The following is a 55,764-nucleotide window of genomic DNA, read 5'->3' on the forward strand; positions in this document are numbered from 1 at the left end:
ATCGACAAAGGCACCGGCATGAGCCCCGACGTTGTCGAAAGAGCTGCGAGTCCATTTTTCACGACCCAGGAGGACTCCCCTTTTTCCGGCATGGGCCTTTCGGCCGTTGCCGGCTTCGCGGCCCAGTCGGGCGGCCGGATGGCCATTTCCAGCGCCGTTGGACAGGGGACAACCATTCGCCTTTCCTTGCCGACCGCTGCGAGCGCTCGCAGCTGACCGCGAGGAGAGATCACATCAATCGCAACCCCCGGGCGAATCGCATCGAGTTTTTTGGAAACCTGGGCGCACAGTCCATCTTTGCGATCTCGGCGAGTCCTTCTTCCGTGATGCGCGTCACGGTCGCCACCGTCGACTTGAGATAGGGCCCTCTCGGAGGAAGGGGCGTGATCCTGGCCTCGATCAGACCTGTGGCGACGAGCACCGACACATGGCGGATTTCCTCTGCCTGGACCACCCGCACAGGCAGTGGCGTGTGAAAAAGCCTCATCAAGAACAGTAGCGGCATTGAACCCTCCGATTGCCTTGACCAAAGTTACCTTTTGCCACGCGGGTGCACATTGATCTGGCGCAAGCCGGGCCGAACGTCCGGCGAGGCCTTGACTCAGGTCAAGGCCGCCGTGGCGCCCGGTGCCAAGCTCGGCCCCAGGCCCGAAGGAAGCCGTCCGTGCGCGACATGGCGCCTTCTCGCTCATTCCCTTGGCCGCCGCAACGAAGACAGGACCGATGGACACGACACTGGTGCAGGCATTGCGCGAGGCGCTGCAGCGCGAAACCGGCGCGCGCGTCGAGCTGGTCGAGACGCACATCTCATGGGTGCTGCTGACGGCCACGCTCGCCTACAAGCTCAAGAAGCCCGTGCGCTTTCCTTTCGTCGACTTCTCAGGCATCGCGGCCCGCAGGCATTTCTGCGAGGAAGAACTGCGCCTGAACCGGCGCTTCGCGCCGTCGCTGTACCTGGACGTGGTGCCGGTGTGCGGCGCGCCCGCGACGCCGCGGCTTGGCGGCGAGGGCGTGCCGATCGACCACGTGGTCCGCATGCGGCGCTTTCCGGAGTCGTCGCTGCTGCGCAACCTGCTGGCGGACGGCCGGCTGGAGCCGGCCTGGCTCGACGGCTTCGCACAGCGGCTGGCGGCGCTGCAGGGCGCGGCCGGGCGCGTCGTGCCGCCGTCGGCTTTCGGCGCGCCGGACGCCATCGTTCGTGCGGCCGTCGACGTCGTGAGCCAGCTGCTCGTGCAGCGCAGCGACAGCCGCCTTTCGGCGCTGGCCGCATGGATCCGCGAACGCGCGCAGGCGCTGCACATGGCCTGGATCGTGCGCCAGCAGGGCGGCGCGGTGCGCGAATGCCACGGCGACCTGCACATGGCCAATATCGTCCTGGTGGACGGTGAACTCACTGCCTTCGACTGCATCGAATTCGATCCCATGATGCGCCGGATCGACGTGATGAGCGACATCGCCTTCCTCACCATGGACCTGAAGGCCCATGGCCGCGCCGACCTCGCGTTCCGCTTCCTGGATGCGTGGCTGCAGCACAGCGGCGACCACGCGGGCCTGCAGGTGCTCGGCTTCTACGAGGTGTACCGGGCGCTGGTGCGGGCCATGGCCGCGGGCCTGGGGCCACAGGCCGCGCCGGCTCCAGCCGGTGCATCGAAGCCCGACTACCTGGCGTGCGCCGCGCAGCTGGCGCAAAGCGCGCGGGGGCGTGCGCGCCTGCTGATCACGCACGGGTTCTCGGGTTCCGGCAAGTCGACCATCGCCTCGCAGCTGCTGTGCGTCGTGGGCGCGGTGCGCATCCGTTCCGACGTGGAGCGCAAGCGCCTGTTCGGCCTCGCTCCGCTCGCCCGCTCCGCCGAGCAGGGCCTGGCCATCTACGGCGCGCAGGCCACGCGGCAGACCTTCGAGCGCTTGCGCGCCTGCGCGCGCGACGCGCTGCTGGCGGGGTATCCGGTGATCGTGGATGCGGCCTTCCTGCGCAGCGCCGAGCGGCGCAGCTTCCAGGTGCTGGCGGCCGAGCTCGGCCTGCCTTTCGCGATCCTGGACTGCCGTGCCGCCGAAGCCGTGCTGCGCCGCCGCGTGGCCGAGCGCGGTGCCTCGGGCACGGATGCGTCGGAGGCCAGCCTGGAGGTGCTGGAGCGCCAGCTCGCGGTGCACGAGCCGCTGGAGGCCGACGAGCGCGCGCTGGCCATCGACGTCTTTACCGAGGACGCGGTGGATATCGTCTCGCTCGAGGTGCGCTGGCGCGCGAAGACCTGACTCGCAGCGAAGCCGCCGTTTCGGCGATCACCTGCCGCCGGCCGCGGTGCCCGTGGCGCGCGGTCCGGGCGCGGGCGACCAGGCGGGCCGGTCGGTGCGTTCCGAGTCCACGACGATCAGGTAGCGCCCCGCGTCTTCCACGGGAGTCTGGTCGGCCGGGAGTACCCACATCGGCGAGCCTTGCGCCGCGGCCGCGAGGTAGTCGGCGTCGAGCATGCCGAAGCGGTCGAGCAGCCGGTTCAGGCTGGCCGGGATGCGGATGCAGCCCTTCGACTGCACGCTGCCGAGCCGCGGCTCCAGCAGATCCGGGTCGGTGGCATGCATCTGCAATCGCATCGTGCCGAGGCCGCCCTGGCCCCAGAGCCGCCGGGCCTGCTGCCATCCCAGGTCGAACACGCGCAGGCCCTTCGTCCCGTAGCCGCGGATGCCGAGCTTGTTGTGGGTGCCTTCGGCGCGGAAGTCGGGATTGGCGGTGGAGTGCTCGAACACGCCGAGCGGGGTCTCGAAGTGATCGAACCCGCCGCCGCGTCCGGTGGATGCCGCAGCAGCCCCGACGAGGAACGGCGCGGCGCCGTCGTCCAGCCAGTAGATGAAGATCGCCTGCACGTTCGGGCTGCGGTCGACGAGCGCAACGTATTGCGGTCCGGGCGCGATGCCGGCCTGCGCGAGCGCGCCGAGCGCCAGTTCGCCGTAGCGCCTGGCTTCCTCGGGCGGTGGGTCGAGCCGATGCTTCACCTGCGCGCGGAACACATCGGCCAACTCGGAGGGCGAGGCGTGGCCGGCGAGCGCGCCGCCGGTGCAAAGCATGGCAAGGACGACCGCAAGGGCTGCAATGAAGGACGCACGGCGGGTCGCAGATATCGTTCGTCCGAGTCTGCAAGGCTTCACGGCAAGTCCTGCGGACCCGCCTACCTGCCGGGCCAACGGGTATCCAGGCCGAGCATCGAATAGACCGGGCAGACGCCGGCCACCCCCGTCAGCATTCCCAGCACCCCCAGGTAGCCCCAGGACGCGATGGTGCCGGGCGCGGCAAGCGCGACCAGCAGCATGCCCGATGCGATGCGCAGGGTGCGGTCGAGGGTTCCAAGGTTGTTTGACATCCGGGGTTTCTGTTTGCTGGAGCGCCAGGGAATGCATCCTGCACCCAGGGTGGGCGGGCCGCATTGCGATGGATCAAGCGCCCGCGTGCAGGGAGCGCTCAGCCGGGCTTGCCGTCCGCCCGGGCGCGGGTCAGCACCGGCCAGTAGCACACGGCGAACAGGCCGAAGCCCAGGCTCCAGAATGCGGCAGAAAAAAGGACCGCGGCGACCGTGTGGGCCGGTGCGGCCAGCGGCACGAGAATCCGCACCAGCGCGGCGAGCAGGACCAGCACGAAGCAGGCGGTGTCGACCTGGTCCGCGCGCAGCACCCGGCCGGTGTGGCCCCGCGCCGTGCGCACCATCATGCCGATGATGAGCCCGCCCGCGGCGCCCACGGTCAGCGCGTGGGTGGCGAGCGATGCCGGCACCAGGCCATGCAGCGCCATCGCCCGCAGCGTGAGGTGCACCGGAATCCATGCGTAGGCCACGTGCAGCACCAGCACCAGCGTGTTGGCGGGCGCCTTCCAGGGCCGCCAGAGCAGCCAGCGCACCAGATGCGCAAGTGCCGCCGCCAGCGCGACGGCCGTCCCGGCCATCGGTGGCAGGCCCGTGGCGTCGGCCAGCAGCAGCGCGAGCACCAGCCCCAGCGCGGCCTTTTCGACCAGGGCGTGCCGCGTGGCGCCGGCGCCCGAGATGCCGTTGTTGGTGAACATCGGGATCACCCGGCCGCCCATGACGGCCATGATGAACAGCACGGCGTCCAGTGCCAGCTGGATGCCCGGCCATGCCGGCACCTCGATCACGCCGAGCGCCGACAGGTGAAAGGCGAATGCGGCGCCCGAGAGCAGCAGCAGCAAGCCGACGAAGAAGTAGTTGCGCCGGTTGCGCGCGGCCACCAGCGGGCGCGCCAGCGCCAGCGCGCAGGCCAGCGGGAACGCCGCGTTGGCCACCGCGGCCGTCCACGCAAAGGGCGTGAGCACGAGCACGCGGCCCGCCACCCACAGCGCCGCCAGGGCCGCCAGCTGCAGGCCGGTGGGCGTGGGCTGGCCCGACCAGTTGCGCCCCGCGGTGAAGAGGAATCCGACGATCACGGCCAGCGTGAAGCCGAACAGCATCTCGTGCGCATGCCACATCGGCCCCTGCAGGTAGGCGCCGGGCAGCCAGCCGGCGAACTGCATCGCCCACAGCGCGATAGACAGCGCCGCGAAGCTGCTGGCCAGCAGGTAGAAGGGGCGAAAGCCGAGCTGCCACAGCGCAAAGGCCGGCGCCTGGGTGGATGGAGGCTGTGCAGGTTCGAGCGGAATGAAGGATGCCACGGTCAGGCCTTTCGGGCGCCCTCGGCGCCATGTTGGATGCGCCACGCGACGGCCGCGCCGGCCACGGTGACGGCAAAGAAAACGATCGCGGCCGCGTTGAGCCAAGCCCCGGCGGCGCGCAGCGGATCGCTGAAGCTTCCCAGCATCAGCCGCACGACAAGCGACAGGTGCAGCGCGGCCAGCGGCAGGTAGAAGAAGGCGCCGAAGCGCAGCTTGATGCCTGCGACGGCCGGCAGCACGACGGGCGCATGCCCCATCACCATGCTGACGACGAAGCCCAGCCCCAGTGCGTGCAGCGCGATGTCGCGGGTGGGCCCTCCGAGTGCGGCCGCGGCCCAGGCCGCGCCGGCGACGCCGAGCCAGGCATAGCCGCCCAGCAGGCAGACCGCCATATAGCGGCTGATGCCGTGCGTGGACACCGTGCGCCGTGCGATGTCGAACATCGCGAGCCACGCGGCCAGCAGCACGAGCGCCGTGCCGTAGGCGAGTCCGCCGGCACGCGGGGCCGTGCCCGACCATGCGGCGCCGGCCAGCAGCAGTGCCAGCACGGCCTGCAGCGTCAGGCTGGCCGCGGGACGCCGGCGCATGAGCCGCGTCATCTCTAGCCGTTCGGCCGCGATCGTCATGACCAGGAAGGCGAACCACCACGGGAACACGGCGCCGCCGTCGCGGCCCAGCGCAAACAGAAGGTTGCCCACCATCCACGCGGCCGCACCGGCCGCCAGCAGCAGCGTGTGCGCCGCGCGCTGGCGGCACACGACCAGCGCGCTGACCCCCAGGAAGAACACAGCGGCCGCCACGCCGAGCCACGCGCCGGCGGCCTGCTGCCCGAAGGCCAGGCACAGCGCGCCGGTGCCCGACGCCAGAGGCGCTGCAAATGCCCAGCGATGCTTGACGGCCACGGCGCGCTCGATGCCGATGACCGTGCCCAGGAAGCCGCAGATCATCAGTGCGCCATGCGCCAGCAGCAGTTGGCCGGCTGCGGCGAACGAGAGCGGGTCCGGCACCGCGACGCCGAGCCGCCAGAGCCCGCCCGCAATGCCGCCTACCAGCGACGCACCGGCCAGCGCGCCGAACAGCGCACGCGCGAGAACCCGGCCACGCACCGGCGAGGTCCTCGCTGGCCGTCCCGTACGGGCGGCGGGGCTTGCAGCGCCTACCATCCCATGAACCGCCTGGCGCTGGCGCTCATGCGCTGCGGGCTCCAGGGCGGCTCCCACACCAGCTCGAGGCGGATCAGGAGATCGGGCGGCACCACCTTGTCGAGTTCGGCTTCCGCCTCGTCCATGATGAGATCGACCACTGGGCAGGCCGCGGAGGTCATCGTGAGCCGCACGTGCGCCACCGCGGCGTCCACCGTGACGCCGTAGACCAGGCCCACGTCGACGATGTTCATCGAGATCTCGGGATCCACGACGCGCGCGAGCGCTGCCGCCAGCGGCTCGCGCAGCGGCTCGGGCCCTTCGTACGGAAAGGAGGTCGTGTCCGCCGGCAAGCTCATGTTTCCTCCCGTTCGGTGTGCGCCGCGCCGATGCGGCCTGCCAGGAACACCGTGGCCAGCGCCTCGCGGTTGCGGACGAGGTCGGCCAGCGTGTAGCGCTGCAGCACCGCGTGGAAGGCCGACACGGCTTCGCCCAGGATGCCCTGCAGGCGGCAGAGGCCCGTGATGCGGCACGCGCCGCCGCCTTCCCCGAAACATTCCACGATGGCACCGCCCTCGGTGCGCCGCACCACGTCGCCGATGTTGATCGCCTCGGGCGGCTTCGCGAGCGCGAGGCCGCCGCCCTTGCCGCGGACGTTGGCCAGCCACCCCTCCTTGCCCAGGAAGTGCACCACCTTGGTCAGGTGATGCTCGGACACCGCGAAGGAGGCCGCGATCTCGCCGATGGTGGCGCGGCGCCCGGGCTGCGCGGCCAGGTAGATCAGCACGCGCAGGCTGTAGTCGGTGAAGGCGGTGAGCTTCATGGCTGCACTGGCGCCGTATCACTGTTCGGCCACGTGGCCCGCCTGCATGGCCCGGACTGTTCGGCCCCTGGCGCGCGGCGGTTCCTGCGGCGCAGCTTGCACCGCCGGACGGCGCAGCAGGCGCAGCGCATAGGCCGCGAGCAGCACCGCGCCCACGGCAAAGACGATGTCGCCCGGCACCCGCATCCAGACCAGCGCCTCCATCACGCGGGAGTGCACGACCTCGGCCGAGCGCGCATACCACAGCCCCTGCGTGACGCTGGCCCAGGCCTGGTAGATGCCGGCGGGCAGCAGCGACAGGAACACCATCATCGCCAGGCCGATGTTGAGGCTCCAGAACGCCGGCTTGAGCAGCCGGTCGGCATGCAGCTGGCGCTCGTAGAGGCCGCGCAGGCAGAACAGCATCAGCCCGATGCCCAGCATGCCGTAGACGCCGAAGAGCGCGGCGTGGCCGTGGGCGGGCGTCATGTTGAGCCCCTGCACGTAGTAGAGCGAGGCCGGCGGATTGATCGCGAAGCCGAGCACGCCGGCGCCGATGGTGTTCCAGAAGGCCACGGCCACGAAGCACATGACGATCCACTTGTAGGCGCCGAGCCAGGGCATGGCCTGCGAGCGGCGCCAGGTCTGCAGCGCCTCCAGGCCGATCAGCGTGAGCGGCACCACCTCGAGCGCCGAGAACACTGCGCCCACGGCGATCACCGAGGTCGGCGTGCCGGTGAAGTAGAGGTGGTGCAGCGTGCCCAGGATGCCGCCGAACAGGAACACGATGGTCTCGGCGATGATGGCGCGGTTGGCGCTCTCGGTGCGCACCAGCCCCAGGCGCGTGAAGATCAGTGCGACCACGGCGGTGGCGAACACCTCGAAGAAGCCTTCCACCCAGAGGTGCACCAGCCACCAGCGCCAGTACTCGATCATCGAGTAGTGGGTGTGCTGTCCCCAGACCAGCGAGGTCGAATAGAAGCCGCCGATGCAGGTGGCCGACAGGAACACCATCGCGATCAGGCCGCGCGATGCCGAGGGCTTGACCAGTGCGGGCCACAGCGCGCGGCCCAGCAGGAAGACCCAGAACAGCAGGCCCGCGAACAGCAGCAGCTGCCAGACGCGGCCCATGCTGGTGTATTCGAGGCCCTGGTTGCCGAGCCAGAAGCTGAAGTCGACGCCGCGGCGCTGCAGCGTGCCGAGCCAGCCGGTCAGCGTGGAGCCGACCACGATGGCGATCAGCGCCCAGAACAGCACGTCCACCCCGAGCTTCTGCAGCCTGGGCTCGCGGCCGGACAGCAGCGGCGCGATGTACAGGCCCGTGGCCAGCCACGCGGTGGCGATCCAGAAGATGCCCACCTGCGTGTGCACGGTGCGGCTCACGACATAGGGCAGCAGCTCGGCCAGCGGAAGGCCGAAGAACGAGTCGCCCTCGACCGCGTAGTGCGCCGTGACGATGCCCATCGCGATCTGCAGCAGCATGAGGCCGATCACCGCGAAGAAATACTTGCGCGTGGCCTTCATGGAGGGTGTCGCCACCGCGCCCAGCAGCGGGTCCGCCTGGGGCGGCTGCGCTTCGGCTTCGTGCCGCTGGCTGCCGTGCAGCCACAGCATGGCCGCAATGGCCGCCAGCAGCAGGCAGATGCTGACCATCGACCAGACCGCGGCCGAGCTGGTCATGGTGTTGCCCACCAGCGGCTCGTGCGGCCAGTTGCTGGTGTAGCTCAGTCCCGTTTCTCCGGGCCGGTCGGTGGCCGCGGCCCAGGAGGTCCAGAAGAAGAACGCGGTGAGCGCCTGGCGGTCGGCCCGGTCGGGCAGCGTGCCCGGCGTCATCGCGTACTGGCCGCGCAGCGTGGCGAGCGAACTGTCGTCGCTGAACAGCGCGTCATAGTGCGCCGCCACCTCCCGGATCGCCTGCGCGCGGTCGGCCGGCACGGTGATCACGCCGCTGGCCGCGTCGTAGGTGTTGCGCCGCATCTGCTCGACCACCGTGGCCGCGAGCGCGCCGCGGTCCGCCGGGCTCAGCGAGTCGAAGTCCTTGCGAAAGGCCTGGGCATGGCGGTTGCGCAGCGCCACGGCCTCGCGGTGCAGCCAGTCGGCGGACCAGTCGGGCGCGACGTAGCTGCCGTGGCCCCACACCGAGCCCAGCTGCTGTCCGCCGGTGGACAGCCAGACCTGCTGGCCGCGCTGGATCTGCTCGCCGGTGAAGATCGGCTCGCCGTCGGCGCTGGAGACCGCGCTCGGAATCGGCGGCGCGGTCAGGTAGATCTGCACGCCCAGGTAGCCGAGCGCGCCGAACGACAGCACGAAGATGAAGGCGAGCCAGCGCCACAGCCGGTTGTTGTTGCTCATGGTGTTTCCTTCTTGGGAATTCGGATCGATGGTGCTCAGGCGCCGCCGCATCCACCGCAGCAGCCGCCGCTCGCATGCGCGTCGAAGGCCGGCACCTTTGTGATGGCCACGCGCCAGACCGAGGGGCCCTCCTCGAGGTAGTTCCATGCGAACCGGTCGGGCCATTGCGACTGGAACTGCGCATACAGCGGCCGCGGATCGTGGTCGTTCACCAGTTCGATCGCGTGGCCGACGTCAAGGGCGGCAAAGGTGGAGAAGATGTGCGCGTGGCGAAATTGCGGCTCGAGCCGGCGGACATCGATGATGGAGGATGGTGCGGATTTCATGGGTTTTCCTCGGTGGGAGCGAAGGGATCTGAAAGGTGTATTTCGGATGCACCTATGCTAGGAAGGCGCGTGCGGCGCCGCTTGATCTGCATCAACATCGGGAGCGAAGGCAGCGGCGACGCTCGCGGCATGCTTTCTCCTTCTTCATCTCTTTTCGACCAGCTGCTGCAGGCTGCGGCGGCCCAGCCCGAGCCCCAGCGCCTGCTGTTCGTGTTCGCCGAGGCCGAGTTGCCCGGCGACGCCGATGCGGCGCAGCGGGCACGTTTCGAGGCGGGGCAGGGCGGTGCGCTGACGCCTGTGGCCTGCGTGGAAAAAAGCCTGCCGGAGCTCAGCACCTACGCCGCGCTGGTGGCGGAATCGCGCCGCGCGAGCCTGCCCTGGCGCGTGATGTTCGCGGCCGGCCTGTCCGGCGCGAACGGCCAGCCGCCCTCGGCCGAACGCATCGAGAGTGCGCTGCAAGCCATGGTCGAGGGCGTGCGAAGCGGTGCCTTCGGCGGCTATCTCGCGCTCGACATCGAAGGCCGGCCGGTGCGGTTCGGCTGACGCGCGCCCCAGCTACTTTCGAGCGCCGCGGCGCGCCGCCAGCCGCTCCTGGATCAGGCGGTCCTTGTCCTGCCACTGGGCTTCGATCCACTTGCGGATGTGCGCGCGCCGCGCCTTGTCGCCCGACGGGTTCGTGCCCAGCAGATGGGGCGGAATGGCGCGCTGGCGGACATCCACCGCCACGGCCCGCACGTCGCCGCTGAGGAGCGCCCAGAAGCTGGGCGTTCCCTCGGGGTAGACGATGGTCACGTCGAGCATCGCCTCGAACTGCCCGCCCATGGTGGCCAGCGCGACGCCAAGGCCGCCCGAGCGGGGCTCGAGCAGATGGCGGTAGCTGCTGTTCTGCGCGGCATGCTTGGCCGCGGTGAAGCGCGTGCCCTCGACGAAGTTGATGACCGCGGTCGGAACGCGCTTGAACCTCTCGCAGGAACGCCGGGTGGTGGCGAGATCCCCGCGACCCTTGCCGCGGCCGCGCTTCATGAACGGAAAGTCGAGCGCCCACCACGCCAGCCCGATCACCGGCACCCAGATCAGCTCGCGCTTGAGAAAGAACTTGAGGAAGGGAATGCGTCCGTGGAAAGTGCGCTGCAGCACCAGGATGTCGACCCAGCTCTGGTGGTTGCTCGACACCAGGTACCAGCCGCGCGGGTTCAGGCCTTCCACGCCCCGGATCTGCCAAGGCGCGGGGCACGCAAGTGCGATCCATGCGTTGTTGACGCCGACCCAGCCGCCGGCCAGCGCGTTCAGCACCCGGTCGCAGCCGGTGCGCACGCGCGCGGCCGGCACGAGCAGCTTGACCAGCGCCGGCGGCACCATCAGCGTGAACGCAAGCAGCGTGTTCACGCCGAGCAGCAGCCCGTTGAGCGCACCGCGCAGGGCAGCCATCAGTCGCACGGCGCAAGCTGCGGCACGTCGCCCAGTTCGCTGACGTAGCGGCCGGGCGCGGGCCGCGCCGGACCGGCCTTCTGGGCGGTCACCGAGCCCACGCTGATGAAGCACAGCGGCTCGTCGTGCCGGTCCAGCGCGAACAGGCCGCGCAGCTCGTCCGATTGCAGCGCCTTGCCGCTGGTCAGCGCCGAGCCGTAGCCCAGGGCGGTGGCGGCCAGCAGCATGTTCTGGATGGCGCATCCGGCCGACAGGATGCGTTCGGTGGCCGGAATCTCCTCGTTGCCCGGGCCCATCCGCGCGACCGCGAGCATCAGCAGCGGCGCGCGGAAGGCCTTCTCGCGTGCCTGGCCCTGCTGCTCGGGCGTGGCGGCGGCATCGCGCTGCAGCAGGGCGCGTGCGAACACGTCGGCGAGCCGCCCGCGCTGCGGCGGCGGCACGACGACGAAGCGCCAGGGCACCAGGCCGCCGTGGTCCGGCGCCGAGGCGGCGGCGCCGAGGATCTGTGCGAGCTCGGCGCGATCGGGCCCCGGCGCACCGAGCCGCCTGGGCAGCACGGTGCGTCGCGCCTCCATCAGCGCGGCCAGTTGCCGCGCACTCGCGGGCGGCTCGGCCGCAGCGTGGGCCACCGCGTTCATCCGCAGCTTCCGAGGTGCCCGCACTGCGTGCAGTAGTCGCAGCCATCCTTGCGGATCATGGCGTGGGCGCCGCATTCGGGGCACTTGGCACCCGCCATCGGGGCCGCGGCCGCAACCAGCGGCACCGGCGCGTCCGGCGCCGCGATGGCCTGGTCGCTGCGGCGCGCGATCAGCTGCTGGATCGCATAGGCGATGGCACCCACTTCGGAGTCGTGCCACATGGGCACCTGGGTGCCGTCGGCCTTCACGTGGTGGCCCAGGCGCACCGGCCCGCGGTCCCAGGCGACCTTGCGCATGTCGGCGAGTGCGCGTTCGAGAAAACCGCCGCGCGCGGCCAGCGACAGCAGCCGCATGCTCGCGGTGATCCATTGCTGCGACTCGCCGCTCTGGCCCACCGGCATGAAGAATTCCACCGCCCGCTCCCGGCCGTCGGCCAGCGGCAGGAACGACACCACCAGGTAGAGCGTCTGCTGCCCCTGCTGCGTCCAGTACTCGATCTTCTCGGCCACGGCATTCAATGCGCCCTTCGGGCGGCTCTCGATCATGGCGCGCATCGGATCGGCTGCAGCGCCGTCGGCGGCGGGGCGGGCCTCCGGCTGCACCGCCGGCGCGACCTCCAGCACGGAGCCCAGGATGCTGTTGGGCCGGTAGGTGGCCAAGCCCTTGAGGCGGGCGGTCCAGGCCTGCAGGTAGAGGCCCTTGAAGTCCTCGTAGGGATAGTCGGCGGGCACGTTCACCGTCTTCGAGATGGCGGTGTCGACGAAGGGCTGCACCGCTTCCATCATGGCCAGGTGGCCGGCCGCGGACATCGACTGGGCCGAGACGAAGTACGGCGGCAGCCGCTCGGTGTCGCCGCCCAGGAAGCGGTACAGCCGCCAGGCGTGGTCCTCCACGTCATACTTGGAGCTGCTGCCGTCGGCCTCGCGCTTCTTGCGCCGGTAAGTCCAGGAGAACGCCGGCTCGATGCCGTTCGAGGCGTTGTCGGCGAACGCCAGGCTCACGGTGCCCGTCGGTGCAATGGACACCAGGTGGCTGTTGCGGATGCCGTGCATGCGGATCTGCTCCTGCAGCGCGGGATCCAGGCGGCTGGCGAAGGTGCCGCGCGCAAGGTAGCGCTCGGCGTCGAACAGCGGGAAGGCGCCTTTCTCGCGTGCCAGCGCCACCGAGGCGGCGTAGGCCGCATCCCGCAGGCAGCGCGCGATGCGCACCGCCATGGCCCGGCCCTCGGGCTGGTCGTAGCGCAGGCACAGCATCGCGAGCGTGTCGCCCAGGCCCGTGAAGCCCACGCCGATGCGGCGCTTGGCCATGGCTTCGGCGCGCTGCTGGGGCAGGGGCCAGAAGGTGAGGTCCAGCACGTTGTCGAGCGCGCGCACCTGCAGCGCCACGGCTTCGCCGAAGCGCGCGAAATCGAAGTGCGCCGCACTGCCGATGCCGAACGGATGCTCCACGAAGCGCGTCAGCACGATCGGCCCGAGGTCGCAGCACCCGTACGGCGGCAGCGGCTGCTCGCCGCAGGGGTTGGTCGCCTCGATGTGCTCGCAGTAGCGCAGGTTGTTGTCGTTGTTGATGGTGTCGGTGAACAGGATCCCGGGCTCGGCGAAGTCGTAGGTCGAGCGCATCACCAGGTCCCACAGCTCGCGCGCCGGCAGGGTTCGGTAGACCCAGCTGCCGTCGGCAGCCTGGGCCGCACCGCGCGCGATCAGCTCGGCGCCCGGTTTGGCGCTGTGCACCAGGGGCCATGCCTCGTCGTCCGCCAGCGCGCGCATGAACTTGTCGGTCACCGCCACCGACACGTTGAAGTTGTTCCAGCGCCCGGGCGTGCGCTTGGCCGTGATGAAGTCCAGCACGTCGGGGTGGTCGATGCGCAGCACGCCCATCTGCGCGCCGCGGCGCGCGCCTGCGCTTTCCACGGTGGCGCAGGAGCGGTCGAACACGTCGATGTAGCTGCACGGGCCCGATGCCGTGGACGCGGTGGTGCGCACCTGCGCGCCGCGCGGCCGGATGCGCGAGAAGTCGTAGCCGACGCCGCCGCCGCGGCGCATGGTTTCGGCCGCTTCGCGCAGCGCCTCGTAGATGCCCGCGTAGCCACCGGCGTCCTGGCCCTGGATGCAGTCGCCCACCGGCTGCACGAAGCAGTTGATCAGCGTGGCCTCCAGGTCGGTGCCCGCGGCGCTCATGATGCGGCCGGCGCCGATCGCGCCGGCGCGCAGGTTGGCGAGGAAGCGCGCCTCCCACTGGGCGCGCTCTTCCTCGGCTTCGACCGAGGCCAGCGCCCGCGCCACGCGTGCGAACAGGGCCTCGACGTCGGCTTCGCCGGGCTTCAGGTATTTTTCGCGCAGCACGTCGCGGCTGATGGGCTGCACGGGCAGCGGCTCCATCTTTCTGGCGTCTTCGCGCTTCATGCCGTGGCGCCCCCCGTCGACGTGGCGGGGCGGATGCCGCCGAGCAGCCAGCGCATCAGGTCGCGGACCGGGCGGATCTCGCTGCCGAAGGGCAGCGCCCCCGCGCCGCGGAAGAACAGGCCACGGTCGACGTGGCCTTCCAGCGCGTGCCCCAGTGTCTTGTCGATGCAGAACTGGCCCCAGCTCGGGGTGCCGTCGCGCAGGCCGCAGTGCGCCAGGCAGTCGAAGCGCATGGTGCAGCTTTCCTTCTTGTGCGCCTTGTGCTGCAGCCGCTCCTCCAGCCGCAGGTACTTGTCCAGCCACGGCGTGCGCACTGCGCGCGCGGGCAGGCCCGCCGTGCTGACGAACTCGACGATGTCGGCGGGCTGGGCGTCGGCCAGCACCTGCTTGAAGGCCGGGTGCGCATCGCATTCGGCGGTCACCGCGAAGGCGGTGCCCAGCTGCACCGCCGCGGCGCCGAGGCCCTGCAGGCGCCGGATGTCTTCCAGGCTGCCGATGCCGCCGGCCGCAATCAGCGGAATGCGGCCCTCGAGGCCGGCCGTCTTGAAGAATTCGAGCACCTGCGGAATGGCGACGTCGAAGTCGAAGCGCGGGTCCTGCAGGTCGGCCACCTTGGCAGCGCCCAGGTGGCCGCCCGCGAGCCGGGGATGCTCGATCACGATGGCATCGGGCAGGCGCCCCTTCTTCTCCCACTTGCGCACCACCAGCTGCACGCCGCGCGCATCCGAGAGGATGGGAATGAGCGCCACCTCGGGATGGTCGCGCGCGAGTTCGGGCAGGTCCAGCGGCAGGCCCGCGCCCACCACCAATGCGTCGATGCCGCAGGCCATGGCGTGGCGCAGGTAGGCCTCGTAGGCGGTCAGCGCCTTCATCACGTTCACGGCCACGAGGCCGCGCCCGCCGGAGAGATCGCGCGCCCGCGCGATCTCGCGGCCCAGCGCCTCGAGGTTGGCGGCATCGATGCGCTGCCCGGCATCCGGCTCGGCGTTCAGGTGGGCCGTGCGGGCCATCAGGTCGGGATGCAGCCGGCGCAGGTCGACGGCCGAGATCGTGCCCATGCCGCCCAGCCCGGCGACCGTGCCGGCGAGCCCGCCGGCCGACACGCCGACACCCATGCCGCCCTGAATGACAGGGAGGAGTTCGGCGCCCTTCAGGCGCCAGTTGCGCAGGCCCGAATCGCGCGAAAGCGCTTCCAGGGCGACTGCTGTCTCGTCAGAGGATCGATCCATCATGTTCCACATAAGGTTGATAGGGGCCGGTACCGGCGTTGGAGGCGAGCGAGGCGGGCACGAAGTCGCCCGCCTGGGCATCGAACACATGGACTTCGCCTTCCTCGATCACGTAGTGCCAGCCATGCAGCGTGAGCGCGTTGCGCTCGACGCGGCTGCGCACCATCGGGTAGGCCATCAGGCGCTCGAGCTGCAGCACGACGGCGCGCTGTTCGCTGCGGCGCAGCGCGGCGGGGCTGGGACGCACCGGCAGCAGGGCCTCGTCGGCCAGCCGCAGCCATGACTTCAGCGCGACCGCTTCGTCCGCCACGCCTTCGTAGGCCGCGCGGATCGCGCCGCAGTGGCTGTGGCCGCACACGACGATGCGTTCGACCTTCAGCTCGAGCAGCGCGAATTCGATCGCGGCCACCGTGCCATGCAGCCCGTGCGATCCGTCGCAGGGCGGCACGAACGCACCGACGTTGCGGATGATGAAGAGCTCGCCCGGACCCGTGCCCGTCAGCAGGTAGGGCATCAGCCGCGAGTCCGAGCAGCCGATGAAGAGCGTCTTCGGATGCTGGCCTTCGGCGACCAGGTCCTGGAAGCGCTGCTGGTGCCGCGGAAAATAGTCGGAGCGGAACCTGCGCAGGCGCAAGAGCAGGTCGTCAGGTTCCTGGGCGGTCATTGCACCAGCGGGGAGTCCGCCCCTTCGAGGACCAGGCCGCTCAGTCCGGCGCGGCCGGCCAGCAGCTGCATGTACTGGTGCAGGGCCTTGGCGCGCGACTGCTGGGCGAGCTGCACCGCGATGCGCGGGCTTACCTCCTCGAAGGATTGCCGGCGACCCGCATCGCGCGCGAGCACCTCGACGATATGGAAGCCGTAGCGGCTGTGGACCAGTCGCGGATGCAGGCCCAGCGCGTCGAGCCGTTCGCTGTTGTGGAACAGCTCGGCCGTGAGCTCGTCGGCGCAATCGTCCGGGCCGATCCAGCCGAGGTCGCCGCCCTCGGCGCCGCTCGGGCAGTTCGACAGGGTCCGCGCGAGTTCGGCGAAGCGGGTGGGCGCGGCGTCCCTGCGGCGCAACTCGAGCAGGGCCTGCTCGGCGCGCGCGGCCAGCGCCGCAACGTTGATTCCCTGCGTCACCGCAAACAGGATGTGGCGTGCATGCACGCGGCGGCCGATGGCGAAGTGCGCGCTTCGCGCCGCGTAGTAGCGGCGGCATTCGCCTTCGCTGGGCATGGGCACCTCGATCTCGTCGTCGAGCATCTGCTGGATCACCGCCTGCTCGGCCGTGCCCAGGCGCGGCGCGAGAAGCGCCTCCGAAGGCGGCAGCAGGCCGCGCGCGACGGCCTCCTGCCGCAGCAGTTCGGCCCAGGCCAGCTCGCGCAGGCTGTATTCGTCCGGACGTTCGCCCGGCAGGTGCAGGGCAACGCCGTTGATCGCCGCGCATGAGGTCTCGGTTGGGGCCACGCTCGCTGCCGGTTCGATGACCACCGGGGTTGAGGCCGCCACGGGTGCCGCGGTTTCGCGGCACTGGCAGGCGCCGCCGCCGCATCCGCCGGCGCTCACCGGGCCACCCCCGTCGACTTGGCCACGGACCCGGCCGGCACCGCCTTCGGCGGCGAATGAGGCGCGGCACTCGGCGCGGCCGCCGATGCCGGCTTGCTTGGCACCAGCGCCCGGCGGCTGCGCACCACCTGGTAGGGCCGGAAGACATAGCCCACCGTGGCGAAGCCGCTCCAGACATGCACCAGCCGCGTGAACGGGAAGATCAGGAAGATCGACATGCCGAGGAACATGTGGGCCTTGAACACCCAGCTTGCGCCGTCCAGCAGTTCCACGGCGCCGCCGCGGAAGGTGACGATGCGCTGCGCCCATTCGGCCAGCAGCACCATCATGCTGCCGTCCAGATGCTGCGCCGACAGCGGGATCGTGGCCAAGCCGAGCGCCAGCTGCAGCCACAGCAGGACCAGCAGCACGATGTCGCTGGTCCTGGAGTTGAGGCGGATGCGCTCGTCGCCGAGACGCCGGTGCAGCAGGATCGTGACGCCGGCAAAGCCGAGCAGGCCGGCAATGCCGCCCGAGATCATCGCCATCAGCTGCTTGCTGCCGGCACCGATGAAGGGCTCGTAGAGGAAGTGCGGCGTCAGCATGCCGACGCTGTGGCCGAAGAACAGGAACAGCACGCCCACGTGGAACAGGTTGCTGCCCCAGCGCAGCTGGCCGGCGCGCAGCAGCTGCGAGGAGTCGCTCTTCCATGTGTACTGGTCGCGGTCGAACCGGATCAGGCTGCCGATGAGGAAGACGCTCAGGCAGATGTACGGATAGATGCCGAAGAGGAAATTGTCGAGGGCGTTCATACGGGGGCTCCACTGGCGGCGGCCGCGGCCGCCTTGCGAACAATGTGGATGGGCTGCGCGTCGCCGGGCCGTGCCTGGCCCTTGGTGCTGCAGCCGTCGAAGACGACGGGCTCGGCCCAGCTCTCGTCGATCGGCTGCTCGTCGGTCACCGCCACCGCTTCGGCCTTGTGGCCGGCCAGCTCGATGACCGCCGCCAGCACGCTCGCGTAGGCGCTCTCGCGCTTGCGCAGCGCGCTGAAGATGGACGCGAGGATGTGCGCCATCTCGCCGAGGAACGCGCGCGCCACCGCCGGCGGCTGCGTGGAGGCGAACTCGAGCACCACGCACAGGTGGTCGGGCACCTCATGCGGGCCGAGCAGCAGCCCGCATTTCTCGTAGGTCTGGGCCAGGTCGATCATGGCCGGGCCGCGCTCGCGCGAGTCGCCGTGCACATGCTCGAAGAGGTGCAACGAGGTGCTGCGGCCGCGGTCGAACAGCTCGACGAACTGCGTCTCGGCCTCGATCGGATCGACCGAGACCAGCGCGCGGGCCAGTGCCCGCAGCTCCTTGCGGCGCGCCGGCGACAGCGCCGCCTCGGCGTCCATCGCATCGGCCAGCCGGGGCATCAGGGCGCGCGCCTTGGCATCGGGATAGCCGAGCAAGAGGGCAAGCGCGCGAAGGGTGTGGCGTTGGGTTTTCATCGTGTCGCTCCGGCGTCAGACCTTGGCGTGGATCGGAATCGTGCGGCGCTTGGCGGCGCCGAACAGGCTGGTTTCGGAGCTGCCGTCGGAGCAGCCGTTGCCGAACGAGAAGCCGCAACCGCCCTTCATGTCGAAGGTGTCCTCGGCGTACTCGCGGTGCGTCGAGGGGATGACGAAGCGGTCTTCATAGTTGGCGATGGCCATCACCTGGTACATCTCTTCCACCTGCGCGGCCGTCAAGCCGACCTGCGCGAGCACCGCGGGATCCGCGAAGTCGTCGACATGCTTGCCGCGCTGGTAGGTGCGCATGGCCAGCATGCGTTCGAGCGCACGGACCACCGGTTCGGTGGCGCCCGCGGTCAGCAGGTTGGCCAGGTACTGCACCGGGATGCGCATCTGCGTGACGTCGGGAATCGCGCCCTTGGCGCCCACATGCCCGGCGTTGGCGGCCGCGGTGATCGGCGACAGCGGCGGCACGTACCAGACCATCGGCAGCGTGCGGTACTCGGGGTGCAGCGGCAGCGCCACCTTCCACTCCATCGCCATCTTGTAGACCGGGCTGTTCCTGGCGCCTTCGAGCCAGGCCTCGGGGATGCCGTCGCGCCGGGCCTGCGCGATCACCTCCGGATCGTGCGGGTCGAGGAAGATGCCGAGCTGGGCCTCGTAGAGGTCCTTCTCGTCCGGCACGCTGGCCGCTTCCTGGATGCGGTCGGCGTCGTACAGCACCACGCCGAGGTAGCGGATGCGCCCGACGCAGGTTTCCGAACAGACGGTGGGCTGGCCGGCCTCGATGCGCGGGTAGCAGAAGATGCACTTCTCGGCCTTGCCGCTTTGCCAGTTGTAGTAGATCTTCTTGTAGGGGCAGCCCGAGACGCACATGCGCCAGCCGCGGCACTTGTCCTGGTCGATCAGCACGATGCCGTCTTCCTCGCGCTTGTAGATCGAGCCCGATGGGCAGGAGGCCACGCACGCCGGATTCAGGCAGTGCTCGCACAGCCTGGGCAGGTACATCATGAAGGTGTTCTCGAACTGGCCGACCATCTCCTTTTGCACCGCGTCGAAGCTGCCCAGGTTGGCGTCCTTGCTGCGCTTGGAAAACTCGCCGCCGAGGATCTCTTCCCAGTTCGGGCCCCACTCGATCTTCTCCATGCGCTTGCCGGTGATCAGGCTGCGCGGCCGTGCCGTCGGCGGCGCCTTCATCGCGGGCGCCGACTGCAGGTGCTCGTAGTCGAAGGTGAAGGGCTCGTAGTAGTCGTCGATCTGCGGCAGGTTGGGGTTGGAGAAGATGCGCATGAGCAGGCTCCACCTGCCGCCCTGGCGCGGCTCGATCGAGCCGTCGGGCTTGCGCACCCAGCCTCCCTGCCACTTGCCCTGGTTCTCCCATTCCTTGGGGTAGCCGATGCCGGGCTTGGTCTCGACGTTGTTGAACCAGGCGTACTCGACGCCGGGCCGGCTGGTCCAGACGTTCTTGCAGGTGACTGAGCAGGTGTGGCAGCCGATGCACTTGTCCAGGTTCAGGACCATGCCGATTTGCGCGCGTATTTTCATCGTGGGTACCTCGTTCAGGCCGCCGCCGCGGCGGCCGCGTCCGCGGGCGTGTCGAGCCAGTCGACCTTGTTCATCTTGCGCACCACCACGAACTCGTCGCGGTTGGTGCCGATGGTTCCGTAGTAGTTGAAGCCGTAGCTCAGCTGCGCGTAGCCGCCGATCATGTGCGTGGGCTTCAGCACGATGCGGGTCACCGAGTTGTGGATGCCGCCGCGCGTGCCGGTGATCTCGGAGCCGGGCGTGTTGATGATCTTCTCCTGCGCGTGGTACATCATCACCATGCCCGGGTTGACGCGCTGGCTCACCACCGCGCGCGCCGCAATGGCGCCGTTGATGTTGAACAGCTCGACCCAGTCGTTGTCGACGATGCCGGCGCTCTTCGCGTCGTCCTCCGACAGCCACACCACCGGACCGCCGCGGTTCAGCGTGAGCATCAGCAGGTTGTCGGTGTACGTGGAGTGGATGCCCCACTTCTGGTGCGGCGTGATGAAGTTGAGCTGGATCTCCTTGTTGCCGTTGCTGCGGATGTTGTGGATGTCCTTCGTGGTCTTCAGGTCGACCGGGGGGCGGTAGACCGCCAGGCTTTCGCCGAAGGCCCGCATCCACGGATGGTCCAGGTAGAACTGCTGGCGGCCCGTCAGCGTGCGCCATGGGATCAGCTCGTGGACGTTGGTGTAGCCCGCGTTGTAGGAGACCTTCTCGCTCTCGATGCCGCTCCAGGTGGGCGAGGAGATGATCTTGCGCGGCTGCGCCTGGATGTCGCGGAAACGGATCTTCTCGTCCTCGCGGTAGATCGCCAGGTGCGTGTGGTCGCGCCCGGTCTGCTTGCCGAGGGCCTTCCATGCCTTCACGGCCACGTGGCCGTTGGTTTCGGGCGCCAGCTGCAGCACCACTTCGCAGGCGTCGATGTCGGTGTCGATGCTCGGCATGCCCTCGGTGGCGCCGGCATCGGTGACGCGGCCGTTGAGGTTGCCGAGTTCGTCGACCTCGATTTCCGTGTTCCAGCCGATGCCCTTGCCGCCGTTGCCGATCTTCTTGAGCAGCGGGCCCAGCGCGGTGAAGCGCTTGTAGAGGTTCGGATAGTCGCGCTCCACGACCGCGATCTGCGGCGCGGTCTTGCCGGGGATGAGTTCGCACTCGCCGCGCTTCCAGTCGGCCACGCCGAAGGGCTGGGCCAGCTCGGCGGGCGAATCGTGCATCAGCGGCGTGAGCACCACTTCCTTCTCGACGCCCAGATAGCCCGGGCACAGCGCGCTGAAGGTGCGCGCGAAGCCCTTGTAGATCTCCCAGTCGCTGCGCGCCTGCCACGCCGGGTCGACCGCGGTCGACAGCGGATGGATGAAGGGGTGCATGTCGCTGGTGTTGAGGTCGTTCTTCTCGTACCAGGTGGCGGTCGGCAGCACGATGTCCGAGTAGAGGCAGGTGGTGCTCATGCGGAAGTCGAGCGTCACCAGCAGGTCGAGCTTGCCTTCGGGCGCCTTGTCGTGCCAGACCACCTCGGTGGGCTTGGCATCGTCGGGCCCGAGGTCCTTGCCCTGCACGCCGTGCGTGGTGCCCAGCAGGTGCTTGAGGAAGTATTCGTGCCCCTTGCCCGAGGAGCCCAGGATGTTGGAGCGCCACACGAACATGTTGCGCGGCCAGTTCGACGGATGGTCGGGGTCTTCGCAGCTCATGCGCAGCGTGCCGTCCTTCAGTGCCCGGACCGTGTAGGCCGCACCGTCGAGGCCGGCGGCCTGCGCGTCGCGCGCCACCTGCTGCGGATGGGTCTGCAGCTGCGGCGCCGACGGCAGCCAGCCCATGCGCTCGGCGCGCACGTTGTAGTCGATCATCGTGCCGGCGAAGGCGGCCTTGTCGGCCAGCGGGGACAGCACCTCCTCCATGCCGAGCTTCTCGTAGCGCCACTGGTCGGTGTGGGCGTAGAAGAAGCTCGTCGAGTTCATCTGCCGCGGCGGGCGGATCCAGTCGAGCGCGAAGGCCAGCGGGGTCCAGCCGGTCTGCGGGCGCAGCTTTTCCTGGCCCACGTAATGGGCCCAGCCGCCGCCGCTCTGGCCGATGCAGCCGCACATCATCAGGATGTTGATGACGCCGCGGTAGTTCATGTCACTGTGATACCAGTGGTTCATGGCCGCGCCGATGATCACCATCGACTTGCCGTGCGTCTTCTCCGCGTTGGCCGCGAACTCGCGCGCCACGGTGATGACCTGGTCGCGCGGCACGCCGGTGATCTTTTCCTGCCAGGCCGGGGTGTAGGGCGTGTCGTCGTCGTAGCCGGCGGCGGCCATCTCGCCGGGCAGGCCGCGCGCCACGCCGTAGTTGGCGGCCTGCAGGTCGAACACCGTGGCGACCAGTGCGGTCTGGCCTTCCGCGCCAAGCGCAATGAGCCGCACCGGCACCGTGCGCACCAGCACGTCGCTTTGCGCGTTGTTCGGAAAGTGCTCGCTCTCGATGCCGCCGAAGTAGGGGAAGCCGATCTGCGCAGGCTGGATCGCCGTGCCCGCATCGTCGAGCAGCGACAGCGTGAGCTTCACCTCGGCGCCGCGCTCCGCCTCCTTGGCCTCGAGGTTCCACTGCCCGGCATCGGCGCGGCCGTCGGCGCCCCAGCGAAAGCCGATGGCGCCCTGCGGCACCACCACGCGGCCGTCCTCGGCCAGCGCGACGGTCTTCCATTCGGGGTTGTTCGGCTGCCCGAGCCGGTCGTCGAAGTCCGAGGCCCGCAGGTAGCGGTCGGGCACCATGACCTGTTCGCCCGAGGGCAGGGTGTGCGCCTTGAGCATCACCAGCATCGGCAGGTCGGTGTAGCGGCGCGCGTAGTCGTCGAAGTATGCGGTGCGCCTGTCGAAGTAGAACTCCTTGAGGATCACGTGGCCCATGGCCATGGCAACCGCGGCATCGGTGCCCTGCTTGGGATGCATCCACAGGTCCGACAGCTTGGCCACCTCGGAGTAGTCGGGCGTGATGGCAACCGTCTTGGCACCCTTGTAGCGGACCTCGGTGAAGAAGTGCGCGTCCGGCGTGCGCGTCTGCGGCACGTTGGAGCCCCAGGCGATGACGTAGCTGGAGTTGTACCAGTCGGCCGATTCCGGCACGTCGGTCTGCTCGCCCCACACCTGCGGGCTGGCCGGCGGCAGGTCGCAGTACCAGTCGTAGAAGCTCATGCACACGCCGCCGATCAGGCTCAGGTAGCGGCTGCCCGCGGCGTAGCTCACCATCGACATGGCCGGAATCGGCGAGAAGCCGATGATGCGGTCGGGCCCGTAGCGGCGGATGGTGTGGATGTTGCTGGCCGCGACGATCTCGTTGACCTCGTCCCAGCCCGAGCGCGCGAAGCCGCCGAGTCCGCGCACGCTCTGGTAGCTGCGGCGCGTGGCCTCGTCCTGCACGATGGAGGCCCAGGCCTCGACGGGCGGCAGTGTCTTGCGCGCTTCGCGCCATGCCTTGAGCAGCGCGCCGCGCACCATCGGGTACTTGACGCGGTTGGCGCTGTACAGGTACCAGCTGTAGCTGGCGCCGCGGGCGCAGCCGCGCGGCTCGTGGTTGGGCATGTCCCAGCGGGTGCGCGGATAGTCGGTCTGCTGGGTTTCCCAGGTGACGATGCCGCCCTTGACGTAGATCTTCCACGAGCACGAGCCCGTGCAGTTCACGCCGTGGGTGCTGCGCACGATCTTGTCGTGCGCCCAGCGCGTGCGGTAGGCGTCCTCCCAGGTGCGGTCTTCGCCGGTGACCTGGCCATGGCCCTCGGCGAAGGATTCGCGCGCCTGCGCGAAGTAGGTCAGGCGGTCGAGAAAGTGGCTCATCGTTGGTCTTTCGTAGGGATTCGATTGGCTCAGGGGTTCTTCACGTAGGCGCCGCGGCGCAGGTAGAACCACCAGTTGAGAACGAGGCACAGGGCATAGAACACCGCAAAGCCGTACATCGCGTACTGGGGCGTGCCGGCCTTGATCTGCGCGCCGATGACCACGGGCGCGATGAATGCGCCGTAGGCGGCAATGGCGGATGTCCAGCCCAGCACCGGGCCGGCCCTGGCGCGGTCGAAGATCACGCCGATGGTGCGGAAGGTGGAGCCGTTGCCGATGCCGCTGGCGGCGAACAGCAGCACGAACAGCAGCATGAAGGGCAGGAAGTACTGCTCCGGCTGCGGCGAGCTGTAGGCCAGCAGCATCACGTAGCCCACGGCGGCCGATGCGATCACCATCACTGCGGAGATCACCTGCGTGACGATCGAGCCGCCCACCTTGTCAGAGATCCAGCCGCCCACCGGGCGGATCAGCGCGCCGACGAAGGGGCCGATCCACGCGTAGGTGAAGGCCGACGGTGCGTTCGGGTTCTTCAGCGTGTGCTGCAGCACGCCGGCCGTGTCGGGCACGTGGCTGATGCCGAAGATGACCGCGATCGACAGCGGCAGTGCCATCGAGAAGCCGATGAAGGAGCCGAAGGTCACGATGTACAGCGCCGTCATCGACCAGGTGTGCTTGTCGCGGAAGATCTCGAACTGCCTGGCGATGTTCTCCTTCATCGTGCCGAACGCGGCGAGCTTCATGGTGAACAGCGTGGCCACGATGATCAGCGGCATGGCCACCCACATGTTGAGCAGGCCCAGGCCCGTGGGCGCCGGCAGGTACAGGTACAGGCCCGCGATCGCCGGGGCGAACGACAGCGTGTAGAGCCAGATGATCTTCAGGAAGGCCTGGATCGTGCCGCCGGTATCGGGCGAGACGGTGCGCAGGTTGTTCATGCCGAACCAGCACAGGATCGACAGCGGCACCAGCGACAGCACCCAGGCGAAGCCCGCGTTCTGGATCCAGGTGGGCGTGCCGGCGGTGATCTTGCCCATGATCCAGCCGCTGTCCTTGAGCAGCGTCATCGGCTCGCCGCCGATGCTGCCCAGCAGGCCCACGGTCATCACCAGCGGGATGACGATCTGCATGGTGGTGACGCCGAAGTTGCCGATGCCCGCGTTCAGGCCCAGCGCGGTGCCCTGCAGGCGCTTGGGAAAGAAGGTGCTGATGTTGGACATCGAGCTGGCGAAGTTGCCGCCGCCCACGCCCGACCACAGTGCCATGAGCTGGAACACCCACAGCGGCCACTCCTTGTGCTGCAGCGCGATGCCGGTGCCGATGGCCGGCGCCAGCAGCATCGCGGTGGTCAGGAAGATGGTGTTGCGCCCACCCGCCAGGCGGATCAGGAACGCGGCCGGAATGCGCATGGTGGCGCCGGCCAGGCCCGCGATGGCGGTGAGCGTGAACAGCTCGGCCTGCGTGAAGGGAAAGCCCAGGTTGTTCATCTGCACGGTGATGATTCCCCACATGCCCCACACGGCAAAGGCGCACAGCAGCGCGGGCACCGACAGCCACAGGTTGCGCCATGCGACGTGCCTGCCGGTGCTTTCCCAGAACTGCTCGTCTTCGGGGCGCCAGTCGGCGATGTCGGCGCGGCCGTCGGCCGTGCCCGGTGGAACGGCGATGGTGCGGGTGCTCATGATTTGACTTCCAGGTTGAGTTTCGATTCACGCGCGCCGCCCATCACCTGGGTGCCGCGCACTTCGGTCCAGTACATCCAGACGAGGGAGACCCACACCACGCCGTACATCAGCATGAAGGCGCTCGAGCGGATGCCGGTGAGGTCCATCAGCGCGCCGAACATGACGGGCAGCACGAAGCCACCGAGTCCGCCGGCCAGGCCGACCACGCCGCTGATCGCGCCGATGTTGCCGGGATAGTCGTCGCTGATGTACTTGAAGACGCTGGCCTTGCCGAAGGCCATGGCAATGCCGAGCACGAACATCAGCGCGGTGAAGCTGTAGACGTTCAGCCCGATGTGGAAGGTGCGCGGGCCGTTCACCGTGAGGAGCGTGAGATCGGTCTGCGGATAGCTCAGCAGGAACAGGCAGATCCAGCACACCCACATCACCCACCAGGTGACGCTGTGCGCGCCGAACCTGTCGGACAGCCAGCCGCCGACGGCGCGCAGCACGCCGCCCGGCAGCGAGAAGCAGGCCGCCAGCAGCGCGGCGACGCGGATGTCCATGCCGTACTCGCCGACGTAGTACTGCACCATCCAAAGCGAGATGGCGACGTAGCCACCGAACACGATGCTGTAGTACTGGCAGTAGCGCAGCACCCGCGGGTCCTTCAGTGTCCTGAGCTGGTCGGCAAAGCTGGCGCTCTTGCCCGTCAGGTGCGCGGGGTCGCTGGCGCTCAGCATCCAGAACAGGACCGTGGCGCCGAGCATGATCGCCGCGTAGACCTGCGGCACCACGGCCCAGCCGAAGGCCACCACGATGGCCGGCGCCACGAACTTGTTGACGGCTGCGCCCGAATTGCCGGCGCCGTAGATGCCCATCGCGAAGCCTTGCCGTCCGCGCGGAAACCAGCGCGCCACATACGGCGTGCCGACCGAGAAGGAGCCGCCCGCGAGCCCGACGAACATGCCCAGCACGATGAAGTGCCAGTACTGCGTGGCGTAGGACATCAGCCAGATGGCGGGCACGGTGGCGGCCATCAGCAGCGTCATCACGATGCGGCCGCCGAAGCGGTCGGTCCAGATGCCCAGCGGCACGCGCACCAGTGAGCCCGTGAGCACCGGCATCGCCGTGAGCAGGCCGAACTCGGTCGCGTTGAGGTCGAGCGCCTTGCGGATCGGAATGCCGATCACGCCGAACATCATCCAGACCATGAAGCAGACGGTGAACGCCAGCGTGCTCACCGCCAGCACGCGCCAGGCCTTGGCGGGCACGGCCTGATGGGCCGATGGCGGCGAGAGTGGGGGGCTGGATGCGGTTGCGCGCTGCTGCACGATGGGTTCTCCTGAAGGGCTACCGGAGCTTAGGAGCGGGCCTTGTGGGTGCCTTGATCCACATCAAGCGGCAGCGCTTACGCAAAGACACACTGGGCCATGGATCAAAACCTGCGAGCCCAGCCCGCACGGCGATACCCTGTGCTGGACGACGCGCAGGGCTTCGCGACGGCCGTGCTGCTGGTCGGGCTGGGGCTGGCCGTGCTTCGCAGCGCCCACCTGCTGACGGGTGGTCTTCCCGGCCTGGCTTTCGTGCTGAACTATGCGTCGGGCTGGCCCCTGGGGTGGACCCTGCTGATCGTGAACCTGCCGTTCATCGCATTCGGCTGGCATGCATTCGGCTTGCGCTTCACGTGGAAGACGATCCTCGTCGTTGCCGGGCTGTCGCTGAGCGTCGAGGGGATAGGGCGGGTGCTCAGCGTGCACTCGACCCACCCGCTGGCTGCGGCGGTCGCCGGCGGCCTGCTGATAGGCGTCGGCCTGCTGATCCTGTTTCGCCATGGCGCGAGCCTCGGTGGATTCGGCGTGCTGGCGCTGTTCCTGCAGCGCCGCTACGGCTGGAGCACCGGCGCCGTGCAGATGGCATGCGATGCCGCGATCGTGGCCTCGGCCTTCGCCCTCGTGGAGCCGAGCCGTGTCGGCTACTCGATCGTTTCGGCAGTGATGGTGAACCTGGTTCTGGTGTGGAACCACCGGCCCGGCGCGCGATCGTTGATCGGCATCAAGGAACCGCCGAACGGGCATCGATAACCTCGCTTCCCAGCTCTATCCTCAGAGGAGATCGCATGGCTGTCCTGGATCGATCCGATGCAACTTCGCTCGGCCTGCCTTTCATGGACCAGGCCCGAGGGCGATTCGCCAGGCTGCTGACGCAGGTGGAGGAGGCCGGCAACGCTGCGTTGCCGGCGGCCTGGCGCGACCTGCTTGCGTACGCCGTCGAGCTCTTTGCGTGCGAGGACATCTGGATGCGGGCGTCCGGTTTCGCGGCGCGCAAGGATCACGCGGCACAGCATCGCGTGGTGCTGGAGGTGATGCGCGAAGGCGCCGTGCATGCCGCCGGGGGGCGGCTTGCGCAATTGCGGGAGATGGCGCGCCAGCTGAGGGACTGGCATGAGGCGCATGGCCGGACCATGGATGCGCCGCTTGCGCGTCATCTGCGCAAGCGGCGGGCGAGCCGCAGGAACGCCGGTGTGCAGTTGCGGGCCTCCCATGCGGCGCGGCCCCCGTTGCGCGCAGCCGCGCAGCACGCTTCGCAGCGCTGAACCCTGGCTCCCGCCGCGCCTTTGACGACTCAATGAGTTGACGGTACGCCCGACGCCCGCGTCGGGTACGCATCCGAAAGTGCTGCGCAAAAAATCTAAGTGAACGATTCCGGGTCGAACGTCGCCCCGGCATGGTGCGAGGAGTTGTCCCTGACGAGGGCGCCGTCGTGGGGCTGAGCGCGTTCGTTCAATGCTCCAAAACCCTGGGAACAGCGAATGAAAGAGCCCGAAAGATGCCGCGGGCGGTGAAATTTTGTCTCGAAATCCGGACGCGACTTCTGGGGTGATCTAGCCGTATTTTCCCCTGAAAACCCGACCCTCGATAGGGCCGAATACTGAGACGTGGCGACTCGAAGGTACTCCTAGGATGACACCGTCGCATCGATTCACGTCACACGGTGGTCATGCGTTCCGTGCACCTGCCGCCCCACTTCGGGGCAATGATTGTCGAACTGAGGAAAACATGTCCGCCCTTCTCGAAATTGATTCCATCCGCCAGGAATTTCCGGTCACCAAGCGGATGCTCTATCTGGACTCCGCGCACCAGACACCCATGGCAACCTGCGTGCGCCAGGCGCTTTCCGAGTTTCTCGCGGAAGGCAACGAAATGGCCGGCCCGAAGCCGGTGTGGATGCGCCGCGTCGAGCGTGCCCGGGAGGACGTCGCGGCGCTGCTGAATGCATTGCCCAGCGAGATCGCTTTCACCAAGAACACCTCCGAAGGCCTCAACATCGCCGCAAATGCAGTTCCACTCGCAAGCGGAGACACGGTCCTGATGCTCGAGGGCGACCATCCGAACAATGCCTATGCCTGGCTCAACCTGAAGCGCAAGGGCGTGCAGGTGCGCTTCGTGAAGGTGGCAGATGATGAAATCGCGAACGCGGAAACCTTCGAGCCCTTCATCGATGCCAAGACCAAGGTCATCTCGCTGTCACACGTGACCTTCCACGCGGGCCAGCGGCACGACATCGCCGGCATCGGCCGCCTGTGTGCGCAGAAGGGCATCTACCTGATCGTCGACGTGATGCAGTCCGTCGGCGTGCTTCCGGTCGACGTCAGGGCGCTGGGCGTGTCCGTGCTCGCCGCCGGCTGCCACAAGGGCTTGCTTGTGCCTCAGGGCCTGGGAATTCTTTACGTGAAGGCCGGCCTGGATGAGCTGCAGCCGGCCTACCTTGCGATGAGCAGCCTGGCGAATCCCCCAGAAGACTACATCGCGCGGCCTGACGATCTGGCGCCGCGCAAAGATGCCGGGCGCTTCGAGTTCGGCAACTACAACCTTCCCGATCTGCATGCCTTGTCGAGCTCGATCGACCTCATCCGAAAGACAGGTGTCGAGCGCATCGAAGAGCATGTGCTCCAACTGGGCGACCGATTGATCGCTCAACTCGAAAAGCTCGACGTGCATCTCGTCGGGCCACGGGCTCGCGCCAGTCGTGCACACATCTACGTGCTGGACCTGCCGGTCGCCGAGTGGCTCGACTACTTCACGCAGAACCAGGTACGCGTATCGCCCGAGCGCGGCGGCATTCGCATCTCCTTCGGCCTCTTCAACACCTCCGACGACGTCGACCAGGTCGTGTTGCTGATCCAGCGGCGCCTGAACCGCAGCGCCCAACCAACCTCAGCAACCCAGGCCGACTGATCGCCATCCGTTTCTTTCTTCATTGACCGCAGGAGAATCTTCATGAACCCGAAGTCGTCGTTTCTCACCGTTGCAGCCGCCTGCCTGATGGCCGCAAACATGCCCAGCTTCGCCCAGACCGGCGGAGATACGCTGCAGAAGATCAAGGAAACCGGGGCGATCACGCTTGGCTACCGCGAGTCGTCCGTGCCGTTCTCGTTCCTGGACAGCCAGCAGAAGCCTGTCGGGATTTCGATGGACCTGTGCGCGGCCGTTGTGGACAAGGTGAAGCAGCAGCTGAACATGCCCAAGCTCGAAGTCAAGCAGGTGGCGGTCAACTCCTCGAACCGCATCCCGCTGGTCGTCAACGGCACCGTCGACATCGAGTGCGGCGGCACCGCGAACAACGCCGCGCGGCAGAAGCAGGTCGCCTTTTCCGTGGCCACCTTCGTCAGCCAGCCGCTCTGGCTGGTGCGCGTGGACTCCGGCGTGAAGAGCCCGGCGGATCTCAAGGGCAAGACCATCGTGGTCACACAAGGCTCCAACGCGGTCGGCTTCGCACGCAAGTTCAACGAAGAGCAGAAGATGGGACTGACGACGATCGCGGCCAAGGACCATGGCGAGTCGATGCTCACGCTCGACAGCAACCGTGCCGTCGCCTGGCTCGAGGACGACATCCTGCTGGCGGGCGAGAAGGCGAACTCGCGCAACTCGGCGTCGTTTGCCCTCGTGCCCGGCGGCTTCGACAATATCTACTACGGCTTGATGTTGCGCAAGGATGACCCGGCGTTCAAGGCCCTCGTCGACGACGTGATCAGTGGCCTCATGAAGAGCGGCGAGTACGACAAGCTCTACAAGAAGTGGTTCGAGTCGCCGATCCCGCCGCGCAACGTGAGCCTTGCCTTTCCAATGACGGAGAAGCTGAAGGAGCGAATCAAGGCGCCCAGCGACCGGATCGACTGAAGCACCACCATCTGAAACTGACCGGAGCTCGATGTGTTCGAAGTTCTTTTCGAGACAGTCCAGGACGGCGAGGAGCTGTACCTCGCCTGGCTGCTCAATGGCTTGGCCTGGACGGTCGCCCTGGCGCTGGCGGGCTGGTGTGTTGCCTTCGTCCTGGGTGTGCTGGTCGGCTGTGGCCGGACCTCCTCCAACCGGGCGATCGCGCTGGCCGCGCGCCTGTATGTCGAGGTTTTTCGCAACATCCCCATCATCGTCCAGATGTTCCTCTGGTACTTCGTGCTGCCGGAACTGCTGCCGCCCGAGCTCGGCAATGCGATGAAGAAAATGGCGCCCCCCTGGGGGGCCTTTGTCCCCGCACTGATCGCGCTTTCTCTCTACACCGGCGCTCGCGTGGCCGAGCAAGTCAAGGCGGGTATCGAAGCATTGCCTTACGGTCAGCGCTCGGCAGCCAGGGCACTGGGCATGACCGAACTGGAGCTGTATCGCACCATTCTGCTTCCGCAGGCGCTGCGCATCATCATGCCGACGCTGACCAGCGAGGTGATGGGCATCTTCAAGAACACGTCGGTGGCACTGACCATCGGACTTCTTGAGCTCACCGCCCAGGCTCGGCAGATCAACGAGTTCACCTTCAAGACATTCCAGGCCTTCGGCGCGGCAACCATCCTCTATCTGCTGCTCGCACTCTCCGTCTACGCCGTCATGCATGGCCTGGAAAAGCGCCTCCGCACGCCCGGCACAGAGCCCACGAACACGAGACGCCGCTTCTTTCCGATGCGAAAAGAGGCAGCGAAACCATGAACCACTTCGACTTTTCCGTGATCGCGCAGGCCTGGCCGTTCCTGCTCGACGGACTGGTGTTCTCGCTGAAGCTCACCGCGGTCGGTTTTCTCGGCGGCCTGGTGCTCGGTATCGGGCTCGCTCTCGTGAGGCACCTTGAAGTTCCGGTCGCGTCCCAGCTCGCAAGCGCGTACATCACGCTGATCCGCTCGGTGCCCCTGATCATGGTGCTCTTCTGGTTCTTCTTCCTGATGCCGCTCGTGCTGATGTGGATGACCGGAGCTTCGAGGCCCGTACAGATCGGTCCTGTATGGACGGCCTTCGTGACGTTCACGCTGTTCGAAGCCGCCTACTACGCCGAGATCATTCGCGCGGGGTTCAAGTCGATGGCAAAGGGTCAGTACGGTGCATGCAAGGCGCTGGGGATGTCGACCTGGCAGACCTATCGGCTGGTCATCCTGCCGCAGGTGCTGCGTGTCGTCAGCCCGATACTGCTCACGCAGACGATCATCCTGTTTCAGGATACGTCGCTGGTCTACGTGCTGTCGGTCACCGATCTGCTGGGAGCCGCCTCGAAAATTGCCCAACGCGATGGACGCCTCGTCGAAATGTACCTGGCGGTCGCCGTGATCTACATGGTGCTTTCCTCGCTGACGTCGCAGCTTGTGGCCATCTTGAAAAATCGCTATGCAGTTCCGGGACGTCGATAGAGATCTGAATAATGCGGCCATGAGCACGATGACCAAGAAAGCGAAGAAGGCTTCGACAGCGGTCGTGGGCACGCCTGTCGAGCGGCTGTTTGCGGTCCTCAATCTGGCGGCGAAGATGGGCATGATCTCCGCCGCAGACATCGTCTATCTCCTCGACCTGCCCAGGCCGACGGCACACCGGATGATCGCCACGCTGGAGGAGCTGCAGTTTCTCCAGAAGATGCCCGTCAAGGGCAAGTACGCCGTCGCCCCCAAGCTGGTTGGATTGGCGACGTCGATCCTGAGCTCCACCATCGTCTACGCGCCGATCCAGGCGCTGCTGACGGCCGTTGCACAAAAGACCGGGGAGACCTGCGGCCTGGCGTTGATGTCCTCCGGCGAGGTCGAGTACATCGCGAGCGTCATGGGGCAGTCTCCCCTCACGCTCCAGTTCCAGGCGGGGCAGAAGGCGCCGCTCCACTGCACTTCCAGTGGACAGATCTTTCTTGCCGCACTACCGCCGGACGAGCTCGCTAAGTTCATGGCCTCCGGCCCCTGGGAGCCACTGACACCCAAGACCGTCACCGAACCGAAGATGCTTGTCGAGCGTCTTCGGAAAGTGAGGAACCAAGGCTATGCGGCCAACGAGTCCGAATACATCGCAGGCGTCGTCGGTGCCGCGGTACCCATACAGAACACGGACAGCCAGGTCGTGGCGGCGCTCACGATCTCTGCGCCCAAGAGCAGACGCACGCTTGAGGACGTCGTGGCGATGGTGCCGACACTGATGACATACGCAGATCGGCTCAGGCGGGCGATCCAACCCAGGTAAGGCAGATTTGAGTCCCTTGCCGTCTCAGAGAAATTTTCTTCGCGACCTGCCTGTGCTCGAGCATCCGCTCGAGTCGCTCATGCCGCGCGTGTGAGTGGCCTACCCACGCTGCGGCCCCAGATCGGAGCGGCTGAGCTGGTTGGCTCTCTGTGCCCGAGTCACCCGCACATGCGACCGTTCTTCGAGCTGCTGGGATGACAGCACTGGACTTGATCAGTTTCCCTGGACCGCGACCCCGGGCAATTGCAGCCCGCCGCGCCCCGTGAGGCGCGCGGTGATCGCCGCCTTGAGCGGCGGAAGATGCTGCGCACCGCGCAGGACCAGCTGCCGCGCAAGCCGCTGCGGTGCACCGGTGCTGGCATAGAGTCGCGCGACCGCATTCGTGCCGTGATAGACCGGCGCCGCGTCCCGGCGGTGCGCGCGCTCGTAGCCCGCCAGCACCGCGGCGTCGCCGATGTCCCGGTGCGCCGCGCGGGCTGCGCAAAGTGCGTGGACCAGGGACGCGACGCTCTGCAGGCCGAGGTTGTAGCCGTGCGCCGTGACCGGGTGCATGCCGACGGCCGCATCGCCGACGAGCGCACTGCGCTGGCCCACGAAGCGCCGGGCGTATGCGGCGACGAGCGGATAGGGAAAGCGCTGTCCCAGCAGCTGCATCCGGCCCAGGCGGCTGCGGAACTGGCGCTCGACGAGCAGTGCGAATTCGCTTTCGGACAATTGCATCAGCCGCTCGGCAGCCGCGGCGTCGGCGGTCACCACGACCGAGGAGACATGGCCCACGGCGGGCAGCACGGCGAGCGTGCGCTCGTAGCCGAAGCATTCGTAGGCCACGTCGTGATGCGGGAGTTCGTGCTGCATCCGGCACACGATCATGATGCGGCCGAAGTCGTGCATGTCGGCCGCGATGCCCAGCTGCTTGCGCGACCAGGAGAAGCGGCTGTCGGCCGCGACGAACAGGCGGCCCTGCAGCTGCTGCGGCAGGCCCGGCGAGGTTTCGAAATCCAGCTGCGCGTGGCCGGGCCCGGTGGCCACGCGCAGCACGTGCGCACGGTCGATCAGGCGCAGCCCCGGGCGGTCCGCCGCGGCGGCAAAGCTGACGCGGCGCAGTGCATGGTTCGGCACGATCCAGCCCAGGACCTCGGTGCCGGGGCCGCGCGGGGAAAAACTCAATGCCGCGTCCTGCCGGTCGCCATCGATGACGCGCGCTTCGCGGATGCAGCCGATCTCTTCGGGCAGGAGGCGCTGCCACAGCCCCAGGGCGCGCAGGGTGGCGACGCTGGCGTGCGTCAGCGCGATGTCCCGTCCGTCCTCGGGCGGAGCGGCCAGCGCTTCGCGCGGCTGCGCGTCGAGCACGGTGGCGGCGAAGCCGGCATCGGTGAGGGCAATGGCCAGCGCCAGCCCGGCCGGGCCGGCACCGACGATGAGGGCGTCACGTTCTTGCTGCATGCGGGAGTTCTGCGTAGGTGAAGGGCCGGATTGTGGGCGGGGCGGCGCCGCGCGCTTTGACGGGCATCAAGGCCGTGGTCGCCGCGGGGCAGGGGCATCGTCGGCGTACATCGGAAGCGCGGTGCCCGCGAATGCCTCGAGCACCGAGCCGAGGTTGCCGCAACCGTGAAGCGCGGCGACGATCGTGCGGAACAGCGGCTTGTACGGTTCCTCGGCTTCATGGCCCGCGAGCGGATCGCGGTTCATGAGGAAGGCGGCGTCGAGCTCGGCCCATTCGCCGGCGCTCAGCACCGATTCGGCGAGCGGCAGAATCTGCGTTTCCTCGACATGCATGTGGGCCAGGTAGAAGTCGGCGTAGTGCCGCATCAGCTGCTCGAATTTGTCGCGCCGCATCTCGCACTGGGCGGTGCCGCTCATCGTGCGGAACCCCAGCAGCGCATGCTCGAGTTCGCGGATGGCGCACTCGCCGTGTGCATGCTCGCGCTCGAGCCGGTCGAGTACTGCATCGGTCTGCACGCTGCGTCCGCGCAGCTTCGGAAACAGCAGCCGGCTTTCCTTCGGATGATGCAGCTTCTCCGGGAACTCGTCGACGTAGAACAGCATGGCCTGCAGGGCGTCGAAGTCGGGCAGGGTGCCGTGCCGCCGGTGTTCGCGCAGGAGCAGCGTGATCGAGCGCAGCATGGCCGACAGGGCGCGGTGCTCGTGGCGGATGATGGTCAGGCTGTCGTGGGTCATGTGAACCTCCTGCAGGAACCAGCGCCCGCTTTTCAGCCCGTCAGCAGCGCACCGCTGTCGTCGAGCACGCGCACTTCGACCGGGATGGCGGCGCGCACGCTTTGCGTGACGACGCAGAAGTCCTCGAACTGGGCCAGGGCCCGGTCGAGCTGCCTGAGCGTCGATGCCGCAACGCCGAGCCGGATGGCGACCTCGATGCCGGCCACGCGCAGCCGGCCCTGGGCATTGCGCGACAGCGCAGCATCGGCCGTCGTTCGCATGGGCACCGCCTCGTTCCTGAACTTGCGCAGCGAGAACAGCAGGCTGGATGACAGGCAGTTGGCCACTGCGGCCACCAGCAGCTGCTCCGAGTCGGGGCCGGCCCCCGTTCCCAGCGGCGGCTCCACGTCCGTCAGGAGCGCGGCGGCGCCGGGCTGCCCGAAATCGACGGCAAACCGGTACCCATCCTGCCATGCCAACGCGACAGTTGATTGGATTTCTGGATTCATGAGGCCTGCAGTGTCGGGCGCATGTGAACACGCGGGCTTGACGTGGCGCAAGGGTCGATGAAGGAACGTCCGCCGAGGCGATGCCAGGGCTCAGGTACCGCCCATCGTGGTGAGCAGCATCGCCTGCAACGCGAAGCGATGGTTCTCCGAGTGCTCGGCGGCATGCTCGCCGAGAAAGTCGATCCGCGCATCCGGACCGATCGCGCAGCCGTGTTCGCGCAGTGTCATCAGGTCCGCCAGCACCCATGCGGGGTGGTCGATGCCTTCGAGATCGTCGTAGACCGGCACGCCCGCGTGCTGTTCGATCTGCCGCACTTCGGCAGGCGTCAGGGAGGAACAATCAATCGCGTCGTACAGTCGGCCCAGCATCTGCGAAAGATGGCGGAACTGCGTGCCGCCCGGATCGATCGGGGGACCGAGCCGCACGTGGGCCACCCGCGCCCCCAGGTCCAGGGCGGCGCGATGAAGCACCGACATCTCCGCGTCGCCCGGGCCCAGGCGCAGCAAGGCGATGTTCTTGCCGGCCAGCGGCCTGTCGCCGGTGCGGCCCGCGAGCGATGCCGCCTTCAGCCGGCATGCAAGCTCGAGGACGGCCGAAAGGTCGTCGCTCAGGAACCCGTCGGGGCGCAAGCCGGGACTGTTCAAGCAGGGCAGGGTCGAATGCATCATCACCGCAGCCTATCGGCGGCGGAACCGCAATCCTTGATGGCCGTCAACTCCGCGCGACGACGGGAATGAATGTCACAGTGCATTCACCCGCCGTTCACCGTGGCGCTGCGCGCCGTGGCTGCGAGTCCTTGGCCGCACGCGCACAGGCTGGCCTGGAGTTGACGAAGATCAGGGCCCGCGGCGGCATCGCGCCGCAGGATCGGCGCATGTCTGTCGATCCACTGCTTCCCGTCTTCCGGGCCCGCGGCCTCGGAAAGACCTATCGTGCGGGCGACGTCGACGTCGTGGCGCTGCGCGATGTCGATCTGGACGTCATGGCCGGCGAGTTCGTGGTTCTGCTCGGACCTTCCGGCAGCGGCAAGTCGACGCTGCTCAATATCCTGGGCGGCCTCGAGGTGGCCAGCACCGGCAGCCTGCACTATTTCGAGCAGGACCTGATCGCAGCCGGCGACAGGGCACTCACGCGCTACCGGCGCGAGCACGTGGGGTTCGTGTTCCAGTTCTACAACCTCATTCCCAGCCTCACGGCGCATGAGAACGTGGCCCTGGTGACGGACATCGCGACCGATCCGATGCCGATCGACGACGCGCTGGAGCGCGTGGGCCTGTCGGCGCGGCGCGACCATTTTCCGTCCCAGCTCTCGGGCGGCGAGCAGCAGCGCGTGGCGATCGCCAGGGCCATCGTCAAGCGGCCCCGGGTGCTCCTGTGCGACGAACCCACGGGCGCGCTGGACTATGCGACGGGCAAGCTGGTGCTCGATGTGATCGCCCGCGTCAACCGCGAGCTCGGCACCACCACGCTGGTGATCACGCACAACGCCTCGATCGCAGGCATGGCCGACCGCGTGATCTCGCTCGGCGATGGCCGGGTGCAGAGGATCGAGCGCAATGCGCATCGGCTCGCGCCGGCGGAACTGTCCTGGTAGCACGGCCGTGAGAGCGCTCGACCGCAAGCTGCTGCGCGACCTGCGCACGATGTGGAGCCAGGTGCTGACGATCGCGCTGGTGGTGGCCAGCGGCGCCGGCGGCTTTCTCACGAGCCTGTCGGCGATCGACTCCCTGGCCGCCGCCCGCGACGTCTTCTATGCCCAGGGGCGCTTTGCGGACATCTTCATCACGGTCAAGCGCGCGCCGCTCGCGCTCGTCGGCCAGCTGCGCGACGTGCCGGGCGTGGCCGAGGTCCAGCCGACCATCGAGCAGATCGTGCGCATCCAGCTGCCCGCGAGCACCGACCCGGTGCTCGGCCAGCTGATCGGCATCGACCGGAGCGTGCCGCCGCGCCTGAACCAGGTGAGCATCGTGGCCGGCCGCGGGCTGTTCGATGGCGCCGCCGCCCGGGGGGGAGGGCTCGAGGCCATCGATGCGCTGGTGTCGCTGGGCTTTGCACAGGCGCGCGGCCTGAAGCCCGGCGACACCTTCGGCGCGCTGCTCAACGGCCGGCAGCGGCAGCTGCGCGTCGTCGGAACCGCCGTGTCGCCGGAGTTCGTGTTCGCGGGGCTGTGGGGCATGCCGGACCAGCGCGGGTTCGGCATCTTCTGGGTCGACCAGGAGGTGCTGGCGGGCGCCTACGACATGGAAGGCGCGTTCAACACGCTCGCGGTGCGGCTCGCCCCGGCCGCGGTGCGGCGCGTCTCCGACGCCGAGGTGGCCGATGCGCTGGCACAGCCGCTGGTGCGCTTCGGCGGCGCCGCGCCGCGCACGCGCGAGGAGCAGGTATCGCACGCCATGCTCGACAACGAGATCAAGGAGCAGCGGGTGCTCGGCATCATGCTGCCGTCCATCTTTCTCGGCGTGGCGGCGTTCCTGCTGAACGTGGTGCTGGCGCGGCTGATTGCCACGCAGCGCGAGCAGATCGCCGCGCTGAAGGCGCTGGGCTATGCGAACCGCACCATCGCCGCCCACTTCCTGAGCCTGGTGCTCGTGATCGTCGCGCTGGGCCTGGCCCTGGGCGTCGCGCTGGGCGACTGGCTGGGCGCTCGCCTGGTCGGCCTCTATGCGGAGGTCTTTCACTTTGCGGATTTCGAGCACCGCATGGATCCGCGGCTGGTGCTGCTGGCGGCCGGGGTGACGCTGGCAACGGCGCTGCTGGGAACGCTCTCGGCCATTGCGGCCACCGTTCGGCTGACGCCGGCCGAGGCCATGCGGCCGCCGGCGCCGGGGAGCTACCGCCGCACGCTGGCCGAGCGCCTGGGCATCACGCGCCTGAGTCCGGCCGTGCGCATGATTCTTCGCAACATGGAACGCCGCCCGGTGCGCACGGGCCTGTCGATCGGCGGCGTTGCGGCGGCCGTGGCGATCGTGGTGATGGGCAACTTCTTCCGCGACGCCATCGACGTGATCGTCGACAGCACCTTCACCTTGTCGATGCGCAGCAATGTCTCCGTCTGGCTCGTGGAGCCGGCGGACAATGCCGTGGCGCTGCAGCTCGCGCGCCTGCCCGGCGTGCTCGCGCACGAGTCGCTGCGCGATGTGCAGGTGACGCTGGTCAACGGCCACCTGCGCAAGCGCCTGCAGGTCCGGGGCGGCCCGGTGCGCAGCGGACTGCTGCGCATCGTGGATGTCAACGGCCGGCAATCGATTCCGCACGGCGACGGCCTGCTGCTGACCGACCGGCTGGCCGAGAAGCTGGGCCTGCGCGTGGGCGACGTGGTGCGCGTCGAGGTGCACGAGGGCCGCCGGCGCGCCTTCGAGGCGCGGGTGGACGGCACGGTGCGCGAGATGATGGGATTGAACGCCTACATGAACCGCGAGGCCCTGAACCGCGCGCTGGGCGAGGGCGACATCGCCACCGGTTTCCTGCTCGCGCTGGAGCAGGGCAGCGAGGCGCGGCTGCTGCAGGCGGTCCAGGCGCTGCCGCGCGCGGCCGGGGCGTTCAGCAAGGCGGCGATGTTGCGCAACATGCAGGAGGTGACGGCGCGCAACATCCTCATCATGAGCACGGTGCTCACGCTGTTTGCCGCGGTGATCGCCGTGGGCGTGGTCTACAACAACGCGCGCATCGCGCTGGCCGAGCGTGCCTGGGAGCTGGCCAGCCTGCGTGTGCTCGGTTTCACGCGTGCGGAGGTATCGGGCCTGCTGCTGGGCGAGATGGCGATCGGCATCGCCATTGCCCTGCCGCTCGGCATGCTGGCGGGCGATGCCCTGGTCCACCTGATCGCCATGCTGCTGAAGTCCGACCAGTTCCTGTTTCCCGTGGTGATCCGGGCGCGGACCTACGCCCTGGCCGGGTTGGCCGTGGTGCTGGCTGCCGCGGCCAGCGCGCTGATCGTGCGCCGCCGCATCGATCGCATCGACATGGTCTCGGCCCTGAAAACGAGAGAGTGAAGCCGTGATGACCTCGAAAAAAACCTTGTGGATATCGATCTCGGCGGGTGCGGCCCTCTCGGCTGTGCTGCTCTGGGCCTTTGCGCCCAGGCCGCTGGCCGTGGAGGTGGCGCGCGCCAGCTTGGGCCCGTACGAACAGGCCATCCTCGAAGACGGCAGGACGCGCCTGCGCGACCGCTATGCCCTGAGCGCGCCGCTGACCGGCCGGCTGGCCCGCATCGCGCTGCGCGAAGGAGATGCGGTGGAGGCGGGCGCCGTGGTTGCGACCATCACGCCGGCGCTTTCGCCCATGCTCGATGAGCGCACACGGCGCGAGCAGTCCGCCCGCGCCGAAGCCGCCGAGGCGGCGGTGCGCAGGGCCGAGGCCGGCGTGCAGCGCGCGCGCGTCGCCGTGGAGCAGGCGCGCATCGAGCTGCGGCGCAACGAGCAGCTGGCGCAGCAGCACTTCATTTCGCCGGCCAAGGTCGACACCGACCGGCTCACGCTCGAGGCCGCGCAGATGGAACTCGAGGCGGCCGTGCAGTCGCGCCAGGTCGCGGGGCACGAGCGCGACACCGCGCGTGCCGCCTTGATCGCCATCCGCACACCCGGCTCCGGCGAGGGAAGCTTTGCGCTGCGCTCCCCGGTGAGCGGGCGCGTCCTGCGCGTGGCACAGACCAGCGAGGCGACGGTGGCGCTCGGCGCGCCGCTGATCGACATCGGCGACACCGCGCGGCTGGAGATCGTGGTCGAGCTGCTGACCACCGATGCGCTGCAGGCGCTGCCTGGCGCCCCGGTGCGCATCGAGCGCTGGGGCGGCGAGGGCGTGCTGGAGGGCCGTGTGCGCCGCGTCGAGCCGGCCGCGTTCACCAAGGTGTCGGCGCTGGGCATCGAGGAGCAGCGCGTGAACGTCCTGATCGACCTGGTCGGGCCGCCCGATCTGTGGCGGGCGCTGGGCGATGGCTACCGGGTGGGGGTGCGCATCGTGACGCTGTCGCGCGCCTCGGTCCTGCGGGTGCCGGTGAGCGCGGTCTTTCCGCAGCCCGGCGGCGGCATGGCCGTGTTCGTGGCGAAGGCGGGAAGAGCGCAGCTTGCGCCGGTCGAGTTCGGCGGACGCAACGGCAGCGAGGCCTGGGTGCGCGGGGGGATTGCCGAGGGGGCCGAGGTGATCGTCTATCCGGCGGCGACGCTGCGCGACGGCATGCGCGTCAAGGTGCGTGCGGTGCGCTGAGGCTTCGCCGGCACCTGGCCGAACGCCGGCAAGAGCGCCGGCGTTCGGCCAGCCGCCTACTGGATCTGGAGGGTGCTGCGGCCGGTGCCTTCCCGCTTGGGAAGCGTCAGGCGCAGCACGCCATCCTCGAGCTTGGCCACTGCGGTCTTCTCGTCGACTTCGGTGGCCAGCGAGAAGCCGCGCGACACGCTGCCCCGGTAGGTTTCGGTGACCAGGGCGCGGCCATGCTTCTTTTCCTGGTCCTTCTTGATCTCGGCGGAGATCGACACATAGTTGCCGTCGATCGAGACGCGGACGTCTTCCTTCTTCGCGCCGGGAATCTCGGCCGTGACAAGGTATTCCTTGTCGTTCTCGTTCACGTCGACACGAATGTCGGCCGGCAGGTCGATGTCGTCCATCAGCTGCAGGGGCCGTGCCCAGCGGCGCAGCATGTCGGGAAACAGGTTTTCGAGCCGGTCAAGGCGAGTGAGTGCGTTCATCGGTTTGCTCCACAAGGTTGGTTGGAATTCGCACCATTCCTGCCCTCGAGCCGGGCAGCGGCGCGAGATTCCACTCTAGGCATCCGAGCACCGTCGCTTTTTGCGCTGGATCAATCCCGGCTGCAACGGTCTGATGCGCCCGCGCAGCGTGTGCGATTGATGCATGTCAATGCATGGGTGCATGATGCGCGCAAGCTCGCTGTTCCAAGGAACCGCCATGCGCCTCGCCCACTCCGGAAACGCCCCCCATGCTGCCCGTCCTTGATCCGTGGCGGGCGTGCGCTGCCGCAGCGGATGTGTCCCTGGCCGCGGGCGCTTCCGACGAAGCGCTTCGGCATCGCCGCGCCAGCCGCCTGGCGTCTCTCTTCTCGGCCGCCGCCGCGGGATCGGCCCTGTACCGGCGCGTGTTCGCCGGCCGCGATCCGACGCGCATCGGGCTGGAAGCGCTGCCCGTCGCGCACAAGAAGGAACTGATGCGCGACTTCAAGTCCTGGGTGGCCGACCCGGCACTCGACCTGGGCCGCCTGCGCGGCTTCGTCGCGGACCGCGCGAACATCGCCGAGCCCTGGCTCGGCCGCTACATGGTCTGGGAGAGTTCGGGCAGCACCGGCGAGCCGGGCATCTTCGTCCAGGACGCGGCGGCCATGGCGGTCTACGACGCCCTGGAGGCCCTGCGCCGGCCGGTGCTTCAGCCGCTCCAGCGGTGGCTGGACCCGTGGGGGCTGACCGAGCGCGTCGCCTTCGTCGGCGCGACGGGCGGCCATTTCGCAAGCACGGTGTCGGTGGAACGCCTGCGCCGGCTCCAGCCCGGTCTGGCGGACCGTCTGCGCGGCTTCTCCTTCCTGCAGCCGATCGACGCACTGGTCGCGCAGCTGAATGCGTTCCGCCCGACGGTGCTCGCCACCTATCCGAGCGCGGCGGTGCTGCTGGCGCAGGAGCGGCGCTGCGGGCGATTGAAGGTGCCGCTGCAGGAGATCTGGACCGGCGGCGAAGGCTTTTCCCGCACCAGGCGCGCCTTCGTCCGGAACGCGTTCGAGTGTCCGGTCGCCAACAGCTACGGCGCTTCGGAGTTCCTGTCGCTGGCCTTCGAGTGCAGCCTCGGCGTGCTGCATCTGAACAGCGACTGGGCGATTCTCGAGCCGGTCGATGCGCACGGCGCGGCCGTGCCGCCGGGCCGCCCGGGCACGACGACCCTGCTGACCAATCTGGCCAATCACGTGCAGCCACTGATCCGCTACGACCTGGGCGACCGCGTCACGCTGCTGGCGTCGCGCTGTGCATGCGGCTCGCGGCTTCCGGCGATCGAGGTCGAGGGGCGCGACGACGACACGCTCGTCTTTCGCGGCGCCAGCGGCGCGCCGCCCGTGAAGATCGTTCCGCTGGCGGTGAGCACCGTGCTCGAGGAGGAGGCGGGCCTGTTCGATTTCCAGCTGGTGCAGCAGGGCCCCGGCGAGCTGCTGCTGCGAACCGGCCGAAGCGGCGCGGACACGCAAGCGGCGCTGGAGAAGGCGAGCCGGGTGCTCCGGGACTTCCTGGCGGCGCAGGGGGCGGTCGGCGTGCGCATCCGGTGCCGTGTCGGCGAGAGCGGCTGCTGCGGGCGCAGCGGCAAGACCAGGCGCGTGGTTTCCTCGCTGCGCTGACGTCCCGCAGGCGAAGTCCCGTGGCAAAAAAAGAAGCCCGCCATCCTCGCGGATGGCGGGCTTGGTGAAGGTCCCCGCCCAAGCCCTTCGGCCCAGGCGGTCTGAGGTTGCCTTCATCCCCACGGTGTCGGAGCGACACCATGAACTCCCCCGAAGGGGAACCCTCACTGCCACCGCTGAATTCCCGGCGTTTGCCTTGGATCCATCGGCACGTCCAATGTAATGCCAGCCGTCGGCGCGCAGCTTGATCCAGCGCAAGTCCGGCTCGCATGGACCCGTCAATATTTGCAGGTCTCAACGAGGAATCCCTTGACGGCCGCTCCGGAGCGCCACGATGAACCAGCTTTTCGAGGATCGCGCGGATGCCGGGCGCCGCCTGGCCAGGGAACTGCGCAAGATGAATCTGCGGGATCCGGTCGTATTTGCGCTGCCTCGCGGCGGAGTCCCGGTGGCAGCAGAGGTCGCGCGTGCGCTGCGTGCACCACTCGACCTGCTGCTGGTGCACAAGATCGGCGCGCCCGGCCAGCCGGAGGTCGCCGTGGCGGCGGTTGCCGCAGGCGCGCGGCCGGTCGTCGAGGTCTGCAGTGAAACCCTGCGGCTGGCCGGTGCCTCGCCCGACTACGTGCAGGGCGAGTTGCCGCTTCATCTCGAGGAGATCGAGCGCAGGCGCAGGCTTTACTTGCAGGGGCGTCCATCGCCGCCGGTTGTGGGCCGGACGGCGGTGCTGGTCGATGATGGAATCGCAACCGGCACCACGGTGCGGGCGGCGCTGCGGAGCCTGCGCGACCGCAGGCCCGAGCGCATCGTCCTGGCCGTGCCGGTCGCTCCAGCGGCGCAGCTGGAGCGGCTGCGCACGGAGGTGGATGCCCTCGTCTGCCTTCTGACCCCGGAGCCTTTCGTCGCCGTGGGGGCGTACTACCACCATTTCAATCAGACCACCGACGAACAGGTGATCGCCCTGATGGCCGCGCAGCCGTGGGCGGCCGGGCCGTAGGCCGCGAAGCGGGCGCCGTCATCGGCAGGGGCCCGCGGCATCGGCCCGGTCATGAACCGGCAAGGGCCATGAGCGCCCGCTTCAGGTAGCGGGAAGCCTGCGGCAGCCATTTCTCCGGATGGCGGGGATCGGGCTCCATCAGGTGCGCGACGCTCAGCCGCGCCCGCATCAGGGCATTCTTCGCGGTGTACAGGCGCAGCAGGGCCGGCGCCGGCGCGTCGCCCAGGGCCGCAGCGATGCGGGTGCACAGCAGCGGGCCGATCGAGGCGTCGCCCGCCATGTCGCATTCCAGGCCCAGGAAGCACAGTTCGTCGAACGGGTCGACCTCGCCCAGGCGGGCATCGAACTCGAGCGCGTCGAACACGGCCGGCGGCTCGACGAGGCACACGTGCTCGGCGCGCAGATCGCCGTGGCCTTCGACCAGGCGGCCCTCGGCCACGCGTGCGCGCAGCAGCCCTTCGTGCAGCGTCAGCGCCTCGTCCGTGGCCTGGCAGGCTTCGCGAACGCGCGGCAGGGCGAAGGCGGCCCGCTCGAATATGCGCGCGCTGAGCGCGATGCCATGGCGAAGCCGCGCGACATATTCACCCTCGTCGACCGCAGCGCGTACCGCACTGCGATAGAAGGCCGCCAGCGTGGCGCCGAGCGCGTCGATGTCCTCCGGGCCGAGTTCGCGGCGCCGGATGAGCTCGTCGAGCATGCGGTCCTGCGGCAGCCGCCGCATGACGACGACCCAGTCCACCGTTTGCCGGCCCGGCTGGAGGTAGGCTTCCGCAACGGCGCTGAGCCTGCCGCCTTGCCATTGCAGCGCCAGCAGGCCCAGATAGACATCCGGCGCCAGCCGCCGGTTCAGCCGAAGCTCCCTGCGGGCATTGCATTCGCGCGCCTCCACGCTCGAATAGTCGACCGGGGGATAGACCACGGGCTTCTTGAGTTTCAGCACCTGCGTCTTGCCCACGAGCACCCATGACATGTGGGTTTCGATGCGTTGCGCCCGCGCGCCCGCATCGTTCGCCGCGAGAAAGGATTCGAGGCAGCGCAGCTTTGCTTCGATGTCCGGCGCGCGGTCGGCTGGCCGTCCGGCAGCAGCCGAGGGCAAAGGGGCAGGAGTGGCCTGGGTTTCCATCGCGAAGGGACTCAGTGGGCCATCCAGACGGGCAGGGTCGCCGATTCCAGCACGCTACGCGTGACACCGCCGAGCACCAGCTCCCTGGCCCTGTTGTGTCCATAGCAGCCCATGACGATCAGATCGGCACCGACGTCCCCGGCGAGCGACAGCAGGGCCCGGCCTGGTTGCCGTGCCTCGAGACTGCGATGTTCCTGCGCACGCCCGACGCCGTGCGCCAGCAGGAAGTTGCGCACCGCCGCCATCCCGGGTTCCGGGTCGCCCCCGCCTTCTTCGGCGGCGCAGACCAGGTGAACCTGCTTCGCCTTGCACAGCACCGGCGCGGCCGTGGCGAGGGCATTCGCGGCCTCGCGGGTGAAGCGCCACGCGACCAGCACCGTATCGAGCTCTGCCGACGGCGCGCCCGCGTAGGGCACGATCAGGGCCGGCTTGCCACTGCCGAGCAGCGCCGCCTCGACGAAGTCGCCGGGCACGTCGAAGCCGGTGGCATCGAAGGGGTCGCGCTGCCCCAGCACCATGAGGTCCGCGGTCAGGGCGCGGCGCACGAAGGTCTCGGTGACCGGTTCGCCGCGAAGCTCCTGCCAGTCGCTGCGGACAGGGCTGTGCTGCAAGGCGCGTTCGAATAGCGCGAGGGCGCTCGCCCGATGATCGGGATCGATCGGCCCTCGCATGGGCATCGCCGGCAGGCCGCCGGGCAGGGCCAGCGCCGGCAGCACAGGGGGCGTGACCGCGAACAGCGCGGTCATCGCGCACTCGTGGGCCTGTGCGAGCCGATGGGCGAACCGCAACCGTGTCTCGGCGCGGGCAGTGCCGTCCAGGTGGACAAGGATGGAATGGAGCGAGTTCATGGATGCCATGCTGCGTCGACCCGGTGCGAGGCGCCTTGCGCCAGCGCAATGAACCGGGGGACGGCTCGCCGCTTCAGTGATGGCTCGCGTACCGCATGGCTTGCCGCCGTGCATGGCGCAGTGCCTCGGCGGCCGTGGCGTACGGTGCCGCGTCCTCGGGCAGGTGCACCGCCTCTGCAGCCCCGGACCGGCAGATCGCAACGGGTTGGAAAAACGCGCCCACAGGACGCGCAACCAGTTCGCAGCGCCAGCCCTTCGACTGGAACAGCTGCGACTGCGCGAGGTCCGCTGGCGCGTCTTCGCGGGAGAAGGTGGCGGCGTGGGGCATGGCGCTCAGGCCTTTCCGTCCGATGGCACGGCGATGCGCCGTTCGAGCTCGGTGATTCCCACATGGGAAAGGTCGCGGTCGAGCAAGGCCTGGACGCGCTCGCTCACTGCATGGCTCAGCTGGGCCCTGAGCTCGCCGATGAAAGGGTTGGACGAAAAGATCAGGAGCGAGCCGAACTTGCCCGCGGCCAGTGCTTCATCCAACTGCTGCGCGATCTCCCGGGCGAAGCGCTGATGCTCCTTGCGGTGCGGGTCGCTGCGTGACTCGAACTGGTTGGCGCCATGGCTGTTGTCGGCGGCCTGGCGGCCGGCGCGGTCGGCCGCGAGTGCGCCGGCGCGCAGGCGGCTTTGCGCGTGGGTGAGGGTTGCGACCGGCACCATCGGCTCGATGGCGGATTTCCGGCTGAAGATGCGCGCGAGCGCGGCATTCGTGACAACGATCCATTGGGGTTTCATGGCAGTCTCGCAGGAAGTGACGGCCAAGCTTAGGTCGGCAAGCAACGTCGGGGATTGCGCTCGATCAAGTCCGTGCGCGGCCGGCCGCCCCGGGCTTCAGCCGGCGAGCAAGCGCTGGTGCCACCAGGCGGCGGTGGCAGCGATCGCAAGGCTCGCGGTCAAGCTGAGCGCCACACGCAGTGCGTAGCGGCTTCCTCCGGCGACTGCGGCCACCGTGCAGCGCGTGAACGTGTTCGCCGCAATGGCGATCAGCACGCCCCCGACGAAATGCTCCGTCGTCAGCGCCGCCGCCGCGTGCAGCGATGCCAGTGATGCCACGGGTGCATGCGCGTCAAGCAGCGCGGCGAGTGCGACGCTGACGCGCAGGCCGGTGTCGCCGAAGCGCTGCTGCGCCGCGCCGACCAGCAGCGCGGCGAGCGCCAGTGCCAGGGCAACGGCGAGTGCCTCGCGCGGGCGCAGGGCGCTTCGGGTGGGGATCGGGGGCTCGGCTGCCGGAGCCGGCTTGCGCAGGACGATGGGCAGCAGCCCGACGGTCGCTGCACCCGCCGCGCCCGCCAGGGCCGTGGGCAGCAGCGCGAGTGCCGCGCTGGGCGACAGGGCGGCGCTCATCATCAGCGCCTGCAGCCAAGTGGCGACCGCGGACAGGGAGGCACCGCTTGCGAGCAGCGGCGCCTGGCCCGGCTGCTGGCGCGCCCGGCTGCCGAACGATGCGACCGTGGCCGTGCTCGAGACGAAACCCGACAGGAGCCCGGAGCCCAGGATGCCGCCTCGCACGCCGAGCCACCGCATCGCGGTCTGGCCCGCCGCCTGGATCGCCATGATCAGCAGCACCAGCGCGGCGAGCGGCCGGGGATTGATGCCGCCGAGCACCGCGATGGGCATGGAGGGGACCATCGGCAGCACGATGAGCGCGAGTGCAGCCAGCAGGACACCGTCGTGCAGCTCCTGCTCGCTCAGCAGCTGCGTCGCGAACCGGTGCAGGCGGCTGCGTGCGGCCAGCAGCAAGGCCAGGCCGGTTCCGCATGCGGCCGCCAGCGAGGGAGAGGTGACCGACAGCACGCCGATCAGGTAGGTTGCGAACAGCGCAATTTCGGTGGTGAGGCCCGGATCGTTCGAGTGGCTCTTCCAATGGGACACCGCCGCGAGCAGCGCGACAAAGCCTGCCCCGACGGGCACGAGCCCCGGCGCGGGAACAAGCTGCGCCAGTGCGCCGGCCACCGCGGCGATGGCGAAGGTGCGCAATCCCGCGGCCGCGCGGTCATTGCCGGCGCCCTTGCGGCGTTCGCGCTCGATGCCGACGAGCAGGCCGATGCCCAGCGCCACGGCAAGGCCGACGATGGCGTCTGGCGGTACGGTGTCGTTCATGCGCCCAGTGTCTTTCGATGCGGCGCGTCGTCAAGGCTTGGAACGCGCATCGGACAGATGCCACGTGCTGGCTTGATCAGGATCAATGCAGCCGCGCCGCGGGAACCGATGATCCATCCGACCTCATCTCTCCCACGCCCGAGGCGCAACGCATCACCAAACGGGGCCATGCCATGAGCTTCAAGACCATTCTCGTCCACCTCGACCATTCGGACCGCAGTGCGGCGCGTGCGGCGCTGGCGGCCCGCTGGGCCAGGGCGCACGAAAGCCATCTTGTCGGCCTCGTGCCTACGGGGCTGGTTGACGGCGTGATTCCCGCCGATGCCATCGCCACGGGCATGACCGACTTCATCGCGGAGTCGGCCGACTACCTGCGACGGCGTGCCGAAGCCATCAGCCGGGAGTTCAGGCAGAGCATCGTGGCGACGGGTTCCCTCTCGTACGAGGTGCGCCTGGTCGATGGCGCGACCATCGATGCCGTGGTGCAGCATGGCCGTGCGAGCGACCTCGTCGTGCTGGGGCAGGACGACACATCGAACGCGATGGACATCCCGCTGCATGGCCTCGCGGGGCATGTGCTGATGGAGGTGGGGCAGCCCGTGCTGATCGTGCCTTCCGCCGGGCAGTTCGAGAGCGTCCCACGCAACGCCGTGGTCGCCTGGAACGGCTCGCGGGAGGCCGCCGTCGCGCTCCATGCCGCGCTGCCGGCGCTGCGGCGTGCATCCCGCGTGACGCTCGCTTCGTTCCGGCGCCCGAAGGAGGAAGAGGACGATGACCGGCAGCCATCCGCCGCGGACATGCTGCGATTCCTGTCGCGGCACGGCATCCAGGCGACGTTCGAGCGGAATGTCACCGGCATCGATATTGCCGACGCGCTGCTGTCGCGCGTCGCCGAACTGGGCGCCGACCTGCTCGTGATGGGCGGCTACGGCCACTCGCGGCTGCGCGAGCTGATTCTCGGCGGCGTCACGCGGCAGATCCTCGCGCAGATGACCGTGCCGGTCCTGACGGCGCACTGAAAACGGCGCACCGGCCGGCGAACTCAGCGCACAAGAACGTAGCTGCCCGGCGCGTCGCCGAGCGGCGGGTAGCCGCGCCGCGGCGATCCCATGGCCGGCGGCCGTCGCCTCGGGCCCGAATGCCGGGCCAGCCACTGATCGAAGCAGGGCCACCAGGAGCCAGCCATCTCCTGCGAACGCCCGAGAAATTCGTCCGGCGCCATGTAGGGTGCGTTCCTCGCTCGCTCGAGCACCCGGTGGCTGCGGTGCGGGTGGCCCGGTTCGCTCAGGATGCCGGCGTTGTGGCCACCCTCCGTGAGCACGAAGGTGACTTCGGCATCGCACAGCAGATGGATCTTGTACACCGATCGCCAGGGCGCCACGTGGTCGGTGCGGGTGCCGAGCGCGAACACGGGAATGTCGATGTCGTTCAGCGAGACCGGCCGCCCGTCGACCAGGTAGTGGCCCGCGGCCAGCGCATTCTCGAGGAAGAGGCTGCGCAGGTAGTCCGAATGCATGCGGTAGGGCATGCGCGTGCCGTCCGCGTTCCACGCCATCAGGTCGGTCATCGGCACGCGCTCGCCCAGCAGGTAGTTGCGTACCATCGGCGCCCAGACCAGATCGCCGGGGCGCAGCGCCTGGAAAGCCGCCGCCATCTGCTGCGCGTCCAGATAACCCTGTCGCGACATGATGTCTTCCAGGAACGCGAGCTGGCTTTCGTCGATGAAGAGCCCCAGTTCGCCGGGCTCGGTGAAGTCCGTTTGCGCGGCCAGCAGGGTGAGCGTGGCCAGACGGTCGTCCCGGTCCCGCGCCATGGCGGCCGCGGCGATGGCCATCAGGGTCCCGCCGAGGCAGTAGCCCACGGCATGGATGCGGCGTTGGGGCGCCACGGCCTCGACCGCGTCGAGGCTGGCCATGATGCCCAGGCGCAGGTACTCGGCCATGCCGAGCTGCGCATCCGCCGCTGCGGGGTTCTTCCAGGACATCGCGAAGACCGTGTACCCCTGGGCCACGAGATGGCGGATCAGCGAGTTGTGCGGCGAGAGGTCGAGCACGTAGTACTTCATGATCCAGGCGCTGACGACCAGGACCGGCTCTGCATGCACCGTCGGCGTGGCCGGGGCGTACTGGATGAGCTCGATCAGCTCGTTGCGCAGGATGACCTTTCCCGGCGTGAGCGCGACTTCGTGCCCGGGCCGGAACGATGCGGCCTCGGCGGGCGGCGGACCCCATGCCGCGCGGCCCGCATCCTCGATCCAGTGCACCGCGCCGCTCGCCAGGCTGCCGCCGCCGGTCTCGGCGATCCGCTGCAGCACCTGCGGATTGGTGATCGCGTAGTTGGCGGGCGACAGCAGTTCCAGCCACTGCCGTGCCATGAAGGCCACCAGCTGCTCATGATGCCGGTCCACGCCGGGCACGCCGTGGATGAAGGTGCACAGCCGGTGGGCGAGGGTCTCGTGGACCTGGCGGTACTGGCTGAACGGCCACCCATCCCATTCCTTTCCCGACAGGCGCGGCTCATGCACCTGGCCGGGTGTGCCGACGGCGGCCGCGTCGATGGCGATGCGCGCCGTGCGCCCGGGCTGGGTTGCGAGGTGAATGGCCCAGTCGGACCACGCCAGCATCCGGGCGGCGGGCGACATGCCTCCACCCACGTGTCCCCAGAAGGCGTGCAGGGTTCTGTCCAGCTCGTCGGGCGCTTCAATCACGGCAGCGCCCATCCGGACAAGAGAAGACAATCATTCGAACATTGCGCATGGCGCCTCCGGTTTCCCCGAATGTAGTGACCGCATGCGGCCGCTGCCTTGCGCTCGCTCAAGGTCCGGATCGCCCACGGCATGCACGATGGCCGGATGAACGACCCGCAAGATGCCAACACGCTGGCCCGCGATGCGCACCTGCATCCCGCCGCCGCCCTCGCCGTTCGGCTGGGTGTGGATCCCTGCGAAGGCCTGAGCGCAGAAGAGGCGCTGAAGCGGCAGGAGTTCCATGGACCCAACAGCCTGCCGCAGTCGCCGCCCCGCAGCCTGATGCAGCGGGTGCTCGACCAATTCCGCGACTTCATGGTGCTGGTGCTGATTGCGGCGGCGCTGCTGTCCGGATTCATCGGCGATGTGGCGGACACCGTCGCCATTGCCGTCATCGTGGTGCTCAACGCCGCCATCGGTCTGACCCAGGAGTGGCGCGCGGAGCGCGCGCTCGACGCGCTCAAGCGGCTGGCCAGCCCGCACGCGACCGTGCGGCGCGAGGGCAGTTCCCAGGTCCTGGAGACCAGCGCGCTGGTGCCGGGTGACGTGGTGCTGCTCGAGGCGGGCAACCTCGTGCCGGCCGATCTTCGCCTGCACCAGGCGGCGCAGCTGCGGGTGGACGAATCGACGTTGACCGGCGAATCCGTCACGGTGGAGAAGCACACGGCGCATCTGCCCGACGGCGTCCACGGCGTGGGGGACCGGCTCAACATGGCCTTCAAGGGCACGCTGGTCACGCATGGCCGTGCCGAAGGTCTGGTGGTCGCCACCGGCTCCCGGACGGAACTGGGCCGCGTGGCCGGCCTGCTGCGCGACACGCAGGCGCGAAGCACGCCGTTGCAGCTGCGCCTGGCCTCGTTCGGCAAGCGCTTGTCGCTGGTGGTGCTGTGCCTGTGCGCGCTGATCTTCGGCATCGGCGTGATGCGGGGCGAGCCGGTGCTGCTCATGGCGCTGACCGCCATCAGCCTGGCGGTGGCGGCCATTCCGGAGGCGCTGCCGGCCGTGGTGACCGTGCTGCTTGCGCTGGGTGCGCGCCGCATGGTGAAGGTGAATGCGCTCGTGCGCCGCCTGCCTTCGGTGGAGACGCTCGGCTCCGTCAGCGTGATCTGTTCCGACAAGACCGGCACCCTGACGCAGAACCGCATGCGGGTGCAGGTGGTGGATCTCCTCGCCGGCGGTTCGCGGGATCCCCTGTGGCGTGCGGTGCTGCTGTGCACCGACGCCAGCCTTGGTGCGCGTGGAGAGTGGGTGGGCGACCCCACCGAGACCGCGCTGGTCGAAGCCGCCCAGGCGGCCGGCTTCGAGCCGGCTGCCGTGCGTGCGGCCCATGCACGTTTGGACGAGTGGCCCTTCGACGCCGGCCGCAAGCGCATGAGCACGCTGCACCGAGAGCAGGATGGCTGGATCGTCGTCACCAAGGGTGCACCCGAAACCGTGTTGCCGCGCTGCACGCACGTGGCATCGGGGCAGGGCGATCTCGAGCTGGACAGCACCGAGGCCTTGTCAGCCGCGCAGACCATGGCAGCCCAGGGCCTGCGCGTGCTGGCGGTGACACGCCGCTCCTTCGCGCAGAACCCGGCGGGCCGGTCCGCAGAGGACGTTGAATCCGGCATGGTCCTGCTCGGCCTCGTCGGGCTGGCCGACCCGCCGCGGCCGCAAGCCAAGGCTGCCGTGGCCGACTGCCGCAGCGCGGGCATCACGCCGGTGATGATCACGGGCGACCATCCGGCCACCGCATTGGCGATCGCACGCGAACTCGGCATTGCCGAAGGCGGCGGGCCGGTGCTCACGGGCGCGGACCTCGGCGCGATGGACGACGCCGCGCTGCAGCGTGCGGCCCGCGACGTGCGCGTGTATGCACGGGTCGATCCGGCCCAGAAGATCCGGATCGTGCAGGCGCTGCAGGCCCAGGGCCAGTTCGTGGCCATGACCGGCGACGGCGTCAACGATGCGCCCGCGCTCAAGCAGGCGGACATCGGCGTGGCCATGGGGCTGGGCGGCACCGACGTCGCGCGCGAGGCGGCCAGCCTGGTGCTGCTCGACGACAACTTCGCGAGCATCGTGGCGGCCGTGCGCGAGGGCCGGCGCATCTTCGACAACATCCGCAAGTTCATCCGCTACGCGATGACCGGGAATTCCGGCGAGATCTGGACCCTGTTCCTCGCGCCCCTGATGGGCATGCCGATTCCGCTGCTGCCGCTGCACATCCTCTGGGTGAACCTGGTGACCGACGGGTTGCCAGGCCTCGCCCTGGCTGCCGAGCCCGCGGAGCGGGGCGTCATGCAGCGCCCGCCGCGCGCGCCGGGCGAGAGCGTGTTCGCGGGCGGGCTCTGGCAGCACACGCTGTGGGTCGGCCTGCTGATCGCGGCGCTGTGCCTTGGCATCCAGGCCTGGGCCCTGAAGACGGACATGCACTGGCAGACCATGGTATTCACGGTGCTCACGCTGTCCCAGATGGGGCACGTGCTGGCCATTCGCTCGGAGACCGATTCGCTGTTCACCCAGGGGCTGCGAAGCAATCTGCCGCTGGCCGGCGCGGTCCTGTCGACCTTTGCGCTCCAGCTCGCGGTGATCTACGTTCCGGCCCTGCAGTCGGTGTTCCGCACCGAGGCGCTGACGGCCGGCGAACTGGCGCTGTGCCTGGCATGCGCGGTGGTGGTCTTTCTTGCCGTGGAGGCCGAGAAGTGGATTCGCCGCCGCTCGGCCCGCGGCGCGGTCCCTGTGGCCGTGGTCGTCTGACGGCCGCAAGTTCCATTTTCCGGAAGGAGCAACGACCATGAAGATACTGATGCCGGTGGACGGCAGCGAATACACCCGCCACATGCTCGACTACGCGGCCGCGCAGGGCCGCCAGCTCGGCAGCGTGCCGCACGAGCTCACATTCCTGACCGTGGTGCCGCCCCTGCCTCCCCGTGCGCGCGGGGGCATGGACGAAGCCCAGGCGCAGGCCTTCTACCGCGAGGAAGCCGCAGGAGCGTTGCAGCAGGTCGTCGAGTTCGCCGCACGGCACGCGTGGCAGCCGGCCATCGTTCACCGGGTCGGGCAGCCCGGCAGGGTGATCGCGGACATGGCCGTGGAACAAGGCTTCGACCTCATCGTGATGGGATCGCACGGCCACTCGGCGCTCGGCGCACTGCTGCTGGGCTCGGTCACCTCGCAGGTGCTGGCGCAGTGCAGGGTGCCGGTGCTCGTCGTGCGCCGCTGACAGGGGCCGTCGAAATTGCCCGACCACCAGGAGGCCATGATGCCCGAGTCCCCACTGCCCAGGCGAATCTTCGCGGCCAGGCCATGACGCAGGCCTGGCTGCTTTTCCAGCTCGCTGGCTGCGCGGTGCTGATTGCGCGCGCGGGCTACGTTCTCAGCCGCAGCGCCGACGCCCTTGCCGGCGCTTACGGGTGGGGACGCGGCTGGGTCGGCCTTGCGCTGCTTGCCACTGTGACGTCGCTGCCCGAACTGGCCTCGGGCCTGAGCGCGGTGGCCATTGTCGGCGCGCCCAACCTGGCCATCGGCAACGCTCTGGGTGCCTGCGTCGTCAACCTGTTGTTCCTCGTCGTCGTCGACGCCTTGCAGCGCGACCAGCCGATGTACCGCGAGGCCAGCGCCACGCATCTTCTGTCGGCCGGGTTCGGCGTGGTGATGCTGGGCTTCGTGGCCATGAGCCTTCTCACCGGCACGCGCGCGCCGATCGTCCTGCACATCGGAATCTACAGCCCGATCCTGCTGGGGCTTTACCTGCTCGCGCTCAAGAGCGTTCATGGACATGAATGCGAGGCCATGGCCGCCCGCGCCGCGGCCCCCACGCCGGCGTCGGCGGCGCAGACACGGCGAGAGTGGCGCCGGTTCGCGCTCGCGGCGCTGGTCGTGCTGGCTGCAGGCGCCTGGTTGCCCGAAGTGGCCGACGACCTGGCCAAGGCGATGGGCCTGTCGAGGAGCTTCGTCGGCACGGTGCTGATGGCCGTCGTGACAACGCTCCCGGAGATGGCCGTGACGCTGGGCGCGCTGCGGGTCGGGGCGCTGGACATGGCCATCGGCAACCTGCTGGGCAGCAACCTGTTCAATGTCATGATATTGGCGCTGGACGACGCCTTCTATGTCCGCGGCCCGCTGCTCGCCGACGCCGCGCCCGTGCATGCCGGCACCGCGGTGTCTGCCCTGGTGATGACGGGGCTGGTGATCATCGGCCTGGTGATGCGGCCGCAGGGACGGCCCCTGCGGGTGCTGAGCTGGGTCAGTGTGGCACTCGCGGCGACGTATGCAGTCAACGCGGCCCTGGTCTACCTCGGCGGAGTGTGAGGGGCGCATGCATGTGCCGTTGTCCGTATCGGGGCCTGTTCGGTTGATCGGCTGCGGGGCGAACGGTATTCGTTTCCCGGCAGAGTCCACTCGGCCATCTATGGCTTGACGAAAATCAAGCGGGACCGTTTCGCGCGGCATACAGTGGCCTTCATATGCGTCGGGTCGCGGCAGTTCGTCTGCGGGTGCGATCCGGTCCCCGCCTGCGGGCGGTTCGCAAGGAAAGCGAGCGACACCATGTTGCCAGGCACGCCCGGTCGCGCGGTCCACCGTCTTTGCCGAGTGGCCTGGGCACTCGTGATCGGCATGGCCATGCTGCTCGGATGGTCCGGCCCTGCATCGGCTGCGGCGCCGGTGCTGGTGCTCGAGGTGCGCGACGCCATCGGGCCGGCGAGTGCCAGCTACATGATCCGCGGCATGGCAAAAGCAGCGGAAGGCGGCGCGCCGCTGGTGGTGATCCGGCTCGACACGCCGGGCGGGCTCGACACGTCCATGCGGGACATCATCCAGGCGATCCTCGCCTCGCCGGTGCCGGTCGCCATCTACGTCAGCCCCGAGGGCGCGCGGGCGGCCAGCGCCGGTACCTACATGCTTTATGCGGCGCACGTGGCTGCGATGGCGCCGGCAACGACCCTGGGTGCCGCGACGCCGGTCGCCATCGGGTTTCCGGGGGCCGGCAGCAAGCCGCCGGCCGACGACAGGAAGCGCGAACCTGGGGACCCCGCCGATCCCCGGGCAGGTGCCGGCAAGGACAAGCGCGATCGCGAGCCGTCGCCGCCGTCCGCCCCCGCGGATGCGATGACCGCCAAACAGGTGCACGACGCATCCGCCTTCATCCGCGGACTGGCGCAGCAGCGCGGGCGCAATGCGCAGTGGGCCGAACGCGCCGTGCGCGAGGCCGTCAGCCTCACTGCCGACGAGGCGCTGCGCGAGAAGGTGGTCGACGTGGTCGCCGCCGACATTCCGGATCTGCTGGCGCAGATCGATGGGCGGCGCGTGCGCGTGCGCGGCGCCGAGGTCACCCTGGCAACGCGGGACGCTGCCGTGGCGACGGTACTCCCCGACTGGCGGCAGCGCCTGCTGTCGGTCATTGCCAACCCCAGCTTCGCGCTCATCCTGATGATGATCGGCATCTACGGCCTGATGTTCGAATT

The 55,764-nt window shown here is 68.9% G+C and carries 52 protein-coding genes (2 of these 52 only partly in view); 20 read left to right on the forward strand and 32 right to left on the reverse strand.

The genetic code is table 11. From position 1 onward, the window contains the following. A protein-coding gene (locus tag EJO66_RS22400; protein ID WP_125966157.1) for an ATP-binding protein crosses the window boundary here: on the forward strand, positions 1-216 show its end. 462 nt of this gene lie to the left of the window's left edge; 216 of the gene's 678 nt are visible here — the last part of the coding sequence; its start codon lies off the left edge, out of view; its stop codon occupies positions 214-216. 13 nt (positions 217-229) lie between these two features. On the opposite strand, the gene EJO66_RS22405 is transcribed toward EJO66_RS22400, so the two are convergent. Next, the gene (locus EJO66_RS22405) at positions 230-505 is read right to left on the reverse strand and encodes a hypothetical protein (RefSeq protein ID WP_125966158.1); all 276 of its coding nucleotides are present in this window, start codon (positions 503-505) and stop codon (positions 230-232) included. A gap of 218 nt (positions 506-723) precedes the next feature. On the opposite strand from EJO66_RS22405, the gene EJO66_RS22410 reads away from it, so the two are divergent. Next, the gene (locus EJO66_RS22410) at positions 724-2,253 is read left to right on the forward strand and encodes a bifunctional aminoglycoside phosphotransferase/ATP-binding protein (protein ID WP_125966159.1); all 1,530 of its coding nucleotides are present in this window, start codon (positions 724-726) and stop codon (positions 2,251-2,253) included. Positions 2,254-2,280: 27 nt separating this feature from the next. Here the strand turns inward: EJO66_RS22410 and EJO66_RS22415 are convergent, their stop codons facing one another. The 8 genes from EJO66_RS22415 to EJO66_RS22450 form a co-directional block, all read right to left on the reverse strand. Next, positions 2,281-3,060, reverse strand: coding sequence for a murein L,D-transpeptidase (locus tag EJO66_RS22415; RefSeq protein WP_240648675.1), 780 nt, complete (start codon positions 3,058-3,060; stop codon positions 2,281-2,283). Positions 3,061-3,161: 101 nt separating this feature from the next. Next, on the reverse strand, positions 3,162-3,353 hold the full coding sequence (locus EJO66_RS22420; protein WP_125966161.1) for a YgaP family membrane protein: 192 nt from the start codon (positions 3,351-3,353) through the stop codon (positions 3,162-3,164). 98 nt (positions 3,354-3,451) lie between these two features. Continuing rightward, positions 3,452-4,648, reverse strand: a complete 1,197-nt coding sequence (locus tag EJO66_RS22425; protein WP_125966162.1) for an NnrS family protein — start codon at positions 4,646-4,648, stop codon at positions 3,452-3,454. A gap of 2 nt (positions 4,649-4,650) precedes the next feature. Next, positions 4,651-5,754, reverse strand: a complete 1,104-nt coding sequence (locus EJO66_RS22430; RefSeq protein WP_125966163.1) for a hypothetical protein — start codon at positions 5,752-5,754, stop codon at positions 4,651-4,653. Positions 5,755-5,804: 50 nt separating this feature from the next. Next, entirely contained in the window at positions 5,805-6,149 is a 345-nt protein-coding gene (locus EJO66_RS22435) for a metal-sulfur cluster assembly factor (RefSeq protein ID WP_125966164.1), read from the reverse strand. Continuing rightward, positions 6,146-6,613 carry an Rrf2 family transcriptional regulator gene (locus EJO66_RS22440; RefSeq protein ID WP_125966165.1) on the reverse strand — a complete coding sequence of 156 codons (468 nt, stop codon included), beginning with the start codon at positions 6,611-6,613 and terminating at the stop codon, positions 6,146-6,148. Before EJO66_RS22440 ends, EJO66_RS22435 begins: the two co-directional genes overlap by 4 nt. Positions 6,614-6,631: 18 nt before the next feature. Continuing rightward, positions 6,632-8,944: a nitric-oxide reductase large subunit gene (locus EJO66_RS22445; RefSeq protein ID WP_125966166.1), complete on the reverse strand. Its 2,313-nt coding sequence runs from the start codon at positions 8,942-8,944 to the stop codon at positions 6,632-6,634. A gap of 35 nt (positions 8,945-8,979) precedes the next feature. Continuing rightward, positions 8,980-9,270, reverse strand: a complete 291-nt coding sequence (locus tag EJO66_RS22450) for a DUF2249 domain-containing protein (protein WP_125966167.1) — start codon at positions 9,268-9,270, stop codon at positions 8,980-8,982. 69 nt (positions 9,271-9,339) lie between these two features. Between EJO66_RS22450 and EJO66_RS22455 the strand changes: the two genes are divergently transcribed. Then, complete coding sequence (locus EJO66_RS22455; protein WP_338067585.1) at positions 9,340-9,813, forward strand: ribonucleotide reductase subunit alpha; 474 nt, start codon at positions 9,340-9,342, stop codon at positions 9,811-9,813. 12 nt (positions 9,814-9,825) lie between these two features. Here the strand turns inward: EJO66_RS22455 and EJO66_RS22460 are convergent, their stop codons facing one another. The 12 genes from EJO66_RS22460 to EJO66_RS22515 are packed head-to-tail and all read right to left on the reverse strand — an operon-like array spanning position 9,826 to position 26,263. Beyond that, positions 9,826-10,698, reverse strand: a complete 873-nt coding sequence (locus EJO66_RS22460; protein ID WP_125966168.1) for an acyltransferase — start codon at positions 10,696-10,698, stop codon at positions 9,826-9,828. After that, positions 10,698-11,336, reverse strand: coding sequence for a nitroreductase family protein (locus EJO66_RS22465; protein WP_125966169.1), 639 nt, complete (start codon positions 11,334-11,336; stop codon positions 10,698-10,700). The genes EJO66_RS22460 and EJO66_RS22465 overlap by 1 nt, the downstream gene beginning before the upstream one ends. Further along, a complete protein-coding gene (locus tag EJO66_RS22470) occupies positions 11,333-13,738 on the reverse strand; it encodes an adenosylcobalamin-dependent ribonucleoside-diphosphate reductase (RefSeq protein ID WP_125966170.1) in 2,406 nt (801 codons plus the stop codon). Before EJO66_RS22470 ends, EJO66_RS22465 begins: the two co-directional genes overlap by 4 nt. Continuing rightward, positions 13,735-14,967, reverse strand: coding sequence for an NAD(P)H-dependent flavin oxidoreductase (locus EJO66_RS22475; protein WP_125966171.1), 1,233 nt, complete (start codon positions 14,965-14,967; stop codon positions 13,735-13,737). Before EJO66_RS22475 ends, EJO66_RS22470 begins: the two co-directional genes overlap by 4 nt. Further along, positions 14,951-15,631: a carbonic anhydrase gene (locus EJO66_RS22480; RefSeq protein WP_125966172.1), complete on the reverse strand. Its 681-nt coding sequence runs from the start codon at positions 15,629-15,631 to the stop codon at positions 14,951-14,953. The genes EJO66_RS22475 and EJO66_RS22480 overlap by 17 nt, the downstream gene beginning before the upstream one ends. Then, a complete protein-coding gene (locus EJO66_RS22485; protein ID WP_125966173.1) occupies positions 15,628-16,512 on the reverse strand; it encodes a peptidylprolyl isomerase in 885 nt (294 codons plus the stop codon). The genes EJO66_RS22480 and EJO66_RS22485 overlap by 4 nt, the downstream gene beginning before the upstream one ends. After that, positions 16,509-17,303, reverse strand: a complete 795-nt coding sequence (gene narI, locus EJO66_RS22490) for a respiratory nitrate reductase subunit gamma (RefSeq protein ID WP_125966174.1) — start codon at positions 17,301-17,303, stop codon at positions 16,509-16,511. Before narI ends, EJO66_RS22485 begins: the two co-directional genes overlap by 4 nt. Beyond that, positions 17,300-17,983 (reverse strand): nitrate reductase molybdenum cofactor assembly chaperone, encoded by a 684-nt coding sequence (gene narJ, locus EJO66_RS22495; RefSeq protein ID WP_125966175.1) that lies wholly within the window; start codon positions 17,981-17,983, stop codon positions 17,300-17,302. Before narJ ends, narI begins: the two co-directional genes overlap by 4 nt. Positions 17,984-17,998: 15 nt before the next feature. After that, positions 17,999-19,531, reverse strand: coding sequence for a nitrate reductase subunit beta (gene narH / locus EJO66_RS22500; protein ID WP_125966176.1), 1,533 nt, complete (start codon positions 19,529-19,531; stop codon positions 17,999-18,001). Positions 19,532-19,545: 14 nt separating this feature from the next. Then, positions 19,546-23,325, reverse strand: a complete 3,780-nt coding sequence (locus EJO66_RS22505; protein WP_125966177.1) for a nitrate reductase subunit alpha — start codon at positions 23,323-23,325, stop codon at positions 19,546-19,548. 29 nt (positions 23,326-23,354) lie between these two features. Further along, positions 23,355-25,007: an MFS transporter gene (locus EJO66_RS22510; protein ID WP_125966178.1), complete on the reverse strand. Its 1,653-nt coding sequence runs from the start codon at positions 25,005-25,007 to the stop codon at positions 23,355-23,357. Further along, positions 25,004-26,263 (reverse strand): MFS transporter, encoded by a 1,260-nt coding sequence (locus EJO66_RS22515; protein WP_125966258.1) that lies wholly within the window; start codon positions 26,261-26,263, stop codon positions 25,004-25,006. Before EJO66_RS22515 ends, EJO66_RS22510 begins: the two co-directional genes overlap by 4 nt. A 159-nt stretch (positions 26,264-26,422) precedes the next feature. Between EJO66_RS22515 and EJO66_RS22520 the strand changes: the two genes are divergently transcribed. The 7 genes from EJO66_RS22520 to EJO66_RS22550 all read left to right on the forward strand — a co-directional run bounded on the left by EJO66_RS22520 (position 26,423) and on the right by EJO66_RS22550 (position 32,470). Beyond that, entirely contained in the window at positions 26,423-27,073 is a 651-nt protein-coding gene (locus tag EJO66_RS22520; RefSeq protein WP_240648680.1) for a YitT family protein, read from the forward strand. Positions 27,074-27,108: 35 nt separating this feature from the next. Continuing rightward, positions 27,109-27,585 (forward strand): bacteriohemerythrin, encoded by a 477-nt coding sequence (locus tag EJO66_RS22525; RefSeq protein WP_125966179.1) that lies wholly within the window; start codon positions 27,109-27,111, stop codon positions 27,583-27,585. Between the two features lie 463 nt (positions 27,586-28,048). Beyond that, the gene (locus EJO66_RS22530) at positions 28,049-29,227 is read left to right on the forward strand and encodes an aminotransferase class V-fold PLP-dependent enzyme (protein WP_125966180.1); all 1,179 of its coding nucleotides are present in this window, start codon (positions 28,049-28,051) and stop codon (positions 29,225-29,227) included. 42 nt (positions 29,228-29,269) lie between these two features. Then, a complete protein-coding gene (locus tag EJO66_RS22535; protein WP_125966181.1) occupies positions 29,270-30,169 on the forward strand; it encodes a transporter substrate-binding domain-containing protein in 900 nt (299 codons plus the stop codon). Between the two features lie 33 nt (positions 30,170-30,202). Then, positions 30,203-30,970 carry an amino acid ABC transporter permease gene (locus tag EJO66_RS22540; protein WP_125966182.1) on the forward strand — a complete coding sequence of 256 codons (768 nt, stop codon included), beginning with the start codon at positions 30,203-30,205 and terminating at the stop codon, positions 30,968-30,970. Beyond that, entirely contained in the window at positions 30,967-31,659 is a 693-nt protein-coding gene (locus tag EJO66_RS22545; RefSeq protein ID WP_125966183.1) for an amino acid ABC transporter permease, read from the forward strand. The genes EJO66_RS22540 and EJO66_RS22545 overlap by 4 nt, the downstream gene beginning before the upstream one ends. A gap of 19 nt (positions 31,660-31,678) precedes the next feature. Beyond that, complete coding sequence (locus tag EJO66_RS22550; RefSeq protein WP_164547882.1) at positions 31,679-32,470, forward strand: IclR family transcriptional regulator; 792 nt, start codon at positions 31,679-31,681, stop codon at positions 32,468-32,470. Positions 32,471-32,683: 213 nt separating this feature from the next. On the opposite strand, the gene ubiM is transcribed toward EJO66_RS22550, so the two are convergent. From ubiM to EJO66_RS22570, 4 genes are all read right to left on the reverse strand, one after another. After that, positions 32,684-33,913, reverse strand: a complete 1,230-nt coding sequence (ubiM, locus tag EJO66_RS22555) for a 5-demethoxyubiquinol-8 5-hydroxylase UbiM (protein WP_125966185.1) — start codon at positions 33,911-33,913, stop codon at positions 32,684-32,686. Between the two features lie 66 nt (positions 33,914-33,979). After that, entirely contained in the window at positions 33,980-34,648 is a 669-nt protein-coding gene (locus EJO66_RS22560) for a hemerythrin domain-containing protein (RefSeq protein ID WP_125966186.1), read from the reverse strand. A gap of 32 nt (positions 34,649-34,680) precedes the next feature. Then, positions 34,681-35,136 carry an OsmC family protein gene (locus tag EJO66_RS22565; protein ID WP_125966187.1) on the reverse strand — a complete coding sequence of 152 codons (456 nt, stop codon included), beginning with the start codon at positions 35,134-35,136 and terminating at the stop codon, positions 34,681-34,683. 90 nt (positions 35,137-35,226) lie between these two features. Further along, on the reverse strand, positions 35,227-35,802 hold the full coding sequence (locus EJO66_RS22570) for a Rossmann-fold NAD(P)-binding domain-containing protein (protein ID WP_164547883.1): 576 nt from the start codon (positions 35,800-35,802) through the stop codon (positions 35,227-35,229). Between the two features lie 209 nt (positions 35,803-36,011). Between EJO66_RS22570 and EJO66_RS22575 the strand changes: the two genes are divergently transcribed. Genes EJO66_RS22575 through EJO66_RS22585 form a run of 3 tightly spaced genes read left to right on the forward strand, consistent with a single transcriptional unit; the run spans position 36,012 to position 40,339 of the window. Next, complete coding sequence (locus tag EJO66_RS22575) at positions 36,012-36,731, forward strand: ABC transporter ATP-binding protein (RefSeq protein WP_125966190.1); 720 nt, start codon at positions 36,012-36,014, stop codon at positions 36,729-36,731. 7 nt (positions 36,732-36,738) lie between these two features. Further along, positions 36,739-39,129, forward strand: a complete 2,391-nt coding sequence (locus EJO66_RS22580; protein WP_125966192.1) for an ABC transporter permease — start codon at positions 36,739-36,741, stop codon at positions 39,127-39,129. 7 nt (positions 39,130-39,136) lie between these two features. Continuing rightward, a complete protein-coding gene (locus EJO66_RS22585) occupies positions 39,137-40,339 on the forward strand; it encodes an efflux RND transporter periplasmic adaptor subunit (RefSeq protein ID WP_125966193.1) in 1,203 nt (400 codons plus the stop codon). Positions 40,340-40,395: 56 nt separating this feature from the next. Here EJO66_RS22585 and EJO66_RS22590 read toward each other — a convergent pair whose 3' ends face one another. Further along, the gene (locus EJO66_RS22590; RefSeq protein WP_125966194.1) at positions 40,396-40,818 is read right to left on the reverse strand and encodes an Hsp20/alpha crystallin family protein; all 423 of its coding nucleotides are present in this window, start codon (positions 40,816-40,818) and stop codon (positions 40,396-40,398) included. 248 nt (positions 40,819-41,066) lie between these two features. Here EJO66_RS22590 and EJO66_RS22595 point away from each other — a divergent pair, with 248 nt between their 5' ends. Both EJO66_RS22595 and EJO66_RS22600 read left to right on the forward strand, forming a co-directional pair. After that, positions 41,067-42,458, forward strand: coding sequence for a phenylacetate--CoA ligase family protein (locus EJO66_RS22595; protein ID WP_125966196.1), 1,392 nt, complete (start codon positions 41,067-41,069; stop codon positions 42,456-42,458). 334 nt (positions 42,459-42,792) lie between these two features. Next, positions 42,793-43,452 carry a phosphoribosyltransferase gene (locus tag EJO66_RS22600; protein WP_125966197.1) on the forward strand — a complete coding sequence of 220 codons (660 nt, stop codon included), beginning with the start codon at positions 42,793-42,795 and terminating at the stop codon, positions 43,450-43,452. Positions 43,453-43,501: 49 nt separating this feature from the next. Here the strand turns inward: EJO66_RS22600 and EJO66_RS22605 are convergent, their stop codons facing one another. From EJO66_RS22605 to EJO66_RS22625, 5 genes are all read right to left on the reverse strand, one after another. Beyond that, positions 43,502-44,575, reverse strand: coding sequence for a hypothetical protein (locus tag EJO66_RS22605; protein ID WP_125966199.1), 1,074 nt, complete (start codon positions 44,573-44,575; stop codon positions 43,502-43,504). A gap of 11 nt (positions 44,576-44,586) precedes the next feature. After that, the gene (locus EJO66_RS22610) at positions 44,587-45,423 is read right to left on the reverse strand and encodes a universal stress protein (RefSeq protein WP_125966200.1); all 837 of its coding nucleotides are present in this window, start codon (positions 45,421-45,423) and stop codon (positions 44,587-44,589) included. A 73-nt stretch (positions 45,424-45,496) separates the two neighbouring features. Further along, positions 45,497-45,751, reverse strand: a complete 255-nt coding sequence (locus tag EJO66_RS22615) for a hypothetical protein (protein WP_125966202.1) — start codon at positions 45,749-45,751, stop codon at positions 45,497-45,499. 5 nt (positions 45,752-45,756) lie between these two features. Continuing rightward, positions 45,757-46,206, reverse strand: a complete 450-nt coding sequence (locus tag EJO66_RS22620) for a host attachment protein (RefSeq protein WP_125966203.1) — start codon at positions 46,204-46,206, stop codon at positions 45,757-45,759. Positions 46,207-46,302: 96 nt separating this feature from the next. Then, entirely contained in the window at positions 46,303-47,571 is a 1,269-nt protein-coding gene (locus EJO66_RS22625) for an MgtC/SapB family protein (RefSeq protein ID WP_125966204.1), read from the reverse strand. Between the two features lie 173 nt (positions 47,572-47,744). Here EJO66_RS22625 and EJO66_RS22630 point away from each other — a divergent pair, with 173 nt between their 5' ends. Continuing rightward, complete coding sequence (locus tag EJO66_RS22630) at positions 47,745-48,590, forward strand: universal stress protein (protein WP_125966205.1); 846 nt, start codon at positions 47,745-47,747, stop codon at positions 48,588-48,590. A gap of 23 nt (positions 48,591-48,613) precedes the next feature. Here EJO66_RS22630 and EJO66_RS22635 read toward each other — a convergent pair whose 3' ends face one another. Beyond that, complete coding sequence (locus EJO66_RS22635) at positions 48,614-50,290, reverse strand: PHA/PHB synthase family protein (protein ID WP_125966260.1); 1,677 nt, start codon at positions 50,288-50,290, stop codon at positions 48,614-48,616. A gap of 132 nt (positions 50,291-50,422) precedes the next feature. Here EJO66_RS22635 and EJO66_RS22640 point away from each other — a divergent pair, with 132 nt between their 5' ends. The 4 genes from EJO66_RS22640 to EJO66_RS22655 form a co-directional block, all read left to right on the forward strand. Beyond that, positions 50,423-53,056 carry a cation-translocating P-type ATPase gene (locus EJO66_RS22640; protein ID WP_125966206.1) on the forward strand — a complete coding sequence of 878 codons (2,634 nt, stop codon included), beginning with the start codon at positions 50,423-50,425 and terminating at the stop codon, positions 53,054-53,056. 37 nt (positions 53,057-53,093) lie between these two features. After that, a complete protein-coding gene (locus EJO66_RS22645; RefSeq protein WP_125966208.1) occupies positions 53,094-53,522 on the forward strand; it encodes a universal stress protein in 429 nt (142 codons plus the stop codon). Positions 53,523-53,605: 83 nt separating this feature from the next. Beyond that, entirely contained in the window at positions 53,606-54,610 is a 1,005-nt protein-coding gene (locus EJO66_RS22650; protein WP_125966209.1) for a sodium:calcium antiporter, read from the forward strand. Positions 54,611-54,847: 237 nt separating this feature from the next. Next, positions 54,848-55,764, forward strand: partial view of an NfeD family protein gene (locus EJO66_RS22655; protein WP_206168883.1) — the 5' portion only. 547 nt of this gene lie beyond the right edge of the window; 917 of the gene's 1,464 nt are visible here — the first part of the coding sequence; the start codon lies at positions 54,848-54,850; its stop codon lies off the right edge, out of view.

It is taken from the genome of Variovorax beijingensis (assembly GCF_003951285.1).
Taxonomy (GTDB): Bacteria; Pseudomonadota; Gammaproteobacteria; order Burkholderiales; family Burkholderiaceae_C; genus Variovorax; species Variovorax beijingensis.

What these genes read in the sequence shown, in the direction of transcription:
- EJO66_RS22405 (WP_125966158.1), bottom strand. Translation starts at nt 505, where the DNA reads ATGCCGCTACTGTTCTTGATGAGGCTTTTTCACACGCCACTGCCTGTG.
- EJO66_RS22410 (WP_125966159.1), top strand. Translation starts at nt 724, where the DNA reads ATGGACACGACACTGGTGCAGGCATTGCGCGAGGCGCTGCAGCGCGAA.
- EJO66_RS22415 (WP_240648675.1), bottom strand. Translation starts at nt 3,060, where the DNA reads ATGCTTTGCACCGGCGGCGCGCTCGCCGGCCACGCCTCGCCCTCCGAG.
- EJO66_RS22420 (WP_125966161.1), bottom strand. Translation starts at nt 3,353, where the DNA reads ATGTCAAACAACCTTGGAACCCTCGACCGCACCCTGCGCATCGCATCG.
- EJO66_RS22435 (WP_125966164.1), bottom strand. Translation starts at nt 6,149, where the DNA reads ATGAGCTTGCCGGCGGACACGACCTCCTTTCCGTACGAAGGGCCCGAG.
- EJO66_RS22440 (WP_125966165.1), bottom strand. Translation starts at nt 6,613, where the DNA reads ATGAAGCTCACCGCCTTCACCGACTACAGCCTGCGCGTGCTGATCTAC.
- EJO66_RS22445 (WP_125966166.1), bottom strand. Translation starts at nt 8,944, where the DNA reads ATGAGCAACAACAACCGGCTGTGGCGCTGGCTCGCCTTCATCTTCGTG.
- EJO66_RS22450 (WP_125966167.1), bottom strand. Translation starts at nt 9,270, where the DNA reads ATGAAATCCGCACCATCCTCCATCATCGATGTCCGCCGGCTCGAGCCG.
- EJO66_RS22460 (WP_125966168.1), bottom strand. Translation starts at nt 10,698, where the DNA reads ATGGCTGCCCTGCGCGGTGCGCTCAACGGGCTGCTGCTCGGCGTGAAC.
- EJO66_RS22465 (WP_125966169.1), bottom strand. Translation starts at nt 11,336, where the DNA reads ATGAACGCGGTGGCCCACGCTGCGGCCGAGCCGCCCGCGAGTGCGCGG.
- EJO66_RS22470 (WP_125966170.1), bottom strand. Translation starts at nt 13,738, where the DNA reads ATGAAGCGCGAAGACGCCAGAAAGATGGAGCCGCTGCCCGTGCAGCCC.
- EJO66_RS22475 (WP_125966171.1), bottom strand. Translation starts at nt 14,967, where the DNA reads ATGGATCGATCCTCTGACGAGACAGCAGTCGCCCTGGAAGCGCTTTCG.
- EJO66_RS22480 (WP_125966172.1), bottom strand. Translation starts at nt 15,631, where the DNA reads ATGACCGCCCAGGAACCTGACGACCTGCTCTTGCGCCTGCGCAGGTTC.
- narI (WP_125966174.1), bottom strand. Translation starts at nt 17,303, where the DNA reads ATGAACGCCCTCGACAATTTCCTCTTCGGCATCTATCCGTACATCTGC.
- narJ (WP_125966175.1), bottom strand. Translation starts at nt 17,983, where the DNA reads ATGAAAACCCAACGCCACACCCTTCGCGCGCTTGCCCTCTTGCTCGGC.
- narH (WP_125966176.1), bottom strand. Translation starts at nt 19,531, where the DNA reads ATGAAAATACGCGCGCAAATCGGCATGGTCCTGAACCTGGACAAGTGC.
- EJO66_RS22505 (WP_125966177.1), bottom strand. Translation starts at nt 23,325, where the DNA reads ATGAGCCACTTTCTCGACCGCCTGACCTACTTCGCGCAGGCGCGCGAA.
- EJO66_RS22510 (WP_125966178.1), bottom strand. Translation starts at nt 25,007, where the DNA reads ATGAGCACCCGCACCATCGCCGTTCCACCGGGCACGGCCGACGGCCGC.
- EJO66_RS22520 (WP_240648680.1), top strand. Translation starts at nt 26,423, where the DNA reads ATGGATCAAAACCTGCGAGCCCAGCCCGCACGGCGATACCCTGTGCTG.
- EJO66_RS22525 (WP_125966179.1), top strand. Translation starts at nt 27,109, where the DNA reads ATGGCTGTCCTGGATCGATCCGATGCAACTTCGCTCGGCCTGCCTTTC.
- EJO66_RS22530 (WP_125966180.1), top strand. Translation starts at nt 28,049, where the DNA reads ATGTCCGCCCTTCTCGAAATTGATTCCATCCGCCAGGAATTTCCGGTC.
- EJO66_RS22535 (WP_125966181.1), top strand. Translation starts at nt 29,270, where the DNA reads ATGAACCCGAAGTCGTCGTTTCTCACCGTTGCAGCCGCCTGCCTGATG.
- EJO66_RS22545 (WP_125966183.1), top strand. Translation starts at nt 30,967, where the DNA reads ATGAACCACTTCGACTTTTCCGTGATCGCGCAGGCCTGGCCGTTCCTG.
- EJO66_RS22550 (WP_164547882.1), top strand. Translation starts at nt 31,679, where the DNA reads ATGAGCACGATGACCAAGAAAGCGAAGAAGGCTTCGACAGCGGTCGTG.
- ubiM (WP_125966185.1), bottom strand. Translation starts at nt 33,913, where the DNA reads ATGCAGCAAGAACGTGACGCCCTCATCGTCGGTGCCGGCCCGGCCGGG.
- EJO66_RS22560 (WP_125966186.1), bottom strand. Translation starts at nt 34,648, where the DNA reads ATGACCCACGACAGCCTGACCATCATCCGCCACGAGCACCGCGCCCTG.
- EJO66_RS22565 (WP_125966187.1), bottom strand. Translation starts at nt 35,136, where the DNA reads ATGAATCCAGAAATCCAATCAACTGTCGCGTTGGCATGGCAGGATGGG.
- EJO66_RS22570 (WP_164547883.1), bottom strand. Translation starts at nt 35,802, where the DNA reads ATGCATTCGACCCTGCCCTGCTTGAACAGTCCCGGCTTGCGCCCCGAC.
- EJO66_RS22575 (WP_125966190.1), top strand. Translation starts at nt 36,012, where the DNA reads ATGTCTGTCGATCCACTGCTTCCCGTCTTCCGGGCCCGCGGCCTCGGA.
- EJO66_RS22585 (WP_125966193.1), top strand. Translation starts at nt 39,137, where the DNA reads ATGACCTCGAAAAAAACCTTGTGGATATCGATCTCGGCGGGTGCGGCC.
- EJO66_RS22590 (WP_125966194.1), bottom strand. Translation starts at nt 40,818, where the DNA reads ATGAACGCACTCACTCGCCTTGACCGGCTCGAAAACCTGTTTCCCGAC.
- EJO66_RS22595 (WP_125966196.1), top strand. Translation starts at nt 41,067, where the DNA reads ATGCTGCCCGTCCTTGATCCGTGGCGGGCGTGCGCTGCCGCAGCGGAT.
- EJO66_RS22600 (WP_125966197.1), top strand. Translation starts at nt 42,793, where the DNA reads ATGAACCAGCTTTTCGAGGATCGCGCGGATGCCGGGCGCCGCCTGGCC.
- EJO66_RS22605 (WP_125966199.1), bottom strand. Translation starts at nt 44,575, where the DNA reads ATGGAAACCCAGGCCACTCCTGCCCCTTTGCCCTCGGCTGCTGCCGGA.
- EJO66_RS22610 (WP_125966200.1), bottom strand. Translation starts at nt 45,423, where the DNA reads ATGAACTCGCTCCATTCCATCCTTGTCCACCTGGACGGCACTGCCCGC.
- EJO66_RS22615 (WP_125966202.1), bottom strand. Translation starts at nt 45,751, where the DNA reads ATGCCCCACGCCGCCACCTTCTCCCGCGAAGACGCGCCAGCGGACCTC.
- EJO66_RS22620 (WP_125966203.1), bottom strand. Translation starts at nt 46,206, where the DNA reads ATGAAACCCCAATGGATCGTTGTCACGAATGCCGCGCTCGCGCGCATC.
- EJO66_RS22625 (WP_125966204.1), bottom strand. Translation starts at nt 47,571, where the DNA reads ATGAACGACACCGTACCGCCAGACGCCATCGTCGGCCTTGCCGTGGCG.
- EJO66_RS22630 (WP_125966205.1), top strand. Translation starts at nt 47,745, where the DNA reads ATGAGCTTCAAGACCATTCTCGTCCACCTCGACCATTCGGACCGCAGT.
- EJO66_RS22635 (WP_125966260.1), bottom strand. Translation starts at nt 50,290, where the DNA reads ATGGGCGCTGCCGTGATTGAAGCGCCCGACGAGCTGGACAGAACCCTG.
- EJO66_RS22640 (WP_125966206.1), top strand. Translation starts at nt 50,423, where the DNA reads ATGAACGACCCGCAAGATGCCAACACGCTGGCCCGCGATGCGCACCTG.
- EJO66_RS22645 (WP_125966208.1), top strand. Translation starts at nt 53,094, where the DNA reads ATGAAGATACTGATGCCGGTGGACGGCAGCGAATACACCCGCCACATG.
- EJO66_RS22650 (WP_125966209.1), top strand. Translation starts at nt 53,606, where the DNA reads ATGACGCAGGCCTGGCTGCTTTTCCAGCTCGCTGGCTGCGCGGTGCTG.